General features: G+C 72.4%; 33 protein-coding genes and 2 pseudogenes (1 of these 35 only partly in view). 13 read left to right on the top strand and 22 right to left on the bottom strand.

The genetic code is table 11. From position 1 onward, the window contains the following. Nucleotides 1-437, bottom strand: partial view of an AraC family transcriptional regulator gene (locus tag C6Y14_RS25805; protein WP_107019195.1) — the 5' portion only. The gene continues 352 nt to the left of window position 1, outside the view; the window shows 437 of its 789 coding nt (coding positions 1-437); it begins with the start codon at nt 435-437; the stop codon falls past the left edge of the window. Nucleotides 438-507: 70 nt separating this feature from the next. On the opposite strand from C6Y14_RS25805, the gene C6Y14_RS44605 reads away from it, so the two are divergent. From C6Y14_RS44605 to C6Y14_RS25810, 3 genes and pseudogenes are all read left to right on the top strand, one after another. After that, nucleotides 508-705, top strand: coding sequence for a hypothetical protein (locus tag C6Y14_RS44605; protein ID WP_199854852.1), 198 nt, complete (start codon nt 508-510; stop codon nt 703-705). Beyond that, nucleotides 678-860, top strand: a pseudogene (locus C6Y14_RS45160) (phytanoyl-CoA dioxygenase family protein); the annotation flags it as partial. The gene C6Y14_RS44605 and the pseudogene C6Y14_RS45160, both read left to right, overlap by 28 nt. Next, entirely contained in the window at nt 849-1,085 is a 237-nt protein-coding gene (locus C6Y14_RS25810) for a hypothetical protein (protein WP_225891279.1), read from the top strand. The pseudogene C6Y14_RS45160 and the gene C6Y14_RS25810, both read left to right, overlap by 12 nt. Nucleotides 1,086-1,163: 78 nt before the next feature. Here the strand turns inward: C6Y14_RS25810 and C6Y14_RS25815 are convergent, their stop codons facing one another. Both C6Y14_RS25815 and C6Y14_RS25820 read right to left on the bottom strand, forming a co-directional pair. Then, the gene (locus tag C6Y14_RS25815; RefSeq protein ID WP_107019196.1) at nt 1,164-2,036 is read right to left on the bottom strand and encodes a response regulator; all 873 of its coding nucleotides are present in this window, start codon (nt 2,034-2,036) and stop codon (nt 1,164-1,166) included. After that, nucleotides 2,033-3,781, bottom strand: coding sequence for a sensor histidine kinase (locus C6Y14_RS25820; protein ID WP_107019259.1), 1,749 nt, complete (start codon nt 3,779-3,781; stop codon nt 2,033-2,035). Before C6Y14_RS25820 ends, C6Y14_RS25815 begins: the two co-directional genes overlap by 4 nt. A 332-nt stretch (nt 3,782-4,113) precedes the next feature. Here C6Y14_RS25820 and C6Y14_RS25825 point away from each other — a divergent pair, with 332 nt between their 5' ends. The 4 genes from C6Y14_RS25825 (at nt 4,114) to C6Y14_RS25840 (ending at nt 8,090) form a co-directional block, all read left to right on the top strand. Further along, on the top strand, nt 4,114-5,097 hold the full coding sequence (locus tag C6Y14_RS25825) for a Bug family tripartite tricarboxylate transporter substrate binding protein (RefSeq protein ID WP_199854858.1): 984 nt from the start codon (nt 4,114-4,116) through the stop codon (nt 5,095-5,097). Further along, on the top strand, nt 5,094-5,660 hold the full coding sequence (locus C6Y14_RS25830; protein ID WP_404828829.1) for a tripartite tricarboxylate transporter TctB family protein: 567 nt from the start codon (nt 5,094-5,096) through the stop codon (nt 5,658-5,660). The genes C6Y14_RS25825 and C6Y14_RS25830 overlap by 4 nt, the downstream gene beginning before the upstream one ends. Before the next feature lies 1 nt (nt 5,661). Further along, complete coding sequence (locus tag C6Y14_RS25835; RefSeq protein ID WP_107019198.1) at nt 5,662-7,170, top strand: tripartite tricarboxylate transporter permease; 1,509 nt, start codon at nt 5,662-5,664, stop codon at nt 7,168-7,170. 98 nt (nt 7,171-7,268) lie between these two features. Then, nucleotides 7,269-8,090, top strand: a complete 822-nt coding sequence (locus C6Y14_RS25840) for a DUF2382 domain-containing protein (RefSeq protein WP_107019199.1) — start codon at nt 7,269-7,271, stop codon at nt 8,088-8,090. 157 nt (nt 8,091-8,247) lie between these two features. Here the strand turns inward: C6Y14_RS25840 and C6Y14_RS46040 are convergent. Then, nucleotides 8,248-8,443: pseudogene (locus tag C6Y14_RS46040) on the bottom strand (hypothetical protein); the annotation flags it as partial. 39 nt (nt 8,444-8,482) lie between these two features. On the opposite strand from C6Y14_RS46040, the gene C6Y14_RS25850 reads away from it, so the two are divergent. Beyond that, nucleotides 8,483-9,517, top strand: a complete 1,035-nt coding sequence (locus C6Y14_RS25850; RefSeq protein WP_263973093.1) for an NAD(P)-dependent oxidoreductase — start codon at nt 8,483-8,485, stop codon at nt 9,515-9,517. 37 nt (nt 9,518-9,554) lie between these two features. Here the strand turns inward: C6Y14_RS25850 and C6Y14_RS25855 are convergent, their stop codons facing one another. Continuing rightward, complete coding sequence (locus C6Y14_RS25855) at nt 9,555-9,968, bottom strand: MarR family winged helix-turn-helix transcriptional regulator (protein WP_107019201.1); 414 nt, start codon at nt 9,966-9,968, stop codon at nt 9,555-9,557. A 125-nt stretch (nt 9,969-10,093) separates the two neighbouring features. Here C6Y14_RS25855 and C6Y14_RS25860 point away from each other — a divergent pair, with 125 nt between their 5' ends. After that, nucleotides 10,094-10,378: a DUF6332 family protein gene (locus tag C6Y14_RS25860; RefSeq protein WP_107019202.1), complete on the top strand. Its 285-nt coding sequence runs from the start codon at nt 10,094-10,096 to the stop codon at nt 10,376-10,378. On the opposite strand, the gene C6Y14_RS25865 is transcribed toward C6Y14_RS25860, so the two are convergent. From C6Y14_RS25865 to C6Y14_RS25880, 3 genes are all read right to left on the bottom strand, one after another. After that, on the bottom strand, nt 10,339-11,004 hold the full coding sequence (locus tag C6Y14_RS25865; RefSeq protein ID WP_107019203.1) for a response regulator: 666 nt from the start codon (nt 11,002-11,004) through the stop codon (nt 10,339-10,341). The genes C6Y14_RS25860 and C6Y14_RS25865 overlap by 40 nt on opposite strands. Then, nucleotides 11,001-12,281 carry a sensor histidine kinase gene (locus C6Y14_RS25870; protein ID WP_107019204.1) on the bottom strand — a complete coding sequence of 427 codons (1,281 nt, stop codon included), beginning with the start codon at nt 12,279-12,281 and terminating at the stop codon, nt 11,001-11,003. The genes C6Y14_RS25865 and C6Y14_RS25870 overlap by 4 nt, the downstream gene beginning before the upstream one ends. A gap of 247 nt (nt 12,282-12,528) precedes the next feature. Beyond that, on the bottom strand, nt 12,529-13,743 hold the full coding sequence (locus tag C6Y14_RS25880; protein WP_107019261.1) for a geranylgeranyl reductase family protein: 1,215 nt from the start codon (nt 13,741-13,743) through the stop codon (nt 12,529-12,531). A gap of 174 nt (nt 13,744-13,917) precedes the next feature. Between C6Y14_RS25880 and C6Y14_RS25885 the strand changes: the two genes are divergently transcribed. Further along, nucleotides 13,918-15,273: a dipeptidase gene (locus tag C6Y14_RS25885; protein WP_107019206.1), complete on the top strand. Its 1,356-nt coding sequence runs from the start codon at nt 13,918-13,920 to the stop codon at nt 15,271-15,273. A 251-nt stretch (nt 15,274-15,524) separates the two neighbouring features. Here C6Y14_RS25885 and C6Y14_RS25895 read toward each other — a convergent pair whose 3' ends face one another. Next, entirely contained in the window at nt 15,525-16,571 is a 1,047-nt protein-coding gene (locus C6Y14_RS25895; RefSeq protein ID WP_107019208.1) for an NUDIX hydrolase, read from the bottom strand. Between the two features lie 496 nt (nt 16,572-17,067). Here C6Y14_RS25895 and C6Y14_RS25900 point away from each other — a divergent pair, with 496 nt between their 5' ends. Beyond that, the gene (locus C6Y14_RS25900) at nt 17,068-17,724 is read left to right on the top strand and encodes a hypothetical protein (protein ID WP_225891268.1); all 657 of its coding nucleotides are present in this window, start codon (nt 17,068-17,070) and stop codon (nt 17,722-17,724) included. A gap of 77 nt (nt 17,725-17,801) precedes the next feature. Here C6Y14_RS25900 and C6Y14_RS25905 read toward each other — a convergent pair whose 3' ends face one another. The 9 genes from C6Y14_RS25905 to C6Y14_RS25945 form a co-directional block, all read right to left on the bottom strand. Continuing rightward, nucleotides 17,802-18,590, bottom strand: a complete 789-nt coding sequence (locus C6Y14_RS25905; protein ID WP_107019210.1) for an AfsR/SARP family transcriptional regulator — start codon at nt 18,588-18,590, stop codon at nt 17,802-17,804. Between the two features lie 61 nt (nt 18,591-18,651). Next, nucleotides 18,652-19,545, bottom strand: a complete 894-nt coding sequence (locus C6Y14_RS25910; RefSeq protein ID WP_107019211.1) for an ABC transporter permease — start codon at nt 19,543-19,545, stop codon at nt 18,652-18,654. A gap of 7 nt (nt 19,546-19,552) precedes the next feature. Further along, nucleotides 19,553-20,530, bottom strand: coding sequence for an ABC transporter ATP-binding protein (locus C6Y14_RS25915; RefSeq protein WP_107019212.1), 978 nt, complete (start codon nt 20,528-20,530; stop codon nt 19,553-19,555). Continuing rightward, nucleotides 20,527-20,958, bottom strand: coding sequence for a lasso peptide biosynthesis B2 protein (locus tag C6Y14_RS25920; protein WP_107019213.1), 432 nt, complete (start codon nt 20,956-20,958; stop codon nt 20,527-20,529). Before C6Y14_RS25920 ends, C6Y14_RS25915 begins: the two co-directional genes overlap by 4 nt. After that, nucleotides 20,955-21,215, bottom strand: coding sequence for a lasso peptide biosynthesis PqqD family chaperone (locus tag C6Y14_RS25925; RefSeq protein WP_107019214.1), 261 nt, complete (start codon nt 21,213-21,215; stop codon nt 20,955-20,957). Before C6Y14_RS25925 ends, C6Y14_RS25920 begins: the two co-directional genes overlap by 4 nt. Beyond that, on the bottom strand, nt 21,212-23,044 hold the full coding sequence (locus tag C6Y14_RS25930; RefSeq protein WP_107019215.1) for an asparagine synthase-related protein: 1,833 nt from the start codon (nt 23,042-23,044) through the stop codon (nt 21,212-21,214). The genes C6Y14_RS25925 and C6Y14_RS25930 overlap by 4 nt, the downstream gene beginning before the upstream one ends. 83 nt (nt 23,045-23,127) lie before the next feature. Further along, nucleotides 23,128-23,265, bottom strand: a complete 138-nt coding sequence (locus C6Y14_RS25935) for a lasso RiPP family leader peptide-containing protein (RefSeq protein ID WP_107019216.1) — start codon at nt 23,263-23,265, stop codon at nt 23,128-23,130. 145 nt (nt 23,266-23,410) lie between these two features. Next, nucleotides 23,411-24,184, bottom strand: coding sequence for an ABC transporter permease subunit (locus C6Y14_RS25940; RefSeq protein WP_199854853.1), 774 nt, complete (start codon nt 24,182-24,184; stop codon nt 23,411-23,413). Beyond that, on the bottom strand, nt 24,181-25,125 hold the full coding sequence (locus C6Y14_RS25945) for an ABC transporter ATP-binding protein (protein ID WP_107019262.1): 945 nt from the start codon (nt 25,123-25,125) through the stop codon (nt 24,181-24,183). Before C6Y14_RS25945 ends, C6Y14_RS25940 begins: the two co-directional genes overlap by 4 nt. Before the next feature lie 168 nt (nt 25,126-25,293). Between C6Y14_RS25945 and C6Y14_RS25950 the strand changes: the two genes are divergently transcribed. Next, the gene (locus tag C6Y14_RS25950; protein WP_225891269.1) at nt 25,294-26,514 is read left to right on the top strand and encodes a sensor histidine kinase; all 1,221 of its coding nucleotides are present in this window, start codon (nt 25,294-25,296) and stop codon (nt 26,512-26,514) included. Then, nucleotides 26,511-27,245, top strand: coding sequence for a response regulator (locus C6Y14_RS25955; protein ID WP_107019219.1), 735 nt, complete (start codon nt 26,511-26,513; stop codon nt 27,243-27,245). Before C6Y14_RS25950 ends, C6Y14_RS25955 begins: the two co-directional genes overlap by 4 nt. Here the strand turns inward: C6Y14_RS25955 and C6Y14_RS25960 are convergent. The 4 genes from C6Y14_RS25960 to C6Y14_RS25975 form a co-directional block, all read right to left on the bottom strand. Further along, nucleotides 27,193-27,882 carry a response regulator gene (locus tag C6Y14_RS25960; RefSeq protein WP_107019220.1) on the bottom strand — a complete coding sequence of 230 codons (690 nt, stop codon included), beginning with the start codon at nt 27,880-27,882 and terminating at the stop codon, nt 27,193-27,195. The two genes, C6Y14_RS25955 and C6Y14_RS25960, sit on opposite strands and share 53 nt — an antisense overlap. A 313-nt stretch (nt 27,883-28,195) precedes the next feature. Beyond that, nucleotides 28,196-29,311, bottom strand: a complete 1,116-nt coding sequence (locus tag C6Y14_RS25965) for a tryptophan dimethylallyltransferase family protein (protein WP_107019221.1) — start codon at nt 29,309-29,311, stop codon at nt 28,196-28,198. A 21-nt stretch (nt 29,312-29,332) separates the two neighbouring features. Then, nucleotides 29,333-37,786, bottom strand: a complete 8,454-nt coding sequence (locus C6Y14_RS25970) for a non-ribosomal peptide synthetase (protein WP_107019222.1) — start codon at nt 37,784-37,786, stop codon at nt 29,333-29,335. Continuing rightward, nucleotides 37,786-47,760, bottom strand: a complete 9,975-nt coding sequence (locus C6Y14_RS25975) for a non-ribosomal peptide synthetase (protein ID WP_107019223.1) — start codon at nt 47,758-47,760, stop codon at nt 37,786-37,788. The genes C6Y14_RS25970 and C6Y14_RS25975 overlap by 1 nt, the downstream gene beginning before the upstream one ends. Between the last annotated feature and the right edge of the window lie 3 nt (nt 47,761-47,763).

Consider the following 47,763-nt stretch of genomic DNA (forward strand, 5'->3'; position numbering starts at 1 on the left):
GCGGCCGGAGCCAGCTGGGCGATACGCCACAGAGCGGTCCAGATCTCGGCCCTGGTGCGCTCGGGCTCGCCCGGGGCGGAGGCCACCGCCTGGAGCAACAGCCCAGTCAGCAGGGGGAGTTCGGCTCCGGCGTCCTGCAGCAGGGGCACGGTCCGCGGCTCCCCGGCGGCGGCGATGCGCAGGTGTGCGTACAGGTGTTCCGAGCGGCCCAGGTAGCGGTAGCGGACCGTCGCGCCCGGTGGTACGAGGCTCACCCGGCCGGGGCGGATGAGGTGCGGTGTGCCGTCGACGGTCAGCTCGGCCTCGTACTGGTACAGGTGCAGCTGCCACAGCTCGGGCAGCCTGAAGACGTCGGTGCGGCTCGCGACCCCGTGCACGCCGACGCCCGCGTTGGCCACGACGGGCGGCTCACCGAGGTGGATGGTCGTCTCCCGCATGGTGAAAAACTACCAGCGGTGGTGAAACGGACCAACGCGCACGGCAGGTCCGGCTCCGTACGGTCGGCGCATGACGCATCCCGAGCGCTCCCCGGCCGGCCACCGCCGGGACATCGAGCAGCCGTCGCACGAAGGAGCTTTCGGGATAGGCGTCCGGCACCGTGGAGCCGTACGGCACGTCGGGTACGCCGTGCCCGAGGAAGCCGATCGCCTCCGCGTTCAGCTCCGCCGGCACCACCGCGTCCGGACGCCTTCGACGTCCAGCTGATGTACTACCCGCAGGACGTGACCCTGGACATGGGCGGCACCCTGAGCGTGCCGGGCAGCCATCTGCGGCGGACGAACGAGTCGGACACCGGCCGCTACCAGAACCTGCTCGGACAGTCACGGCTGGTCTGCCCGGCGGGCACCGTGGTGTTTCTGCTGAACTCCCCTGTGGTCGGCTGGTCGGTGTACGACGGCACGGGCCGCACGTCGCCCACCACCGGGGACACCGACGAACCTCCCTACGCGTCGGGCGTGGAGGCGCTGCGGGACGGCTGGCGGCTGTTCCAGGCGGCCCAGTTGATCCCGCTGTACCCGGGCGGCGAGTACGACGTGTCGTTCCTGAAGCACGAGTTCTTCTTCGAGAAGCTCGTCGACGGGTGAGCGGGGCAGCGGGTCAGCGGGTGCCAGGACGCCGATGATCCGGGTCACCGCCTCCGCCATGGCCTCACGGGCCACCGCCTAGGCGCGGGCCCCGTCGCCCGGCCGACGGGCCGTCTGCGCGCTGCCGAGGCCGTTGCCGTTGCCGCTGAAGCGGTAGCGGCGTTCGGGGCGGCCCGCCGCTCCGTAGCGCAGGGTCACCTGGGCGCTGCCGATGGAGTGGAAGTGCTCCAGATAGCGGCGGGCGCTGACGCGGGAGATGCCGGCCAGGGTCGCGCACTCGGCGGCGGACAGGGTGTCCTGCGCGGTCCTCAGGGTGCGTTCGATCAGCGCGGCCGTCTCCACGCTCAGCCCCTTGGGCAGCGTGGCGGGCGCCACGGCGGGCACGGCCGCTCCGGCCAGCACCCGGTCGACATCGGCCTGGCCGTGCACGACGGTGGCGAGCACCCGTCCGCGCCGCGCCGCGTACCGCTCAAGCCGCGCCCGCAGGTCCTCGAACTCGAACGGTTTGAGCAGGTAGTCGACCACGCCGTGCCGGACGGCGCCACGGACCGCGTCGGTCTCGCGTGCCGCGCTGATGACCATGACGTCGCAGTCGTGTCCGGCGGTACGCAGCCGGGGGATCACGTCGAGCCCGAAGACGTCCGGCAGGTACAGGTCGAGCAGGACGAGATCGGGGTGCAGTTCGTCGACCGCGCGGGCGGCCCGTTCGCCGGTGCTGGCGACCCCCACGACCCGGAACGGCTCGACTCGGTCGACGAAGGCGCGGTGGACCCGGGCCACCATGAAGTCGTCGTCGACCACGAGGACGTCGATCGACTCGGACCTCTCGGCTCTCTCGACTCTGTCGGATCTCTCGGCTCTGTCGGCCCTCCCCGCCGTGCCCGCCGTGCCGGCCGTCGTCGTCGTGCCGGCCGTCGCCGTCGCGTCTGCCCCACCGGGCGCCCCGTTCATGGTGTCGCTCCTTCCGCCACCGCGTCGGTGAGGTGGCTGACGGTCATGCGTGCGGTGAACATCGCCCCGTCGGGGGTGTTGGTCACCGAGATCTCGCCACCGTGACGCTCGCAGACCAGCCGGGTGAGCGCCAGCCCGATCCCGCGCTCGCCCTCCTGCGCGGCCTTGGTGGTGAAGCCGTGCGAGAACACCTCCCGGGCGAGTTCGGGAGCGACGCCGGGACCCGAGTCGCGGACCACGATCTCCACACTGGAGGCATCCTGCCGGAGTTCGACCTCGACCCACGCCTCATGGCTGTCGGGTGCCTCGCGGCCGTGGGGTCCCTCACGCCCGAGGGGATCACGGCCCGTCGCCGCGACGGACGCGGCGTCCACGGCGTTGTCGACGAGGTTGCCGACCACCGTCGCCACATCGGCGGCGTCCTTCGGGGTGAGCCGGTCGAGTGCGGTCGCGTCCGAGATGCGCAGGCTGACCTTCCGTTCGGCGGCCAGGGAGGCCTTCGCCATCAGCAGGGCGGCGACCGCGGTGTCGCGGACACGGCGGCTGAGGGTGACGTCCAGCGACTGGCGGCGCTGGTTCAACCCCCGTATGTACCGTACGACTTCGTCCTGTTCACCGATCTGGATCAGCCCCGAGATGGTGTGCAGCTGGTTGGCGAACTCGTGGGCCTGCGCGCGCAGCAGCTCGGAGGAGCTGCGGAAGGATCCGATCTCCCGTTCCAGCCTCGCCAGTTCGGTACGGTCCCGCAGCGTGGTGACCGAGCCGAGCGGGCGGCCGTCCTTGGTGACGGTCATCCGGTTCATCACCAGCACCCGGCCGTGCAGGACGACGACCTCGTCGCGTTCCCGACGATCGCCAGGATCGCCGGAATCGCCCAGGTCGCCGTGCCCTCCTGGCCCCCCGTTCCGCCCGTGCCCGCCGTGCCCCTTCCCCGGGCCCGCAGCCCCCTCCCGGTCCCCCGCCAGGACATCCCGCAGCCGTCCCTCGATACCGAGTTCGGTGAGACTGCGGCCCACGCAGTCCGCGGGAAGGGCGAGCAGGCGCCGCCCCATGTCGTTGGCCAGGGTGAGCCGGTGCTGCGGGTCCAGGGCGATCACGCCCTCGGCGATCCCGTACAGCATCGCCTCCCGGTGTTCGGCGAGGCCCGCGATCTCGCGGGGTTCCAGGCCCAGGGTCTGCCGTTTGACGCGCCGGGCCAGCAGCCAGGAGCCGATCAGGCCGAGCCCGCTGGCGATGCCCAGATAGGCGAAGAGGTACGAGGACGCGCCGCTCAGCCGCTGCCACACCGTCGGGTCGGCTTCGCCGATCATCACCGTACCCAGCGGCTGTCCGAGGTTCTCCGGCGTCGCGCCGAGCACCGGTACCTGGGCGACGAGTTCGCGGCTGCCGTCCAGCGTCATCGAGCCGGACCAGAGGCGGCCGTCGGCGACACCCTCGCCGAGGGAGAGCGGCCCGCCGACCGCCGTGGGATCGGTGGAGCTGACGATCCGGCCGTGCGCGTCGGCGACGGTCACCGAGGTGACCCCGGACTGGGTCTGCGTGGAGTTCACCAGCGGGGCGAGGGCCTGCTGCGGCGCCGGCTGCACCAGTTGGCTGCGGGTCAGCGGGTTCGCGGCCAGCTGCTCGGCGAGCGCGATGACCCGGCGGCCCTCGACACGGGTGAAGGTCAGTTCCGACTCTCTGAGGGAGAGCGCGGCGACGGCCACCAGCACCACCACGACGATGGCGAGCTGCAGCACCAGCATCTCGCCCGCGAGGGTCTGGCGACGGAGGGCGGCGACCACGGCGGACTCAATCTCTCGTGCTGACACGGCGCTGACACGGCGTGGACACCGCGCTGAACGGCTCGGCTGCCGGGTCGCACCATCATGGCCCCCGCCCGCGGCCGGGAGAAGGGCGGAGACCGGGGCTGACACAAAGACCACAACCTCCGTTGGTTCCGCAAGAGAGACAGGCCTCCGGCGTGCGGGCAGTATGTGGCCCACGTCACCCCCCCCATTCCAGGGCGTCCCCGTATCCCCCCGGCTCCAGTACGGGGACGCCCCTCCCCGCATCTCATGTACAGGTGGTGGAACTCGTGCGCCTGAGCACCCCCCTCGCCCTGTTCGGGGCCGCCGTGCTCGTGTTCGTGGGACCTCCGCTGCTGACGGCCGGCAGTGGTGCCGAGACCGGCACCCAGATTCCCGGCCTGCGCTTCATGGTCCCCAACACGCCCGGCGGCGGCTACGACATCACGGCCCGCACGGCGGCGAAGAACGCCGAGGACGCCGAACTCACCCACAACATCGAGGTGTTCAACCTGCCGGGCGCCGGAGGCACCGTCGGGCTGAGCCGGCTGGTGAGCGAGCACGGCAACGGCAAGCTCGCCATGTCGATGGGGCTCGGTGTGGTGGGCGCGGTGCGCTCCAACGACGCGCCGAAGACCCTCGCCGACACGACCCCGATCGCGCGGCTCACCGAGGAGCAGGACGTCGTCGTGGTCTCCAAGGACTCCCCGTACAAGTCGGTCGACCAGCTCGTGGACGCCTGGAAGGCGAATCCCGGCAAACTGCCGGTGGGCGGCGGGTCCTCGCCCGGCGGGCCCGACCATCTCGCGCCGATGCTGATGGCGAAGGCCGCGGGCATCGCTCCGAGGGACGTCAACTACATCCCCTTCGACGGCGGCGGCGAACTGCTCGCGTCGATCCTCGGCAACAAGGTCGCCTTCGGGGTGTCCGGCGTCGGCGAGTACCTCGACCAGATCAAGGCGGGCGAGCTGCGGGTGCTCGCGGTCACCGGACCCGAGCGGGTCGACGAGCTGGACGCGCCCACCCTGAAGGAGTCCGGCTACGACGTGGACTTCACCAACTGGCGCGGCATCGTGGCCCCGCCGGGCCTGTCCGACGCCGAACGCGACAAGCTCGTACGCCTCGTCGAGGAGCTGCACGACTCCCCCGAGTGGCAGAAGTCCCTGGAGACGAACGGCTGGGACGACGCCTTCCTGACGGGCGCGAAGTTCGGCGACTTCCTGGACGCCCAGGACAGGCGCGTGGTGTCGGTGCTGAAGGAGCTGGGACTGTGACGACGCGGACCACCGACGTTCCCGGGACGCCGCCCACCCCGCCGACACCCCCGACGTCCTCGGACACGCGCCGCGCCTGGCTGCGGGAGCACTCCGAACTCGGCGTCTGCGTGCTGCTGCTGGCGCTCGGCGTGCTCGTCCTGACCGACGCGCTCACCATGGACGTCGACATCACCCAGCGCGGGCCCGTCGGGCCGAAGACCGTCCCGGTCGTGGTCGGCGTCGGGCTGCTCGTGATCGCCGCGCTGCTCGCCGTCGACGTCCTGCGCGGCGGTCACGGTGAGGCGGAGGGCGGCGAGGACGTCGACCTGTCCGAACCGGCCGACTGGCGGACGGTGCTGCTGCTCGCCGGGGTGTTCCTCGGCTCGGCCGTCCTCATCGAACCGCTCGGCTTCCCCGTCGCGGGCGCCCTCCTCTTCTGGGGCGCGGCCTTCGCGCTGGGCAGCCGCCGCCTCGACAAGGACCCCCTGATCGCTGCCGCCCTCTCCCTCTTCACGTACGTCGTCTTCAACAATCTGCTCGGGGTACCGCTGCCGGGCGGCCCGCTGATGGGAGTGCTGTGACATGGACGCCCTCAACTCCCTGATGGACGGCTTCGCCACGGCCCTCACACCGGTCAATCTGCTGTGGGCCGCCCTCGGTGTGCTGCTCGGCACCGCGATCGGCGTGCTGCCCGGCATCGGCCCCGCGATGGCCGTCGCGCTGCTGCTGCCGGTGACGTACGGGCTCGAACCGATCGGCGCGTTCATCATGTTCGCGGGGATCTACTACGGGGCGATGTTCGGCGGTTCGACCACCTCGATCCTGCTGAACACGCCGGGTGAGAGCGCCGCCGTGGTCGCGGCCATGGAGGGCAATCCGATGGCCAAGGCGGGGCGGGGCGCGCAGGCGCTCGCGGCCGCCGCCATCGGCCACTTCGCGGGCGGTCTGATCGGTACGCTCCTGCTGGTCGCGCTCGCCCCGACGGTCGCGGACCTGGCGGTGGACATCGGCGCGCCGGACTACTTCGCCATCATGGTGCTGGCGTTCATCGCGGTGACGTCGGTGCTGGGCTCGTCCAGGATCAGAGGTCTCGCGTCCCTGCTCATCGGGCTGACCCTGGGCCTGGTCGGCCTGGACCAGATGACCGGCCAGCAGCGGCTCACGTTCGGTTCGCTGCAGCTTGCCGACGGCATCGACGTGGTCATCGTGGCGGTCGGCCTGTTCGCGATCGGCGAGGCCCTGTGGGTGGCGGCGCATCTGCGGCGCAGCCCGGGCAAGCCGATCCCGGTGGGCCGGCCCTGGCTGGGCCGCGAGGACGTGCGGCGGACCTGGAAGTCCTGGTTGCGCGGGCCGTTGATCGGCTTCCCCTTCGGCGCGATCCCGGCGGGCGGCGCGGAGATCCCCACGTTCCTGTCGTACGCCACGGAGAAGCGGCTGTCGAAGCACAAGGACGACTGGGGCAAGGGCGCGATCGAGGGGGTGGCGGGCCCGGAGTCGGCGGCCTCGGCCTCCGCGGCGGGCACGCTGGTGTCCATGCTGACGCTCGGCCTGCCGACGACGGCGGTCGCGGCCGTCATGCTGGCGGCCTTCCAGCAGTACGGCATCCAGCCGGGCCCGCTCCTCTTCGAGCGCGAGCCGGACCTGGTGTGGGGCCTGATCGCCTCCCTCTTCGTCGGCATGGTGCTGCTGCTCGCGCTCAACCTCCCGCTGGCCCCGGTCTGGGCGAAGCTGCTGCGCATCCCGCGCCCGTATCTGTACGCGGGGATCCTGTTCTTCGCGGCGGTCGGCGCGTACGCGGTCGGCGGCGAGGTCATCGACCTGGTGATCCTGCTGATCATCGGCCTGATCGGTTTCGGTATGCGGCGGTACGGTCTGCCGGTGCTGCCCGCCGTCATCGGCGTCATCCTTGGCCCCAACGCGGAGCAGCAGCTCAGGCGCGCCCTGCAGATCAGCGACGGAAGTGTGTCGGGGCTGGTCAACACGCCTTTCGCGGTGACGGTGTACGCGGTGACGGCCCTGCTGCTGATCTGGCCTCTGCTGCGGAAACTCGTGACCCGTGTCCGCGCGAAACCCGAACCGGCCGCCAAGTAGTTGCCCTTTCTATAACTATTGTCGCTTTTGCGATGTTTCATGCCTTCTGTCGCGGTGACCCGGACATCACACCGGACCCAGAAGGAGGGTGCTGAAGGATGATCACCCAGGAGCAGATACCGGCAGTACTGGAACATCCCGTGTACGACGCCGAGGGCAACAAGATCGGGGACGCCAACCACGTCTTCTTCGACGATGCGACCGGCCGTCCGGAATGGGTCAGCATCAAGACCGGCTTCTTCGGCACCAGCGAGTCGTTCGTGCCCATCCGGGAAGCGGTCATGGTCGAGGACCACCTTGAGGTGCCCTACGCCAAGGGCATGATCAAGGACGCCCCCAACGTCGACGTCGACAGCGGCGGCCACCTGTCCGAGTCGGAGGAGGTCCGGCTGTACGAGCACTACGGCATCGCCTGGGACGACGCGTGGCAGCAGGCGAACCAGCCCGGCGGAGGTGGCTGGGCGCACTCCGGCACCGCCGGGACGACCGCGGCCACCGGCACCGCGGACATGAACATGGCCACGTCCGAGGACGAGGCGATGACCCGGTCCGAGGAGCACATGCACGTCGGCGCCGAACGCTACGAGACGGGGCGGGCGCGACTGCGCAAGTACGTGGTGACGGAGGAGGTCCAGCAGACGGTGCCCCTGCGCCACGAGGAGGTACGCGTCGTACGCGAGCCGATCACGGACGCGAACGTGGGCGACGCCCTGTCGGGCGCGGAGATCTCCGAGGCCGAGCACGAGGTCACACTGCACGCCGAACGCCCGGTCGTGGAGACCGAGACGGTTCCGGTGGAGCGGGTGCGGCTGAGCACCGAGGAGGTCACCGAGGAGGAGACCGTCACGGGCCAGGTCCGCAAGGAGAGGATCGCCACCGACGGCATCGAGGACGACGACGAGGGCCGCCCGCGCCGGTAGTCCGGCACGCGCCACGCCGGAGGTCCATGCGCCCACACCACCCGGCCGTCGGCTGTAGGCCGTTGGCCGGCAGTCGGTCCGCACCGCAGGTTCGAGCAGCCTCGAAGGGGCTCGAACCTGCGGTCGCGTCGGCCGGGGGCGACCGTCGTCACGCGGCTCAGCCGACGCGGTGCACCAGCTGCGTGGTCGGTTCGTAGCGGGCGCCGACGATCCGCGGCGCCCCCGAGTCCACCCTGGCGGCAAAGATCGGGCTCCACCGCGAGCCGTGAGCGTAAGAGCCGTATGTTGGCGTCGACCGTCGCGTCGACGCGGGCGTCCCCCTCCTTGCCTCGGTTGGAGTCGATCGCCCCTCTGTTCGGGTCGCTCAATCCTGAGCAGCTGTTGAGCGGTTGTTGAACCACTCTTGGCGACAGTGGGAGACATCGTCGAGGCGCGCCGGGCGAGCGCGAGCCGCAGAACACGTCGGCCGGCCGCGCACGGCAGAGTGGTGTCCACCGCATCGAACGGACAGGGAAGTTGAAGTCATGACCGACAAGCTCACCGTCAGTGTCCTGGGCACCGGGATCATGGGGGCCGCGATGGCCCGTAACCTCGCGCGGGCCGGACACACCGTCCGGGCCTGGAACCGGAGCCGGGACAAGGCCGAACCGCTCGCCGCCGACGGCGCGTACGTCGCGGGCACGCCCGCCGAGGCGGTGGAGGGCGCCGACGTCGTCCTGACCATGCTGTACGACGGTCCCGCCGCGCTGGACGTGATGCGGCAGGCCTCGCCCGCCCTGCGCGCGGGCACGCCGTGGATCCAGTCGACGACCGCGGGCATCGACGGCGTCGGGGAGTTGGCCGAGTTCGCCCGCGAGAAGGGCCTGGTCTTCTACGACGCGCCCGTGCTCGGCACCCGACAGCCCGCCGAGGCAGGGCAGTTGCTCGTGCTGGCCGCCGGTCCGAGCGACGGCCGCGACACCGTGGCACCGGTCTTCGACGCGGTCGGCGCCCGTACGGTGTGGACCGGCGAGGACGGGGCGGCGGGCAGCGCCACCCGCCTCAAGCTCGTCGCCAACAGCTGGGTCATCGCAGCCACCAGCGCGACCGGCGAGACCCTCGCCCTGGCCAAGGCGCTGGGCGTGGATCCGCAGAGCTTCTTCGACGCCATCGCCGGCGGCCCGCTCGACATGGGGTATCTGCACGCCAAGAGCGCCCTCATCCTGGAGGACCGGTTGTCGCCCGCCGCCTTCGCCGTGTCCACCGCGGGCAAGGACGCCCGTCTCATCGTCGAGGCCGGTGAGCAGCACGGGGTCCGGCTGGACGTCGCGGCGGCGAGCGCCGAACGCTTCGCCCGCGCCGCCGCGCAGGGCCACGGCGACGAGGACATGGCCGCGGCCTACTTCGCGAGCTTCGACGAGGGTACGGGGGACTCGACCGCCCGGTAGGAGCACCCGGCAGGACCACGACTCCGGCGGGCGCCGGTCAGTCCCGCGACTCCGGCCCGCCGGTCAACATCCGTCCCAGTACCGCCCGTTGAAGGGGCAGCACCTCGCCGTGCAGGGTGCGCCCCTTCGCCGTGAGGGACACACGGACGCCCCGCCGGTCCTCGGGGCACATGCAGCGCTCGACGAGGCCGTCCTTCTCCAGGCGGCCGATCAGCCGGGACAGCGCGCTCTGGCTCAGATGCACCCGTTCGGCGATCTCCTGGACGCGGTAGGCGTTTCCGCCGTCCACGGACGCGCCCGTGGCCAGCACGTCCAAAACCTCGAAGTCACTTGCCCCCAGGCCGTGTTGGTGCAGTGCGCGGTCGAGTTCGCACAGGGTGCGCGCATGTACCGCGAGGATGTCGCGCCACCGGTCCACGAGGCCCTGCTCGGCCCTCTCCACAGCCGCCATGGCCGCACTTTAGCAAGGCCCCGACACCGGCCCCGGACTCGGACTCACCCCGGGGACCGGCCTCGGCACCGTACGCCCGGCGGGCTCACTTGCCCCGCCGGACGCACAGCTGTGACACTCCCCGTATGGAACACACCGGGGGGCGGCGGACTCAGTCCGAGCGGGACGCGATCACCGTGGAGATCGGATACGCCCTGGCCAGCGCCGTGTTCGCCGCGGCCGTGCTGTTCGGGGTGCTGGCCGGTCCCGCACTGCTCTTCGACCTGCCGACCACGGTCGAGAAGGTCCTTCTCATCGCCGGGACGGCGCTCGCGGCCGTCCTCTTCTTCCTGCGGGTCATCTCGGTGCTGATGCGTTTCCGGCAGGAGTCTCAGCCCAGCCAGCCCGGTCGGACCAGCCCCGACTCGTAGGCCAGCACGACCAGTTGGGCGCGGTCACGGGCGCCCAGCTTGACCATGGTGCGGCTGACGTGGGTCTTGGCCGTCAGAGGGCTCACCACCAGGCGCCGCGCGATCTCGTCGTTCGACAGCCCGATGCCGACCAGCGCCATCACCTCCCGCTCCCGCTCGGTGAGTTCGCCGAGCGCGTCCGCCGCGGCCGGCTCCTTCGAGCGGGCCGCGAACTCGGCGATGAGCCGGCGCGTCACCCCCGGCGAGAGGAGCGCGTCGCCCTCGACCACCGCCCTGACGGCACGCAGGAGTTCCTCCGGTTCGGTGTCCTTGACTAGGAAGCCGGACGCCCCGGAACGGATCGCCTCGAAGACGTACTCGTCGAGTTCGAACGTGGTGAGCATGACGACCTTCACGTCCGCCAGGTCCGGCGCGTCCGTGATGTGGCGCGTCGCGGCGAGGCCGTCGAGCACCGGCATACGGATGTCCATCAGGACGACGTCGGGCCGCAGTTGGCGTACTCCCCGCAGGGCCTGTGCCCCGTCCGCGGCCTCTCCGGCCACCTCGATGTCCGGCTGGGCGTCCAGCAGTGCCTTGAATCCCGCGCGGACCAATGACTGGTCGTCGGCGAGCAGTACGCGGATCACCGGTCCTCCTCGGGGATGCGGGACTTGTTCAGCGGCAGCACGGCAAGCACGCGGAACCCGCCGTCCTGCCGGGGTCCGGCCTCGATGGTGCCACCGAGCGCCGCCGCGCGCTCCCGCATTCCGGCCAGTCCGTTGCCGCTGCCGCCCGCTTCCTCGCCGGTCGCCGGACCGTCGTCGTCGATCCGGAGCCGCAGGGCGTCGCCCGTCCGGTCGACCCGTACGCGTGCGCGGCGGGACCCGGAATGCCGTACGACGTTGGTCAACGCCTCCTGGACGATGCGGAAGGCCGCGAGATCGGCGCCCGGCAGGAGCTTCCCGTTCCCGTCCGGGTTCTCGACGGTGACGGTCAGACCGGCGCCCGCTGCCTGTTCCACCAATTCGGGGAGCCGGTCGAGGCCGGGCGCCGGAGCGCGGGGCGCGTCCCCGGGCGTGCGGAGCGTGTCGAGCACCTGGCGGACCTCTCCCAGCGCCTCCTTGCTCGCGGCCTTGATGGTGGTGAGCGCGCTACGTGCCTGCTCCGGATCGGAGTCGAGCAGGGCGAGGCCGACTCCCGCCTGGACGTTGATGACCGAGATGCTGTGCGCCAGGACGTCGTGCAGTTCGCGGGCGATCCGCAGCCTCTCCTCGTCGGCGCGCCGCCCGGCCGCCTGCCGGCGTTCCGCCCGGTCGCGGTCCCACTGCTGCCGGCGGGCGCGGGCCAGCTCGGAGACCGCGAGGATCGCCACGATCCAGGCGGCGATGGCGACCTCCTCGCCCCATGACGAGGCCGGGTCGCCCTCCGGTGGCAGCCAGCGGTGGAGCCAGTGCCCCACCAGGAGATGGACCGTCCACAGGGTGCCGAGCGCGGCCCACGCGAGCCGGCGGTGCCCGGCGACGACCGCGCTGAAGCAGGCGAGCGCGACCGTGAGGAAGACCGGCCCGTACGGATATCCCGCACTGAAGTAGACGAGGGCCGAGGCCGCGGTGCCGCACATCACCAGTGCCGGGTACCGCTGCCGCCACAGGAGCAGGAGCGCGCCGCCGAGGAGCAGGGTCCGCGCGAGGGCGTCGAGCTGTTCCCGCCCGGGCTGCGCCTCGGCGGCGAACTTGCTGCCGACCATGACGAACGCGGCGAGGAGCAGCGTCGAACGCCACGGCCACCGCGAGTGGTGGCCGCCGCCCGCTTCCTCCTCCCCGCGGTGGTTCCACCACGGGGGCCCTTGCCACCGACCCCCCGGTGGGCCGCCGCTCCTGGCCCAGGGGGGTCCGCCGCACCGGCGTGTGCGCTGCTCTGCCATGCCCGCCACGCTAGACGCCACGGCCGCCGGGGGCGTCCGTCGAGCGTGGTGATCACACGTACTCCCCGCGGAGTACGCGCTCGGGCCCACACCGACGACCGGTGCCCGTCGATCAGCGACCGGCAGACAGCGACCGGTCGGCGGCCGACCGGTGGACAGCGGTCAGCGGTCGGCAGACAGCGTCCGGTCAGCGACCGGTCGGCAGACAGCGGTCAGCGGTCAGCGGTCAGCGGTCAGCGGTCAGCGGTCAGCGGTCGATCCTGCTCAGGGCCCGCTCCGCCATCGGGTGCGAGCGGACCATGTCGCCCAGCGAGGTGGAGCCACGGGTGATCCCCGCGAACGCCTTCCACGCGGGCCGGAAGCCGGTGAGCGCGGCATGGAACACCCCGGGCCGACGCTCGAAGATCTGGAGCATGCGCCTGCCGATGCTCATCTCCACACCCAGCCCCGCCTTGATCGCGAAGGCGTAGTTCAGCGCCTGCCGCCGCGTGTCCACGGCGTCGTGGGCCTCGGCGATCCGCACCGCCCACTCCCCCGCGAGCCGCCCGGAGCGCAACGCGAAGGAGATGCCCTCGCGGGTCCACGGCTCCAGCAGTCCTGCCGCGTCCCCGCACACCAGCACCCGGCCCCGCGACAGCGGCGAGTCGTCGGCGCGGCAGCGGGTCAGGTGCCCGGACGAGATGCTGGGCTCGAAGCCCGCGAGACCGAGCCGGGCGATGAAGTCCTCCAGGTACCGCTTGGTCGCGGCGCCCTCGCCCCGCGCCGAGATGACTCCGACGGTGAGGGTGTCGCCCTTGGGGAACACCCACCCGTAACTGCCAGGCAGCGGGCCCCAGTCGATGAGGACCCGGCCCTTCCAGTCCTCCGCGACCGTCTCCGGCACCGGGATCTCCGCCTCCAGGCCGAGGTCGACCTGGTCGAGCTTCACCCCGACGTGCGCTCCTATCCGGCTGGCACTGCCGTCCGCGCCGACCACCGCCCTCGCGAGCAGCGTCTCGCCGTCCTGGAGGACGACGGCGACCGAGCGCCGGTCGGGGACCGCCGAGCCGTGCTGTTCCACCCGCGAGACCGTGGCCCCCGTCCGCAGTTCGGCGCCCGCCTTCTGCGCGTGCTCGACGAGCTGGTGGTCGAACTCCGGCCGGTTGATGAGCCCGAAGAGCATCTGCTTGGAGCGCCGCGTCCGCGCGAACCTGCCCTCAAGCGAGAACGTGACCGCGTGGATCCGGTCCCGGAACGGCAACTCGAAACCGGGCGGCAACGCGTCACGGCTGGGTCCGATGATGCCTCCGCCGCACGTCTTGTAGCGGGGCAACTCCGCTTTCTCCAGCAACAGGACGCGGCGCCCCGCGACCGCCGCCGCATAGGCGGCCGAGGCGCCCGCCGGTCCCGCCCCGACCACGACGACGTCCCACACCTGCTGCCCGTCGTCCTGTCCGTCGTCCGAAGAGTTCTCGCTGCTCACGATGGTCTGCTGCTCCGATCCAGCCGCCTGCCGCACCTACTCCACGCATCCTACGGCGGCGTCCGGCGAAGACCGCTGTGGGAGGATCGGCAGCGTATGCAGCGCGCACACCCGTTCGCGCGCACTCGCAGCCGTACCCACTCGTACAACGTCGCACCCACGAGGAGCGTGCCCATGTCGTCGAATCCGGTCGCCGAGACCGTCGTCTCCCTGATGCCCAGGGCGAAGGCGGAGCTGACCGAGCTGGTGGCCTTCAAATCGGTGGCGGACTTCGACCAGTTCCCGCGCAGCGAGAGCGAGGGCGCCGCGAACTGGGTGGCCGACGCGCTGCGCGCCGAGGGTTTCCAGGACGTCGCCCTGCTCGACACCCCTGACGGCACCCAGTCGGTGTACGGCTTCCTGCCGGGCCCCGAGGGCTCGAAGACCGTTCTGCTGTACGCGCACTACGACGTGCAGCCGCCCCTCGACGAGGCCGGCTGGCGGACGCCGCCCTTCGAGCTGACCGAGCGGGACGGCCGCTGGTACGGGCGCGGGGCCGCCGACTGCAAGGGCGGCCTGATCATGCACCTGCTGGCGCTGCGCGCGCTCAAAGCCAACGGCGGCGTCCCGGTCGGTGTCAAGGTCATCGCGGAGGGCTCGGAGGAGCAGGGCACGGGCGGTCTGGAGCGGTACGCCGAGGACCACCCCGAGCTGCTGACGGCGGACGCGATCGTCATCGGCGACTCCGGGAACTTCCGGGTCGGGGTGCCGACGGTCACCACCGCGCTGCGCGGCATGACGCTCGTGCGCGTCCAGGTCGACACCCTCGAAGGCAATCTGCACTCCGGCCAGTTCGGCGGCGCGGCCCCCGACGCGCTGAGCGCGCTGATCCGCGCACTCGACTCGCTGCGTGCCGAGGACGGCTCGACCACGGTCGACGGGCTCGCGGGCGCCTCCTCGTGGGAGGGCCTGCAGTACGACGAGGAGCAGTTCCGCAAGGACGCCAAGGTGCTCGACGGTGTGGAGCTGATCGGCTCCGGCACGGTCGCCGACCGCATCTGGGCGCGGCCCGCCGTGACCGTGCTCGGCATCGACGCCCCGCCGGTGGTCGGTGCCACCCCGTCCGTGCAGGCCGGCGCCCGCGCGCTGGTCAGCCTGCGCGTGCCGGCGGGCGTGGACGCCGCCGAGGCGACCAAGCTGCTCCAAGCCCATCTGGAGACGCACACGCCGTGGGGGGCGCGGGTGAGCACCGAGCAGATCGGGCAGGGCCAGCCGTTCCGCGCCGACACGACGAGCCCCGCGTACGCGGCGATGGCCGAGGCGATGGGTGTCGCGTACGACGGGGCGGAGATGCAGTACGCGGGGCAGGGCGGGTCCATTCCGCTGTGCAACACGCTCGCGTCGCTGTACCCGCGGGCGGAGATCCTGCTGATCGGGCTCAGCGAGCCGGAGGCGCAGATTCACGCCGTGAACGAGAGCGTGTCGCCCGAGGAGCTGGAGCGGCTCGCCGTGGCGGAGGCGTTGTTCCTCCGGAATTACGCGGCGGGGTGAAACCGGGGCACGCCGCCTGGTGGGGCGTGCCCCCCGAGCTTCCGGGGGCTGCGCCCCCGGACCCCCCTTCGGCCTGAACGGCCTCGTCCTCAAACGCCGGACGGGCTGAAAAACAAACGGCCGCCGGCCTGAAAGGCACGGACGGACGGGCTGAAAGGCAAACGCCGGACGGCCTGGACAGCCGAGACCGGACGGGCCGCAAAGCCGACACCGGACGGCCTGGAGAGCGGAGACCGGACGGGCTGGAAAACCTACTGCCCCTGCGGTACCCCTGCCTCCAGGTACAGGGCGGCCCCCCGCTCCCTCGCCCGCAGGGCCCAGCGCAGGCGCTCGTAGCGGACGGGGGGCAGGAGTGTGGCGGCCTCCTCCTCGCTGACGAAGCGCCAGTCGCGCAGTTCGGGGCCCGGCAGCACCAGTTGCCGGGCCTCGCCGCCGCTCAGCCTGCCGCCGTCGTAGAGGAGGCGCAGGCCGCCGTACGCGGGGGGCGCGGGGGGTTCCCAGTCGACGACCAGCAGGCGGGGGACGTCGGTGAGCCGGATGCCGGTCTCCTCGGCGACCTCGCGGATGCCCGCGCGCGCGGGTGCCTCGCCGGATTCGACGACGCCGCCGGGAAACTCCCAGCCGGCCTTGTACGTCGGGTCCACGAGCAGCACCCGGTCCAGCTCGTCGAAGAGGAGCACCCCCGCGGCTACGGTCTCCGAGGTCGGTTCGGGGGTCTGCACGATGTCGCAGGCCGGCACGGATCCGCTGTTCACCGCTTCGGCGACGCGCACGGCGGACTCGTACGGGGTGAGGACTCCGTTGTCGACGGGGTGGGCGTCCGCGGTGAGCCAGCCGGCCAGCGCGGCGCGGTAGGGCTCGATCTGGTCGTACGACCACTGGCGCACCCGTATCTCCCCGTCGGGGAGGTCCGGCGGGACCTCCCGGCCGGCTATTCGTTCGCGCAGGATCGTTTCCGCCGGGGCGAGAAGCACATGGCGCACCGCGATCCTGCGGGACGCGAGTCCGCCGAAGATCTCGTCTCGGTAGTCCTGGCGGAGCAGTGTCATGGGGACCACGAGCACGCCCCCGAGTTCGGCGAGCATCGCGGCCGCCGTGTCGACCACGAGCCGCCGCCAGATCGGCAGATCCTGGAAGTCGCCGACCTCGGCAAGGCGCTTGGCGGGCAGCAGGTGCGCCAGCCCGGTGCCGATCAGCTCGGGGTCGAAGAGTGTGCTGTTCGGGATCAGGTCGATCAGTTCCCGTGCGGTGGTGGTCTTCCCCGCACCGAACGCACCGTTGATCCAGACGACAATCACTAGTACTCCAGGGTGGGAAGGCCGCTTGCCAGCGGCGGAGCCGGATTCGCCGGTTCGTCTGGGAGACGTATGGGAAATCAGGGTGTCCACAGCCCGGCTCCCACCACCTCCTTCTCCCATACGCCCTGAAGATACGCCCCGATCCGCTCCTCCATCGAGACCGTCACCCCGCTGTACGGCCCTTGAGGCCGGGCCGGGACGGCTCAACCTGATGTTCGAGCACGCGGGAAACACCGTGCGGCCCACGCCCGAGCCGGCCCACGGGATCGCGGCCGGAGGCCGACCTATAGAAAGGGCATAGGCCTTCCTCAAGGGGGCGAATCTAGGATCCCGCTCAGCGCAGTCGTCAGCTGAAGAGGGGAAACGTCGTATGTCTCCAGAGCCGATCAGTCGCAGGACCGCACTCCGGTCGTCCTTGGGTGTGGCCGCCGCCGCGGGGCTCTCCGTCTCGGGGATGCCGGTTGCGACAGCCGCGGCAGCCGCGGAGCGAAGGATCGTGACGGAGTTCCCGGATGTTCCGGGCATGTACGGAAGCCGGCGTGCCAACGAACTCTGGTACCAGTTCGACGAGGTCACCATGTACAAGTCGGACCGGGAACTCACCGACGCGTACATCGCCCTCGGTGAACTCTTCGGCGGTGACCTGGAGCGCAGTGCGCTTGCGACGTGGCAGGAACTCAGCGCGGCTCCGGAATACCCGCACAACTTCGCCGAGTTCGTCGCCCCCGCCAGGGAGGCGTTCGCAGTCCTGTCCCGGGCGCAGCTCGGTGTCTTCGACACGTACTACCACAAGAGGGGGCCGGGGCTCGCCTCGGCGTTCGTCGACTTCGGCCAGGGCGTCCTCTTCGACCCGCGCAGGGCGGACGTCAGGTCCGAGGTGCACTCGATGAACGGCAACCCGCCCCGGGGATATCACGTTTGGCACGCCTATATGCGCGCCATGATGCTGCTGGACGTCGACGCCCGGCGCTGGCGGTCGATCGCCAGGTACAACGCCCTCGCCTGGGCCGTCCAGACGGTGGCGAAGCCGAACCTGCGCACGGTCAACCCCGAGCTGCCGAAGGCCACCGTGGTGCAGCTGGCGGCCACCTGGCTGCCGCGCGGCCCCGCCCAGCTCGACGCGGAGTTCCAGTCGTTCCCCTACCCCCGGTAGAGCAGGCGCCCGGGTCCGCCGCGGGCACGGCGGGCGAGGCCGCCGAAGCGCTCGTGGCCGTCACGGCGGGCCCGGGGTCAGCGACCCGCTGCCGTGACCGGGTGGAGGGCGGGAGGTGACGCCGCGTCCCTGAAGGCGAGTTCGCCGCTGAGCACCGCCTGGTGCGTGAGCATGAGCGAGCGGCCTGGCGAGACCCCGAGCTCCTCGTCGAGGAGACGGCGGGCGCTGTGGAAGACGGCCAGCGCGTCGCCCTGTCGCTCGCTGCGGTACAACGCGGTCATCAGCTGGGCACGGAACCGTTCCCGCAGCGGGTAGCGGGCCACCAGGTCGGTCAGTTCCGACACGACCCCCGCGTGCTCCCCCTGTGCCAGGTCCGCGTCGATGCGGCACTCCAGGGCCGCCGTCCGCGCCTCGTTCAGCCCGGGCTCGGCGGCTTCGCGCAGGAACGTGGTGGCGTCGGCCAGCGCCGGCCCGCTCCACAGGGCGAGGGCGGAGCGCAACCGCTCGGCGGCGGGCCCGTACCGCCCCGCCCGGAAAGCGTCCTGCCCGAGCCCGGCCAGCCGTTCGAACTCGTACAGGTCGACGGAGCTCTCCCCGGTGTGCAGTACGTAGCCGGGGCGCCGGCGCACCAGCTGGATCCCGGGGCCGAGCCGCCTGCGCAGCCGGGACACGTAGGTGCACAGCTGCGCGGTCACCGTCGCCGGGGCGTCGTCGCCCCACAGCAGCGCGATCAGCCGGCTGTCGGGCACGACCGAGCCGCGCCCCAGCACCAGCGCGGCCAGCAGCGCCCGCGGTTTGGTTCCTTCGAGTGCCGTCTCGTCACCCCCGGCGCACATGCGCACCGGACCGAGAACGCGGACCTGCATGATCTCCCCCAGAGGTCGGTGAAGCGGTCCCGCCGGTCGTACGCGTGCCGGTACGGGCGGGTCAGTCGGTGCGCGAGAAGCGGCGCGCCGCCACGGCCAGCGCTCCCACGGCGAGCAGCGCCAGGAACGCCAGTTCCAGGAGCACCGGCGGTGTCCATCCCCACCACTGGGGCCCCGCGTCCTCGCCGGCCCATGCCGTACCCCCGGGGATGACCCGCCGCAACGCGTCCACTCCGTAGGTGAGGGGGTTCACCACGACCGCGGCGTTCAGCCACCCGGGCAGCTGGTGGACGGGGAACAGCGCGCCCGACAGGAACAGCAGCGGCATCGCGCACAAACCCATCACGATGTCGAACGTCTCCGGTTTCCTGATGCAGACGGCTCCGAGGACGCCCAGCACGGTGAAGGAGAACGCGACCAGGACCAGGACGGCCAGCGCGAGGAGCAGGTGGAATCCGTACGGAACGCCCACCACACCCGCCATCAGGAGCATCGGCACCGCGTAGGCGGCGCCCGACGTCGCGCCGCCCAGACATATCCCGCCGAGCAGCGCCCCGCGTCGTACCGGGGCCACGAGCATCTGGCGCAGGAAGCCCGCCTGCCGGTCCCACACGATGAGCGCGCCCACGGTCATCGCCGGCCCCTGCACCACCATCAGCAGCACACCGGGGAAGAGGTACGACCGGAAGTCGCCGGAGCCCGGTCCGGCACCCGCACCCGCGCCGGGCCGGTCGAGCGCCGAGTTCAGACCCGAGCCGAGGATCAGCAGGAACAGCAGTGGCATGACGAGGCTGGTGGCGATCCGTACGCGGTTGCGTACGAACCGGAGCATCTCCCGGCGCCACAGCACACGGAGGGTGCGCAGATCCCTGGCCGCGGCGGCGCGTCGGGGCGGTGCCGGCACCGCCGCCACGGGCCGCGGGGTCAGGTCGGGCAGCGCATCGGCATGAGTCATGGGCGGACTACCTCCTGGGGCCGGCCGAAAGAGTGGGGCCGGGACCGCCCGCGTCCCGGATGGGGCGCCCGGTGTAGTGCAGGAAGACGTCGTCCAGAGTCGGCGGAGTGACCGTCACCGAGTGGATCGGCACCGTCAGTTCGGAGCACAGCCGCGGGACGAACGCGGCACCGTCCGCCACTCTGAACCGCAGACCGGCCGCGCTCGCCGTGGCGTCGAGGCCGAAGCGGGTACGGATCGCCTGCGCCGCGGCCGTGTCGTCTCCGGTTCGGATCTCGACCAGGTCGGAGGCGATCACCGCTTTGAGGAGGGCGGGGGTGTCCTCCACCAGGAGCTTTCCGTTGTCCATGATGGCCAGTCGGCCGCAGTGCTCGGCCTCCGCGAGGTGATGGGTGGTCAGGAAGATGGTGACGCCGTCCTCGCGGGGCAGCCGGAGCAGGTACTCCCAGATCGCTCCGCGGGTCTGCGGGTCGAGACCGGTGGTCGGCTCGTCCAGGAACAGCACCCGCGGGGAGTGCAGCAGGCCCCGGGCGATCTCCAGGCGCCGCTGCATGCCTCCGGAGAGCGTGCGCACCATGGCATTCCTGCGGTCGGCCAGATCCACCAGTTCGAGCAGGTGCCCGATCCTGTCCCGGGCCGTACGGCGCGGCATATCGAAGAGGTCCGCCTGGAACCGCAGGTTCTCCTCGACGGTCAGTTCCCGGTCGAGGGTGGTCTCCTGGAACACCAGGCCGATGCTGCGCCGCACTGCGGCGGGTTCCCGGACGATGTCGTGCCCGGCCACCTCGGCCCGGCCCGAGGTCGGCCGCGACAGGGTGCACAGCATGCTGATCGTGGTGCTCTTGCCCGCTCCGTTGGGGCCCAGGAATCCGAAGATCTCCCCGGCTGGAACGGCGAGGTCGAGACCCGCCACGGCCTCGATGTCGCCGTACGCCTTGCGCAGGCCCTCGGTCCTGATGACGGCCCCGGTACCGGAGGGCGTCACCGCGGAAGCCCTCGTACGGGACGTCGCACACTCATCAGCGTGTGGAAGAGCCGGACGTCGTCGCTCTCCCCCACGGGCTTTCCGCCCACTTCCACCCAGGCGTGCGCGATGAACGGCTGGGTGCGCACCCCGGTGCACCAGTCGGGCCGCACCCCGCGCAGCTGGCACAGCAGCACCGTGGCCACCGAGCGCTGGAGGCAGCCCTGGCCCGCGCAGCGGGAGCTGACCGTGACCACCGCCGCCCGTGCCGCCAGTGCCTGTTCCTCCGTGGCGGGGCGGGTACCCGCCCCCGTCACCTCCAGGAACCTGCGGAGTCGGCGCGGCGGCAGTCTGATCAGCAGGCGGGCCGTGCCCGCTGCGGCACGTGCGGTGAGGTGGCGGTGCCAGGTCAGTTGGGTGGAGTCCCCGGAGGCGACCGACATGCTCATGGGGTCACCACCAGATGTGCCGACCTCAGAGCGCCGACCAGGGTCCGGACATCGGCCAGGGCGACGTCGGCGGTCACGGGAGCGCTGTTCGCGAGGCGGGCGGCGGCCTGCTCGGGCGTCAGGCCCTCCAGCAGCAGCCGCAGCGTGGCCGCGCCGGTCCGGTTGAGCTGCCAGTAGCGGCCGTTGCGCTGATCGAGCAGGACCAGCCCGTCCTCGGTGTCGGCGGTGGTGACGTCGGGCGGCAGGGATAGGGTCACTGCGATTCTCCTGCGGGGAGTGGGTGCTGGGCCCGGTGGGCGTCGAGGGCGCGGAGCCACCCCTCCACGGCGAGGGTGGGCTCGAAGATGCCGAGCTGTCGTGCCAGGGGGCCGGGGGTGAGCAGCCGTGTGCGCAGCACCGCGGGGTCGACCAGGCCGCCGCGGGCGAGACGGGAGTCCTCGCAGAATTCGAGCAGCCTGCCCCGGTTCTGCCGCAGCCCGTCGTAGACCTCCGCGCTGAACTCGCCCTTGCTGCGGCGCTCCAGGACGTCGGAGGGAACCACCCCGCGCATGGCCGTGGCGAGGACGGGCTTGTAGCGTCCGCGCAGGACCCGGTCCTCGATCCGGACGCCGAGCGCGGCCTCCACGACCCGGTCGTCCAGGAACGGTGCCTCCCAGCCGACCCCGCTCCCGGACGGCAGCGAGTTCAGCTCCCGCAGAGCGCTGCCGGTCAGGGCCACGCTGTCGAGCAACTGGTGGCGGTCCCGGGCGGGATCGAGGGGCGAGGGTTGGGACGCGGCGGCCTCCCGCAGCAGTCGGCGTACGGTGCCGACCGCGTCCTCGGTCGCCCAGGGCGGCAGGTGTACGTCCGCGTTCCAGGAGAGCGGCGGTCCGGACGACCGGACCGGCGGGCCGCCGATCGAGCGGGCCGCCGAGGCCAGCCACTGCGGGAAGGCGGACCGGTCGGTGAGTGCGCGCACCATCGGCAGCAGAGGCCAGCGGTTGCCGACCCGGATGCGGTGCAGCAGGGGAAGGCTGGTCAGCGGATGGCGGTGGAAGAGCGACCACAGCTGCGTCGGCAACGTGCTGAACAACTCGTCGCCGCCCACGCCGAGCAGGTGTGTCGTCGAACCCTCGGCCGCCATCCTCCGTGCCAGCGAGGCCATGTGGGCGTGGTTGCGGAACCACGTGAGCGGTGCGTCCGCCCGTCCGAGGGCGGACACGTCCAGGTCGGTGGTGGCCGTGAACCAGGGGGCACCCCGAGGCGTGGAGAGGTGCCGGGCCTCGGGCAGCCGCCGGGCGGCCCGCTCGGCCCAGACCCCGTCGTCGTTGCCGCCGTCCAGCGGTTCCCAGTGGTGGGTGAGGAGTTTCCCGCCGGCCTCGGCGGCGAGGAAGCAGAGACTGGTGGAGTCCATTCCGCCGGACAGGTCGGCGCTGATCACGCCCTTGTCCCCGATGCGGACGGAGACGGAGTCGCTCAGCGCCTGCCGTACGGAGCGCGCGGCTTCGGCGAGCGGCTTGTCGGACGGTGGCGGTTCCCACCAGCGGATCGGCCGGCCGCCCTCCGGGCCCATGTCCAGCCAGGAACCGAACGGCAGTTGCTCGACACCGGCCCACACGGACCTGTTCCGCAGCGGCCAGGGCGCCGCGGGAGTCAGCAGCCGCAGCGCCAGTGTGTCCTGGTCGACCTCCGCGTCGGCGAATTCCGCGAGGGAACGGGAACCGTCGGATGCCACGACGCGGCCACCGATCCGGGCATACGAGATCTGCCGCGCCGTGGAGAGCGAACCCTGCGCGCGGACCCGCCCGTCGAGTACGGCGAGGAAGTGGAAACTGCCCGGCAGCGTCCGGACGAGCCCGTCCAGGTCGCGCAGCGAGGTCGCACGGGCCAATGCGCGACGCACGACGCCCGTGTCGACGCGGGAGCGTCCGACGATCGCGATCCGGCGCGGGCCGGCCTCGACGAGTGTCATGTCGCTCTGTGGCCAACTGCCGATCAGCCAGGGGCGTCCCGAGTCGTACGTGATGATCCGGGAACCCGCATGGCCCAGCGCGCGGTCGGCGAGCGCGGCGCCGTCCTCGGTGTCCTCCAGGACTACAAAGCCCATGTCGCCTTCCCCGTGGTGACTGTCACGACCGGTGGTGCGAACGCGGAGGCCGCGGAGACCCGAAGGTCTCCGCGGCCGTTGGATCAGCCCCAGATCGGGGTGCTGGCGCTGAACAGGTCCGTGTTGCCGCCGAAGGGAAGGCCCAGCGTGAGCTCGGAGAACTCACCGACCTCCACCAGGGTGGGGATCTCGTAGGTGTCCTGGATGTCCTGCTGCTCCATGTGAAGCCACCGTCCTCGGGTAAGGAATACGGGAGGGAGACCCGCGATGGCGGGCGTCCCTTGATCTCTTGGACGGCTTCACACTAGGTTTCCCAGAGTCCTGGGTTCATGGGACCGGGAGCCCATTCCGGCCCCAGAACAGGGGTTACGCGTCACGCCGCCGGAGCACGAGATAACCGCCCAGCAGCGTCGCCGCGTTCCAGGCGAGCATCACCAGGAGCCCGGTGCCCGGGCCCAGGACCGATTCGCCGTCGGGCACGACCTCGATCATGCGGGTGCCGGCCTGGTCGGGCAGGAACTGCGCCACGGGCTGCAGCGCGGAGACGTTGTTGAGCATCGGGGAGACGAAGAAGAAGAGCGGGATCATGATGATCAGTGACGAGACCGAGCTGCGCAGTATCGCCGCGACTCCCATGGCGAACGAACAGACCAGCGTCATGTAGAGGCAGCCCCCGACCGTCGCGCGCAGCACCCCGTCGTCCGTGATCGTGGTGCCGTGCGGACCGAGTGCCGACTGGGCCAGGAAGAAGCTGGGGAACACGGTGACCGCGGATACCGCGAAGGCCGCCAGCGTGCCCGACAGCCACTTGGCGAGGTAGAAGACACCGCGTTGCGGCACCGCGGCCAGCGAGGCGCGGATGGTGCCCGAGGTGTACTCACCGGTGACCAGCAGTACGCCGAAGGCGAGCAGGATGATCTGCCCGAAACCCAGTCCGGTGAAGCCCGAGTAGACCGGGTCGAAGTTCCGCTGCTCCTGCGGGGGCATCCGGTCGAAGCTGCCGCGGACGGCGAAGGCGAAGGCGACGTTGGAGCCGACGGTGACGACGAACGTCGCCAGCAGCAGCCAGGGCGTCGACCGGACCGTGCGGGCCTTCGTCCACTCCGAACGCAGCACCGCGGCGGACATGGCCGCACTCATGCGCCGCCCTCCGTTCCCTGTCGCCGGACCGGGACCTCGCCGGAGGCGCGGTATTCGACGGCGCCGGCGGTGAATTCCATGAAGGCGTCCTCAAGCGAGGCCGACTGGGTGCTGACCTCGTGCACGGTGAGCCCGTGGGCCGAGACCAGTTCACCGATGACCGCGGCCCGCGCCCCGACCGCTTCCAGTGCTCCGTCCGAGCCCGTCAGTACCGGGATGCCCGCACGCGACAGGGTTTCCCGCATCCGTTCGGGCTCGGGTGTCCTGATCCGTACGAAAGTGCGTGAGTTGGCCTCGATGAACCGGGTCACCGACGTGTCCGCGAGCAGCCGCCCGCGGCCGATGACGATCAGGTGCTCGGCCGTGAGGGCCATCTCGCTCATGAGATGGCTGGAGACGAACACGGTGCGTCCTTCTGCCGCCAGTTTCTTCATCAGGTCGCGGATCCACCGGACACCCTCCGGGTCCAGGCCGTTGACCGGTTCGTCGAGCAGCACGATCGCGGGGTCTCCCAGCAGTGCGGCGGCGATGCCGAGCCGCTGTCCCATCCCCAGGGAGAAGGTGCCGGCGCGTTTGTCGGCCACCGCTTCGAGGCCGGTGAGCCGCAGCACTTCGCTCACCCGTGACTCAGGGATGCGATTGCTCTGGGCCAGGTACCGCAGGTGGCCGCGGGCGGTGCGTCCGCTGTGGAAGGCCTTGGCCTCCAGCAGCGCGCCGATCGTCCGGAGCGGCTCCTTCAGCTGACGGCAGGGTCGGCCGTCGACGAGGATCTCACCGGCACTGGGCCGGTCCAGGCCGAGCGCCATCCGCATGGTGGTGGACTTGCCCGCCCCGTTGGGGCCGAGGAAGCCCGTCACCTGGCCGGGGCGCACCTCGAAGGAGAGACCGTCGACGACCGTGGCCCGTCCGTAGCGTTTTGTCAGTTCTCTCGCGTGGATCACGCCTCCCACGCTTCCGCAGGGCACCCTCCCGCGGCATCGGGCCGGGGGGTGAACTCCGGTGTCGGCCCAGGGGCGCACGGAGGGGACGTGCGCCGGTCGGCCTCAGACCTGGGTATGACCTCCCCAGGTCTGAGGCGGAGCCGTGCGGTGGTCGAGTACGGTCGGGGAGTGGCATCACGCTCCCCGCTCCCCTTGTTCACCTTGTTCACCCGCGGCCTCGGCCGCCGCTCGCTGGTGGCTCTCGACTGCGTGGCGGCGGGGACGTACACCGCGCTCCTGGTGGGGACGACGGTCGTCGGGGACCGGTCGGCAGCGTCGGGTGCCGTGCTGTCGGCGGGCGCGGAGTGCGTGCTCATCGGCGCGACCGCGCTGCCCGTAGCGGTCCGGCGGCTGTGGCCGGTCCCCGTCCTGGGCGTGGTGCTCGTGATGACCACGGCGTCCATCCTTCTCGACGCCGTACGGGACCCGTTCGTCGCGAGTGCCTGCGCCCTGTACTCGGTCGCGCTCGCGGGCCGTGGCGGGCTGCGTACCTTCACCGCGTCGGTGGGGCTGCTGGGCCTCGCCGGGGTCTTCGCCCGGCCCCTGACCACCGCTCCCTACTGGTGGATGAACGGGCCGGGCCTCGTCCTGTTCGGCTGGGCGACGATGGGCGCCGCGTGGGTGGTCGGCCGGGCGGTCGCCGAACGGCGGGCGTACGCGGCCGTGCTCGCCGAGCAGTCGGCGCAGCGGGCGGTGGCCGAGGAACGGCTGCACATCGCGCGTGAGGTGCACGACATCGTGTCGCACAGCATGGGCCTGATCGCGGTCAAGGCGTCGATCGCCAACCATGTCGCGCCGTCCAGGCCGCAGGAGGCGCAGGACGCGCTGCGGGTCATCGAGTCGATCAGCCGTGGCGCCTTGGACGATGTGCGGGCCCTGCTCGGCGTGCTGCGGTCGGGGACGTCCGGCGGCGCCCCGGTGGTCGCCGAGACCGCCCCGGCGCCGGGGGTGGACGCCCTGCCGGATTTGGCCGAGCGGGCGCGTACCGCGGGTGTCGAGGTGGAGTTGCGCGTCATTGACGCGGACCGGGTGCCGGAGGGGGTGGGGCTCTCGGTCTTCCGGATCGTGCAGGAGGCGCTGACGAACGTCGTCAAGCACGCGGGGCCCGCCCGGTGCAGGGTCACGGTCGAGGCGGTCGAGGACGCGGTGAGCGTCGAGGTGACCGACGACGGGGGGCCGGGCGCCGCCGCACGGGCCCGTCCGGGCGGACAGGGCCTGGTGGGAATGCGGGAGCGCGTGGAGGTGTACGGCGGCAGGTTCTTCTCCGGCACGATGCCGGAGGGAGGGTTCAGGGTGGCCGCCCGTATCCCCTTCGAGCGTGTCCACGGCGTTGCCGGAGGAGTGCTGTGAGCGAGGAAGGCGATGTCCGCGTCGTGGTGGCGGACGACCAGGCGCTGCTGCGCGGCAGTTTCCGGGTCCTGGTGGACAGCGAGCCCGGACTCCGGGTGGTCGGTGAGGCGGGGACCGGGACGGAGGCGGTGGAGGTCGCCCGGCGCGAACGCCCCGACGTCCTGCTCATGGATGTGCGGATGCCGCGGATGGACGGCATCGAGGCGACCCGGCTCATCCGGGAATCCCCCGAGTGCGCCGGCACCCGGATCCTCATCCTGACCATGTTCGACCTCGACGAGTATGTGTACGCGGCACTGCGGGCCGGGGCCGGCGGGTTCCTGCTGAAGGACACGCAGCCGGACGACCTGCTGCGGGCCATCCGCGTGGTGGCGGACGGCGAGGCTCTGCTGGCGCCCTCGGTGACGCGCCGTCTGATCGCGGAGTTCGCCGCCCGCCCCGAACCGTCGAGGGTGCACCCACCCGATCTGGTGGCCGCGACCGAACGCGAGCGGGAGGTGCTCCTGCTGATCGCCCGCGGTCTGTCCAACACCGAGATCGCCGGTCGGATGTGCGTGACCCTGGCCACCGTGAAGTCCCATGTGGGCCGTCTCCTCGCCAAGCTGGACGCGCGCGACCGGGCCCAACTGGTCATCGCCGCCTACGAGTCGGGGCTGGTCACCGCGGAAGGACCGGCCCTCACCCCAGACCGGCGTCCCGCGCCCGGACGGCTGCCGCCACCCGGTCGGTGACCCTCAGTTTGGCGAACAGACTGGTGATGTGGTTGCGCACGGTCTTGTGCGACAGCACGAGGGTGCTGGCGATGAGCCGGTTGTCCATGCCCCGTGCGATCAGCGCGAGTATCTCCCGTTCCCGGTTGGTCAGTTCGGGGAAGGCGGCCTGGGCGGGGATTCCGTGTACGGCGGAGAAGAACGCACCCATGCGCTCGGCCACCGGCGGGCTGAAGACCGCTCCCCCGTCGGCGGCGATGCGGATCGCGCGAACCAGTTCCTGCGCGTCCACGCCCTTGAGCAGATAGCCGCGCGCTCCGGCCCGCAGTACCGCCACGACCAGGTCGTCGTCCGGCGAGGCGCTGATCGCGACGACGTGGGGCGGTTCGGGGGACGGGCCGCCCGCGGAGCGTTCGAGGATCGTTCGCGTGATGTCGACTCCCGCGCGGTCGGCCATCTGAAGGTCGACCAGGACGACGTCGGGCTTGACGCTCCGCCGGAACAACAGGTCGAGGACCTCGGCCCCGCTGGACGCCTCGGCGACCACGCTGAGGCCGTCGGCGCCCTGTAACGCCAGGCGCACCCCGTCCCTGAAGAGCGGTTGGTCGCCGACGAGCAGGATGCGCGTCGTCGCCCCGCCCTCCGGTTCGCGTGACATGTCCAATACATCCAGAGCGAACGATGATGCCCTTTGTGCCGGCACTGTGTCTCCCGTTTCGTCGTGCATCTGTTTCTGAGGCGATGGAGGTCGTCTGCGGCCCACCGGCCGCCGCCCGGGGAGCGAGGACGGTCACCCGGTCGGTTCGGGCGCCGTCATCGTCGCGGCCCGGCCGGGACACCGGGCACACGCTCACCGGTGCCGTCGGGCGGTCCCTCCGCGACCGGCCGGGCACACACCGGCACGGGCGGGGGCCGCGGCGGTCCCGCCGGTCACCCCGGGACGCCGCAGCCCGCCGTGCCCGGCCCGGACCTCACGCCTCACCGCCCGGACTGCCGAGGCCCGCGTACACGGTGCACACGGGGGCCGCGGGGTTCTTGTAGGCGACCCAGCTCAGCCTGCGCAGACCGCGCGGCTCCGGGCCGCAGACCGCGGCCACGTTGGCCCGGTACAGCGCGGGATCCGCGCCAGCCATGTCCATGAGCAGGGAGACGCGTTCCGCGGAGACCTCGTCGTCGACGATGTTCGGTTCCAGCGGACAGTACAGAGTCACCGACGCCGGTACGGAGCGCCCCGGCTGGAAGGCCAGACAGGTCATGGGCGCCTTCTTCCAGCGCTGCACCGGGACACCGCCGGCGATCACGCCGATCACCTCGGTGAACACTCCTGCCCGGTGGTCCGCGGCGACGGCGCCGGCCCGGTCGATCCCCTCGGCGTCGACGCCCGTGTGCCGCAGGTAGACCTTGACCCGCGCGTCCGGCGACTCGGACAGGTCCAGCCCGACGAGGGCGACCTCGTGCTCGGGAGCGTCGAGATCGCCGCCCCTGAAGTGGTCGACGACCGCCTCCCACTGCTCCGCCAGGCCCAGACGGCGCAGCACCTCGGCGGTCACGGCCGCCGGCGAGGCACCTGTGACACCGGGATTGAGATACAGCTTGAACAGCGGCGGCTCCCCCTTGGGCGAGAGTTCGGCGGCATGCATCGAGGAGAACGGGCCGCGGGGTTCGTCCGCGCACCGGAAGAGGTCCTCGATCTCCCGGTAGCGGCCCAGGTGTACGCCGAACTCCTCGGCCAGCCGCAGCGTGAACGCGTGCCCCTCCCGCTGCCGCGACCGCGGTGTCACCGGTTCCCGCAGTGCCTCCAGCAGCACCCGGACCCCGACGACCCCCGATGCCGAGTGGGCGAAGGAGAACTCCAGCGGCGCCCCGTTGTTCGCCACCCACGAGGTGTAGTTCTCGAAGTTCGACAGGGGCGCGGCCGCCCAGTCGCCGAGCACCGAGGTCAGGGCTCTCGCCTGCGGCACCATGTCCGCGGTGGAGAGGCCGAGATGCCGGCAGGCACCCTCGAAGTAGATGTTGACCAGCTCGCCGTAGGAGGTGGGCGTACGGTCGCCCGCGAGGGGCCAGGGGCGGAATCGCAGGGTTGTCATCGGGTGTCGTTCCTTCCGGGGTCAGTTTCCTCCGATGTGACGGGTGATGAGCTCCGCGAGCCGCGCGACCGGTTGCGGGGTGAGCATGTCCCGGTGCGCGCAGGGGATGTTGTGGTTCAGCACCCTCCCCGTCACGTGTTTCTGCCAGGACTCGGCGACGGCGGTTCCCTCACCCGCCGTGAAGAACAGGACGTCGCCCTCGATCCGGCCCGGCACGAACGTCCGTAGCACCGCGTTGTTGTGGACCGCGGCACGGGCGATGCCCCGTTCCCGGCGCAGCATGCGGTCCCGTACGGCTGGTTCGAGACCCGCCAGGTAGCGGTTCAGCGCGTCCTCGTCGAGGCCGGCCCGCCGCATCTGCTCCGCGAGCAGGCTGTCCTCGTCGTGCCCCGGCTCGGGCAGCGCATCCGAGGGCACGCGCGCGTCGAGCATCACCAGCAGGTCGACCCGCTCCCCCAGCTCCTGCAGTCGCGCGGCCATGGCGTGGCAGACCACCCCGCCGAACGACCACCCCAGCAGGGAGTAGGGCCCGGTGGGCTGCACCCGTCGGAGGGCCTCTACGTAGTCGTCGGCCATCTCCTCGACGGAGGCCGGAGCCCGGTCCGCCTCCGTGATCGCGCGTGCCTGCAGCCCGAAGACGGGGAGTTCGGGGTCGAGGTGCGCGAGCAGCCGGGAGTAGACCCAGCTCAGGCCCATGACGGGGTGGACGCAGAACAGCGGCGGGCGGGTGCCTCCGCGGCGCAGCGGCAGCAGCACGTCGAAGTCGGTCTCGGGGGTGTTGCCGGACTCCGTGTGCTCGGCCATCAGGGCGACGGTGGGTGCCTCGAACACCTGGCGCACGGACAGGGTGACGCCGGTGGCCTCGTGGACGCGCGCCGCCAGGCGAGCGGCCAGCAGTGAGTGGCCGCCGAGGGCGAAGAAGTCGTCGTCCACCCCCACCCGCGGCAGGCCGAGGACCTCCGCGAACAGGCCGCACAGCAGTTCCTCCACCGGCCCTCGGGGTGTCCCGCTGCCGGCGGCGCCCGCGAAGTCGGGCACCGGCAGTGCCCGGTGGTCGACCTTGCCGTTCGGCGACAGCGGCACCGTGTCCAGTACCACCACGGTGGCCGGCACGAGGTGATCGGGCAGCCGGTCGCGCAGGAAGTCCCGCAGCAGGGCCGGCGCCGAGTCGGGGGTCAGCCCGGAGTCGGGCACCGGTATCGCGTAGGCGATCAGCCGCCGTTCACCGAGCTGGTCCGCCCCGACGGTCACGACCGCCTGCGCCACCAGGTCGTGCCCGGCCAGGACGGCCTCCACCTCGCCGGGTTCGACCCGGAAGCCGCGGATCTTGACCTGGTCGTCGGTACGGCCGAGGAATTCCAGGTCGCCGTCGGGACGACGGCGTACGAGGTCACCGGTCCGGTACATCCGGCCGCCGAAGGGACAGGCCACGAACCGGCCCGCGGTCAGCGCCGGACGGCCGAGGTAACCCCGCGCGAGACCGACACCGGCCAGGTACAGCTCGCCCGGAACGCCTTGGGGCACCGGCCTCAGCCGGCCGTCCAGCACGTAGACCCGCATGTTGTCGATCGGCTTCCCGATGGGCGGCGTCCGGGCGCCGTCCGAGGGGAGGCACTCCCGTGCCGTCACGTCGATCGACGCCTCGGTCGGGCCGTACAGGTTGTGCAGCGGTGCCGGAACACGGGCGAAGAAGTCGGCCTGGAGCCGGCCGGGCAGCGCCTCTCCGCTGCAGAACACCTGGCGCAGACCGGCACCGGCACCGGCGCCGCCCCGCTCCAGGAACGAGCGCAGCATGGACGGGACGAAATGCGCCACGGTCACGCGGTCGCGACGGATCGCCTCGGCGACGGCGACGGGATCCCGGTGCTCGTCCGGCCCGGCCAGTACCAGCGTGGCCCCGGCGGACAGGGTGCAGAAGAACTCCCAGACGGAGACGTCGAAATCGTACGGCGTCTTCTGCAGCACCCGGTCCCCGGCCGAGAAACCGTACCGCTCCCGCATCCAGGCGAGCCGGTTGGCCACCCCGGCGTGCGGGACGACGACTCCCTTGGGGCGGCCGGTGGTCCCCGAGGTGTAGATGACGTAGGCCGGATTCCGGACATCCAGGCGGGCCAGGCGTTCGGTGTCGGGCACGTTCGCGGACGAGTACCCGGCCAGGACGCCGGCCAGCTCCGGGAGGTCCAGCGCGATGCCGGTCGGCCCGAGGTCCCGCGGCGGGCCGGTCACCACGCAGACCGGCCCGGCGTCGGCGAGCATCAGCCGCGTGCGCTCGGCCGGGAGGTCCGCGGCGATCGGCAGGTAGCCGGCACCCGCCTTGAGGATGCCGAGCAGTGCCACGACCAGCTCGACCGAGCGGGGAAGCAGCAGGGCCACGAGCCGTTCCGGGCCGGCGCCGCGGTCGATCAGGTACCGGGCGAGGCGGTTGGCCCTGGCGTTCAGTTCGGCGTACGTCACCGAGTCGCCGCCGTACACCACCGCGGTCGCGTCCGGGGTGCGCGCGACCTGGTCCTCGAACAGGGCGGGCAGTGTGGCGGGCGCCCGGTCGAGGTCGGTGTCGTTGTCCTCGACGAGCAGTTGGTGCAGCTCCGCCGGGGTCAGCACGTCGACCTCCGCGAGCGGGCGGTCCGGATCGGTGGCCACGACGCTCAGGATGCGGACGAGGCGCCGGGCGACCGCGTCGACGGCGTCGGGGCCGAAGGCGTCCGGGCGGTAGCCGAAGCGCAGGGTGAGGCGCCGTCCGGGGAGCACGAGCAGGCTCAGAGGGTAGTGGGAGGCGTCGCCGCCGTGGCCGCCGCCGTGCCGGACACGGAGTCCGGTGCCGGTGCCTGTTCCTGTGTCGTCGGCCGGTACGGGATAGTTCTCGAACACCACGAGGGTGTCGAAGAGGTCGCCCGTCCCCGACGCCCGCTGGATCTCGCCCAGCTCCAGGTGCTGGTGGTCCAGCAGCGCGCTCTGCGTCTGCTGGAACCCGGTGAGGGCGGTGGCGACCGATTCGCCGGGCGTGAGCGTGACGCGTACCGGCACGGTGTTGATCAACAGGCCGATCACGTGCTCGCAGCCGGGCAGCTCCGGTGGCCGCAGCGACACCGTCGTGCCGAACACGGCGTCGTCGGAGCCGGTCATCCGGCCGAGCAGGACGCCCCAGGCGAACTGGACGACGGAGTTGAGGGTGACGCCCCGGCTCCTGGCCAGTTCGGAGAGCTGGTCGGTCAGCTCCACCGGCAGTTCCACCTGGAGGGGGGCGGGCTCGGCGACGAGGTCCCGCGCCGCACCCCCGTCGGCCAGTCTGCTCGGACCGCCGACCCCGTCCAGCGCCTTCTCCCAGGCCTGCCGCGCCAGGTCCCGGTCCCGCCCCCGGAGCCATTCCAGGTAGGTCCGGTACGAGGGCACGCGCGGCAGCGCGGAGGGGTGCCCGTCCGCCTCCGCCCGGTACAGGGTCAGCAGCTCCTGGACGAGCAGGGCGATCGACCAGCCGTCGAGGAGCAGGTGGTGATACGTCATCACGAGACGGACCTCGGCGGGCGACATCCGCACCAGGGTGAAGCGCAGCAGCGGCGGGCACGCCGGATCGAAGGGGACGGCGCGGTCCGCGGCGAGGATTCCGGCCCATTCGCGCGCACGCTCGCCGTCGTCCCGCCCCGACAGGTCGGTCTCCTGCCAGGGCAGGACGATCGTGGCGGGCACGACCTGGACGGGCGACGCGAGGCCGTCGTGGTGGAATCCGGCGGCGAGGTGCGGATGCCGTGCGAGGAGGGCCTCGGCGGCCCTGTGCAGGGCCGTCGGCCGGACGTCGCCGGACAGGTCCAGGACCTGCTGGACCAGATACACGTCGGTCGAGCCGGAGGCGTAGCGCGCGTGGAACCAGAGCCCCTGCTGGAGCGGGGACAGCGCCAGTACGTCGGCGACACCCTCCGGGCGGCGCTCCCACTTCTCGATCATCCGCTGAGGGACGGGAACCATCAGGTCCGAGGGGGTCAGACCGCCCGCGGTGAGACCGGCGAGTTCGCGAAGGACGGCGAACCACGTGTCGGCGAGGCGGGCGATCTGTTCCTCCGTGAAGAGGTTGCCCGCCCACGACCAGTGCGCGGACAGCTCGGGGCCGTCCGTCCGGTCGTAGGTCACGGCGTTCAGATCGACGAAGTGGCGCAAGGGGGTCTCGGCGCCGTCCACGACCGGGATGAGGAAGAGTTCGGCGTCGGCGCCCCGCTCGCTGTCGTCCCCGGCGTCGGCGGCGAACCGCCCGAGGTAGTTGAAGCCGAACGGCGGACCGGGCCGGCCGGCCAGCACACCGGCCGTCTCCGGGTTGAGGTGGCGCAGCATGCCGTACCCGATGCCGTTGTCCGGGATCCTCCGCAGCTGCTCCTTGACCTGCTTGACGGCCTGCCGCAGGTCCCCGTCGCCGGGATCGAGCCGCACCGGGTACACGCTGGTGAACCAGCCAACCGTGTCGGACACGTCCACGTCGGGGCCGATCGCGGCGGACTCCCGGCCGTGTCCCTCCAGTTCGACCAGGACCGCCGAGCCGGCCCCGCCGAGGGTCTCCCGCCACCGTGCCACGGCCACCGCGAACGCCGTCAGCAGCACATCGTTGACACGGCCGTTGAACATCGACGGCACCGTCGACAGGAGCGGTCCCGCCACGCCCGCGGGCAGTGACACCCGCAGCGACCGCGCCGAGGACGAGGTGTCCACCGCCGGGTCGAGGGGCCGGACCGGGAGCGGGTCCGGGGACTCCGTGATCCCGGTCCACAGGGGCAGTTCCGCGAGCCGCGGCGCGCTGGACGCCTGCTCGGCCAGCAGCTGGGACCAGCGCCGCCACGACGTGCCGCGGGTGGCACGCCGCCAGGTCCGGCCCTCGGCCGCCGCGTCCCAGGCCGCGCGCAGGTCCGGCACCAGCACCCGCCAGGACACCCCGTCCACCACCAGGTGATGCAGCACGAGGAGCAGCCGGCCGGGACGGGTCCCCCGGTCGAACCAGACGGCCCGCAGCACGGCCCCGGAGCGGGGATCCAGACGCCCGACGGCGGCGGCAGCGGCCCGTGCGATCTCCTCGTCGTCGTCCGCGCCGGACAGCTCGACCCGCTCGAAGCAGGCCGCCGCCGGGACCGAACCCGGGCCGGTGATCTCCACGGTGGATCCGGTCAGCCGCATCCGCAGCGCGTCGTGCTGGTCGAGCACCGACTGAAGGCCCGTCACCAGATCCCGCTCGGTGATGCCGGGGCGGCAACCCAGCAGCATGGCCTGGTGGATCGAGTCGACAGCGGATTCACCGCTGGTCAGGAGCCAGTTCATCACCGGCGTCGGGATCGCCTCGCCCACACCGTTGTCATCCGCCGGTAGGGGGCCGGGGGCCTCCGCCCACTGCGCCGCCCTCGCCAGTTCCGCGACCGTGGAGTGTTCGAAGACGTCCCGTGCGGTGGCGGTCAGGCCCGCCTCCCGCATCCGCGACACCAGGCGCAGCACGGAGATCGAGTCGCCGCCGAGGTCGAAGAAGTCGTCCGCGGTGCCGGCCTCGGCCACTCCGAGGACCGCCGCGAACAGCTCGCACAGCAGTTGCTCCGCCGGGCCGCGGGCCGGGCCGCCCCGGGCCTCGCGTGCCAGGTCGCCGGGGGCGGGGAGCGCGGGCCGGTCGACCTTGCCGTGCGGAGTCAGGGGCAGCGCGTCCAGCACCACCACGGCGGCGGGGACCAGATGGTCCGGCAGCCGGTCTCGCAGCCAGGCGCGGGACGCGTCCGACAGGCCGTCGGCGGGGTGGCCGGCGGCGGGTACGACGTAGGCGACCAGGCGACGCGCCGTGTCGGGTGTGTCCTGCCGTGCGATCACGACGGCGTGGGCGACCGCGGGATGAGTGGACAGGGCGGACTCCACCTCGCCGGGCTCGATCCGGAAGCCCCTGACCTTCACCTGGTCGTCGGTGCGGCCGAGGAACTCCAGTTCGCCGTCGGCCCGCAGCCGAACCGCGTCGCCGGTGCGGTACATCCGGTCGCCCGGGCCGCCGAACGGGCACGCGACGAACCTGCCCGCCGTCAGCCCCGCGCGGTCCCGGTAGCCCCGGGCCACCCCGACGCCCGCGACGTACAACTCCCCCGTCGTCCCGGGCGGCACCGGACGCAGCCAGCCGTCCAGGACGTACACCCGGGTGTTGTCGAGGGGCCTGCCGATGGGGACCGGCCCGTCCTGCGCGCCCAGCGGGCCGCTCGTCGTGGCGCACACGGTGATCTCGGTCGGGCCGTAGGCGTTCACCAGGTCGCGTCCCGCCGACCACCGGTCGGCCAGTCCGGTGGAGATCTCCTCGCCGCCGGCGACGAGGCACCGCAGTGCGGGCAGTCCGCCGGCCGGCAGGGTCGCCAGGACGGTCGGGGACAGCATGGCGTGCGTCACGCCCCGGTCGGTGAGGAACGCGGCGAGATCGTCGCCCGCCAGTCTCCGCTCCGGGATGACGAGGCATGCCCCCGCTCCCCAGGCCATCGCGAGCTCCAGCACCGACGCGTCGAAGCTCGGCGAGGCGAGGCGCGACACCCGGCTCGTCGTCCCCAGCGCGCACGACGCGCGGACCGCCTCGGCGAGGTTCGGCACTCCCGCGTGCGGCACCACGACGCCCTTGGGACGGCCGGTCGTGCCGGATGTGTAGATCATGTAGGCGGGGTGCGCGGCGGACAGCGGGCCGTGCCGCTCGGCGTCGGTGATGTCGGCGTCGGAGAACGCGAGCAGGGCGCGGGCCGCCTCCTCGCCGTCGACGGCGATCACCGGGCCGCCGATGTCGGCCGGCCCGCCCTCCGGTCCGAGGATCAGGGCCGGCCGGGCGTCGGCCAGCGTCCACCGGATCCGCTCCTCGGGGTAGTCCGGGTCGATCGGCAGGAAGGCCGCGCCCGCCTTGGCCACGGCCAGCTGCGCCTCGACCAGCCCGACCGAGTTGCGCATGACCAGCGCGACGAACCGCTCCGGTCCGGCCCCCTGGGTGATCAGGTACCGGGCCAGCCGGTTGGCCCGGGCGTTCAGTTCGCCGTAGCTCACCGCCACGCCGTCGGCGAGCACCGCGACCGCGTCCGGTGTGCGGGCGGCGTGCCGCTCGAAGAGCGCGGGCAGTGTCCGGGGCCCGCGCGGTCTGCCGGTGTCGTCGCCCTCGGTCAGCAGCTGGTGGCGTTCGCCGTCGGAGAGCAGGTCCAGGTCCGCCTGGCGTCGCTCCGGGGTGCGGACCGTCGTTTCCAGCAGCCGGACGAATCGTTCGGACAGGGCGGTGACCGCGGCGCGTCCGAGCACGTCGGGATGGTGGCTGAGACGGAGGGTGAGTTCCCGGCCGGGTGTGACGACCAGGCTCAGCGGATAGTGCGAGGCGTCGCCGCCCCGGCCGCCGCGCCGCGCCAGCCGGAATTCCGGGCCGGCTTCCGCGGTCCGGGCATCGACGGGGAAGTTCTCGAACACCGTCAGGGTGTCGAACAGGTCTTCCGTTCCCGCCAGTCGCCGGATCTCGCCGAGGTCGAGGTGCTGGTGACCCAGAAGGGCCGTCTGCTCCCGCTGCACACGGATCAGCAGGTCGCGGACGGACTCGGCGGGGCGCAGCCGCACCCGTAACGGAACCGTGTTGATCATGAGGCCGATCATGCGGTCGCTGCCCGGCAGCTCCGGCGGGCGTACGGACACCGTCGTGCCGAAGACGACGTCGTCGTTGCCGGTGACGCCGCCGAGCAGGACCGCCCAGAGCCCCTGGACGACCGTGTTCAGGGTGATGCCCCACTCCCGCGCACGGGCGAGGAGTCGCCCGGTCAGCTCCGCGGTCAGGCCGATCTGCACGGCCTCCGGCACCGTCGCGACGTCCCGCGTCGGCACTCCGGGCGCCAGCCGGGTCGGGCCCGGCAGTCCGGCCAGCGCCGTACGCCATGCCTCCCGCGCGAGGCCGCGGTCCTGTCGGTGCAGCCACTCCAGATAGCGGCGCAGCGGCGGGACGTACGGCAGGGCGGTGGTGTCCCCGTCGGAGTGGTAGAGGGCGAACAGCTCCTTCAGCAGGAGGGGCACCGACCAGCCGTCGAGCAGGATGTGATGGTTGGTCACCACGAGGCGGACGTCGCGGGCCGACAGGCGGATCAGTGTGAACCGCAGCAGGGGCGGACGTGTCGGTTCGAACCGGCGGCGCCAGTCCGCGTCCAGGATCGCCGCCAGCCGGTCCGTACGGTCCGGCTCGGGGAGCCCTGACAGGTCGAAGCTCTGCCACGGCAATTTGATGTCGGAGGGGATCACCTGCACCGGGGCGTCCAGGCCCTCGTGGAAGAACCCCGCCGCGACATGAGGGTGTCTGCGCAGCAGGGCGTGCGCGGCGGACCTGAGCCGCTCCTCCGCGACGTCGCCGTCCAGTTCGAGCACCTGCTGGATCACGTACACGTCACCGTCGGCCGCGCCGGACTCGAACCCGTACCAGGCGTGGAACCACAGTCCGCGCTGCAGCGGGGAGAGGGGCAGGATGTCGGCGGGCTTGGCCATCACAGGTCCTTCCACACGTTCTCGATCAGGTCGATCTGTGCCTGGTCGAGCGGGACGATCAGATCCGACGGGGTGAGGCCGCCCGCGTCGGTACGGCGGGCGTGGTCGACGAGGCCGGTCAGGGCGGTGAACCACAGTTCGGCCAGCTCGGCGGGGCGGCCGGCGGGGAAGAGGTTCCCGGCCCACGACCAGTGCGCCGTGAGCTCGGGGCCGTCCGGTCCGTCGTGGGTGACCGCGGTGAGGTCGATCAGGTGGTGCAGGGGCGTGGCCGGGGCGTTCGGGGCGCCGGCCGGGAAGAGGGCCGCCCCGCCGTCCGCGGCGGTGGCGAACCGGCCGAGGTAGTTGAAGCCGAGCAGCGGACCGGGGGCTTCGGCCAGCACGGGTGCGGTCTGCGGGTTCAGATGGCGCAGCAGGCCGTAGCCGATGCCGTTGTCCGGGATGTCGCGCAGCTGTTCCTTCACCCGCTTGACCGCACGGTCCAGGTCCGTTCCCGAGCCGAGGTCGACGGCCCCGGGGTCGAGCCGTACCGGGTACATGCTGGTGAACCAGCCCACGGTGTCGGACACGTCCAGTCCGGTGCCGATCGCGTCGGCCTCACGGCCGTGTCCCTCCAACTCGACCAGCACGGCCGTGCCCGCGCCGCCGATCGACGCCCGCCACCGGGCCACCGCCACCGCGAACGCCGTCAGCAGCACGTCGTTCACGCCGCCGTGGAACAACGCCGGCACCTCGGAGAGCAGGGGGCGCGTCACTTCCGGAGGCAGCGTCGCCGTCAGTGATCCCGCCGACGAGGTGTCGTCCACCGAGGGGTCCAGCGCACGCACCGGCCAGGGATCGGGCCGGTTCAGGATCGCCGACCAGCGCGGCAGCTCCGCGACCCGCTCCGGGCTCAGGGCCTGCTCGGACAGCAGCCGGGACCACCGCAGCCACGACGTGCCCCGTCCCTCCCGCCGCCAGGCGCGGCCCTCGGCCGCGGCCTCCCAGGCGGCGCGCAGGTCCGGCAGCAGCACGCGCCACGACACCCCGTCCACCACGAGGTGGTGCAGGACCAGCAGCACCCGGTCCCGGCCGAACCACACCACCCGCACCATCGCTCCGGCCCGAGGGGCCAGCTTCGCCACCGCCGCCGCGGCCGCGCGCCGCACCGCCTCGTCCCGGGCCGCCCCGTCCGTCGCGGGCAGATCGATCCGGTCGACGCAGGTCTCGGCGCGCACCGAGCCGGGCTCGGTGATCTCGACGGTCCGGGGCTCCGTCCCGCCGATCCGCATGCGCAGGGCGTCGTGCTGGTCCAGGACGGCCTGGAGGCCGGCCAGGAACGCGCGCTCGGAGATGTCCGCCGGGCAGTCCGTGAGCATCGCCTGGTTGGCCGAGTCGACCGCCGGACCGCCGCCCTCGAACAGCCATCGCATGATCGGTGTCTGCGGGGCGGTGCCCACGGCGACGTCGGTGTCGTCCGTGCCCGCGACCTCTGCCGCCGCCAAGGCCAGGGCCGCGACCGTCGGGTGCTCGAACACCTGGCGGACGCTCACCACCAGTCCCGCCGTCCGGATCCGGGTCACCAGGCGCAGCGCGGAGATGGAGTCGCCGCCCAGGTCGAAGAAGTTGTCCCCGACGCCGACCGCGGGCAGCGCGAGCACCTCGGCGAACACCGCGCACAGTGTCTCCTCGCGGGCGCCGCGCGGTGCCCCGCCCCGGCCGGAGGCGGCGGCGAAGTCCGGGGCGGGCAGCGCGCGTCGGTCGATCTTGCCGTGCGCGGTCAGGGGCAGCGCGTCCAGCACCACCACGGCGGCCGGGACCAGGTAGTCCGGGAGCCGCTCGCGCAGGAACCGGGTGACGGCCCCCGCGAGATCGTCACCGGCCCCGGCGGCGGGCACCACGTAGGCGACCAGGCGGTCGTCCCGCGCGATCACCGTGGCCGAGGTGAGTGCGTCGTGGCCGTCCAGAGCCGCCTCGACCTCGCCCGGTTCGACCCGGAAGCCGCGGATCTTCACCTGGTCGTCGGCACGGTCGAGGAATTCGAGTACTCCGTCGCCGTTCCAGCGCACGACGTCGCCGGTCCGGTACATGCGCTCGCCGGCGTCCCCGAACGGACAGGCGACGAACCGGCCCGCGGTCGATCCGGGGCGTCCCAGGTATCCGCGCGCCACACCGGCGCCCGCCAGGTACAACTCGCCGGGTGTGCCGGGGGGCACCGGGGCGAGTCCGTCGTCGAGGACGTGGGCCCGCACTCCGGACAGCGGGGTGCCGACGGGGATCCGGTCGGGGACGTCGCCCGTCATCGGATGCCGGGTCGCGAAGGTGGTCGTCTCCGTCGGGCCGTACCCGTCGACCACCACGAGCCCCGGGCAGGCGGCCAGCACACGGCGGACGGCGGAGGCCGGGACCACCGCGCCGCCGGTCCAGACCTCCCGCAGTGCGGCGAAGCAGTCCGGCGCCTCTTCGGCGAAGGCCTGGAACAGGCCGGCGGTCAGCCACATCGCGGTGACGCCGTGCCGGGCCGTCACCGACCGCACGGTGTCGGGGTCGAGGTCTCCTTGCGCGAGGACCACGCACCCGCCGGAGAGCAGCGGGACCCACATCTCGTAGGTCGACGCGTCGAAGACGGACGGTGAGTGCGCCAGCACCCGCCGGTGGGCCCCGGTGCGGAAGCACGACGCCAGCGCGAGGGCGGTCACATCGGCGTGCGTGACGACGACGCCCCTGGGCGTGCCGGTCGATCCGGAGGTGTACATCACGTAGGCGGGATGCGCCGGACGTGACGGGGCGAGCCGTTCCGTGTCGGTGACGTCGTCACCGGACCGTTCTCCGTCGCCGGCCTCCGTCACGGGGACGAACGGCAGGTCGACGGCCTCCCGCAGGACGGTGTCGTGGGGGGCGACGACGCAGACCGCCCCGGTGTCCCGCGTCATCAGCCGCACGCGGTCGGCGGGATGATCCGCATCGACCGGCAGGTAGCCCGCGCCCGTCTTGAGCACCGCGAGCACGGCCACGATCCGGTCCGCCGACCGCGGGAGCGCCACGCCGACGAAGCGCTCGGGACCGGCTCCCGACGTGATCAGCCGGCGTGCGAGCCGGTTGGCCCGCACGTTCACCTCGCGGTAGGTCAGCGACTCGTCGTCCCCGACGACGGCGACGGCGTCCGGGGTGAGAGCGGCCTGACGCTCGAACAGTGCCTGGACGGGCTCCGTCCTGGCGGCCTGCGCGTCACCGGTCCCCCACACCGGCAGGGCACGGCGTTCCTCCGCGGAGAGCAGGTCGATCGCGCCGACGCGCAAGCCGGGTTCGGCCGTCGCCGCGTCGAGCAACCGGACCAGTCGACGGCCCAGGGCTTCCACGGTCTCCCGGTCGTAGAGATCGGTGCTGTACTCGACGTGCGCGGACATCCCGCCGGGGCCGCCGTCGGCGGACCGGAGTTCACGCAGGCTGAAGGTGAGGTCGAACCGGGCCGTGCGCCCGGTGACCGCGAGCGGCTCGACCCCCAGGCCGGGCAGCGTCAGACCGGCACCGGCGTTGTTCTGGAGCACCAGCATGATCTGGAACAGCGGATGATGCGCCAGCGTCCGGTGCGGGTTCAGCGCGTCGACGAGGTGCTCGAACGGCACGTCCTGGTGCGCGTACGCGGACAGCGCGCGCTCGCGCACCCGGCTCAGGAGTTCGGTGAAGGTCGGGTTGCCGCCGGTGTCGGTGCGCAGCACCAGCGTGTTGACGAACAGGCCGACCAGTTCGTCCAGGTCCGCGTCGGTGCGGCCGGCCACCGGGGTGCCGACCGGAATGTCGGTGCCGGCGCCCAGCCGCGTCAGCAGCGCCGCGAGCGCGGCCTGGAGGACCATGAAGACGGTGGTGCCCGTGCCCCGCGCGGTGTCCACGATCCTGGCGTGCACCCGGGGGTCGATCTCGAACGCCAGCTCGCCGCCGCGGTGGGAGGCGACGGCGGGCCTCGGCCGGTCGCCGGGCAGCCCCACCTGTTCGGGCAGTTCCCGCAGGGTCTCCCGCCAGTACGCGAGCTGGCCCGCGATCGCGCCGCCCGGATCGTCCGGGTCGCCCAGCAACTCCCGTTGCCACACCGCGTAGTCGGCATACCGCACGGGCAGGGTCGGCCAGGCCGGCGGCCGGCCGGCGACCCGTGCCGTGTAGGCCAGCCCCAGGTCACGCAGCAGCGGTCCCATCGACCAGCCGTCGCTCGCGCTGTGGTGCAGGACCAGGACGAACACCCAGTCGTCGGCGGTCCGCAGCAACTGGGCGCGCAGCGGCACCTCGGCCGACAGGTCGAAGCCGTGGCGGGCGGCGCGGGCCACCAGTTCGGGCACGTCCTGCGGCTCGACCGTGCTGACCGGCAGCGGAACGGCCCGGCGCGGGGGGAGGATCCGCTGCACGGCCTCTCCCCGCTTCTCCACGATCAACGTGCGCAGCGGCTCGTGCCGGTCCACCACGTCCGCGAGTGCGGTGCGCAGCGCGTCGGGGTCGAGCGCACCGGTCAGCCGCAGGACCACGGGCATGTTGTAGACGGGGTTCGGGCCGTCGAGCCGGTGCAGGAACCACAGTCGCCGCTGCGCGAAGGACACCGGCACCAGGCCGGCGCCCGCGACCGGACCCAGCGGGGGCCGGGAGGTCGCGGAGGCCTGCCTGAGCCGGCGTGCCAGACCGGCGACGGTCGGTTCCTCGAACACGGAACGTACGGACAGTTCGGCCCCCAGCGCCGCGCGGATCCGGGAGACCAGCCGGGTCGCCAGCAGCGAGTGCCCGCCCAGGTCGAAGAAGCCGTCGTCCACTCCGACGTCCGCCAGCCCCAGCACCTCGGCGAAGAGTCCGCAGAGCACTTCCTCCTCGGGCGTCCGCGGCGCGCCGCTGAGCGCGGCGGCGAAGTCGGGAGCGGGCAGCGCGGACTGGTCGACCTTGCCATTGCGGGTCAGCGGCAGCCCGTCGAGCACCACCAGGGCGGCGGGTACCAGGTAGTCGGGCAGCCGCTCCCGCAGGTACTCCCGCAGCACGACGGGGTCGGCGCCCGCGGCGGCGTCGGCGGGCACCACGTACGCGACGAGCCGTGGGTCGCCCGGCCGGTCCTCACGGAGGACGACCGCGGTCTGCGAGACGGTCTTGTGGGTGGACAGCACCGCCGCGACCTCGCCCGGCTCGATCCGGAAGCCGCGCACCTTGACCTGGTCGTCGGCGCGGCCGAGGAACTCCAGGTTCCCGTCCCGCCACCAGCGCACCACATCGCCCGTCCGGTACATCCGGCCGCCGAACGGGCAGGCCACGAACCGGCTCGCGGTCTGCGCGGGCCGCCCGAAGTATCCGCGGGCCAGGCCGGCGCCCGCGAGATACAGTTCACCGGCCACGCCGGGCGGCACCGGCCGCAGCCGGTCGTCGAGCACATACACCCGCATGTTGGCGAGGGGGGTCCCGATGGGAACCTGCCGGGCGTCCTCGGCGAGCGGCGCGCTCATCGTGGCTCCGACGGTCGCCTCGGTCGGACCGTAGCCGTTGAGCACCGTGCGGCCCGCCGCCCACCGTCCGACCAGTCCCGGCGACACCGACTCGCCGCCGACGAGAACGCAGTCCAGGCTGGGCATGCCGTCCTCGGGCAGGGTCGCCAGGACGGTCGGCGGCAGGGTGGCGTACGTGACGCCCCGCCGGTCGATGAACGCGGCCAGTTCGTCGCCCGCCATCCCGCTGTCCGGCAGTTCCAGCCGGGCGCCGGAGGTCAGGGCCATCAGGATCTCCCACACCGTGATGTCGAAGCTCAGTGAGGCGAACTGGAGCACCCGGGCGCCCGGCCCGGCCCCGCACCGCTGCGCGGCCGAGGCGGCGAGGCTGGGCAGACCTCCATGGGTGACCACCACGCCCTTGGGCCGACCGGTGGTGCCGGAGGTGTAGATGACGTAGGCGGCGGTGGCCGGGGTCAGCGGGGCCGTGCGGTCGGTGTCGGCGAGGTCGTGGGACGGCAGGGCGGCCACCGCGGCGCGCAGGTCCGGGTCGTCGAGCCGGAGGACGGGCACCTGGGGCAGACCGGCCACCGCGTCCCCGGCGGTCACCAGGCAGACCGGACGGATCTCCTCGGCGATGAGGCGGATCCGCTCCGCGGGCAGGTCGGGGTCGATCGGCACATAGGCGGCACCGGACTTGAGTACGGCGAGCAGCGCCACGATCATGTCCGCCGACCGGGGGACGGCCAGCGCCACGAACCGCTCCGGACCCGCGCCCCGGCCGACCAGATGGCGGGCCAGCCGGTTCGCGCGGAGGTTCAGCTCGGCGTAGGTGAGGGTCTCCTCCTCGAAGGCGACCGCCACCGCGTCCGGCGTACGGCGGACCTGACGCTCGAACAGCCCCGGGGCGGGCACGTCGGGTACGGCGAGCGCGGTGTCGTTCCACTCCTCCAGCAGGCGGATCCGCTCGTCGCCGCCGAGGATGTCGATCGCGCCGATGCGGGTGCGCGGGTCCGTGACCGCCGCGTCCAGGAACCGTACCCAGCGCTCCAGGAGCGATTCGACGGTGACGGCGTCGTAGAGATCGGTGCGGTACTCCACCCAGCCCCTGATCCCCTGCGCGCCTCCGTCGCCGGGGCGTTCCCGGAGGCTGAAGGTGAGGTCGAACCGTGCGTCGTTGGCGGTCGCCGCCGGTTCCCGGGTCACCCTGACCCCCGGCAGCTCCGGGGTGGCCTCCGCCGCGTTCTGGAGGACCAGCAGGATCTGGAAGAGCGGATGGTGCGACAGCGTGCGGCGGGGGCTGAGCACGTCCACCAGCCGCTCGAACGGCACGTCCTGGTGGGCGTACCCCGACAACGCCGTCTCGCGTACCCGGTCCAGCAGTTCGGCGAACGTCGGGTCGCCGGAGGTGTCCGTGCGCAGCACCAGCGTGTTGACGAAGAAACCGACGAGATCGTCCAGGGCCTCGTCCGTACGGCCCGCCACCGGCGCCCCGATCGGGATGTCCGTGCCCGCGCCCAGCCGGGTCAGCACTCCCGCCAGCGTGGCCTGCAGCACCATGAACACGCTGACGCCCGCGGTCCGCGCCGCGCGCAGCAGCCTGGCGTGCGTCTCGGGACCGATCTCGAAGGCCGTACCCGCGCCCCGCGAGGAGGCCGACGCGGGCCGCGGCCGGTCGCCGGGCAACCCGACCTGCTCGGGCAGTTCGGCCAGTACCCGCTTCCAGTAGGCGAGTTGCGCCGTGACCGGACTGTGCGGGTCGTCCAGCGCGCCGAGCAGGTCGCGCTGCCAGAGCGCGTAGTCCGCGTACTGCACGGGCAGCGGGGCCCAGGCCGGCGGTTCCCCGGCGGCCCGCGCGGCATAGGCGCGGGACAGGTCGCGCAGCAGCGGCCGCGTGGACCAGCCGTCATGGGCGACGTGGTGGACGACGACGCTCAGGACCCGGGTTCCCGAGTCGGTCACCCGCAGCAGTGCCGCCCTCAGCGGCAGGTCGGTGGCGAGGTCGAAGCCTTGTTCGGCGACACCGGCCAGCGCGTCGGACAGACCCGCCTCGGTCACCTCCGTCACGGGCAGCGGCACGTCCACTCCGGCGGGCAGGATCGTCTGCACCGGTGTGCCGTCGATCTCGGTGAAGACCGTCCGCAGCGCCTCGTGCCGGGCGACGACATCGGCCAGCGCCGCGCGCAACGCGTCCTCGTCCAGTTCTCCGGTGAGCCGGAACACCATCGGAACGCCGGTGGCGGAGGACTCGCCGTCCATGCGGTTCATGAACCACATGCGCTGCTGGGCGAAGGAGACCGGCACGCGCTCCGGCCGCTCCGCGGGCAGCAGTGCGGGCCGGGTCGCGTCCGATGCCGCCGTGGCACGTCGTACGAGGGCCGCGACCGTGGGTGCCTCGAAGACCGCCCGGACCGAGACCTCGGCGCGCAGCGCCGTGCGGATGCGGGAGACCAGACGGGTCGCCAGCAGGGAGTGCCCGCCCAGGTCGAAGAAGTTGTCGTCCGGGCCGACCGCGGGAAGTCCCAGCACGTCGGCGAACAGCTCGCACATGACCTCTTCCGGGCCGGTGCGCGCGACCGTGCTCGTCCCCGCCATGGCGGCGTAGTCCGGTGCGGGAAGCGCGCCGTGGTCGACCTTGCCGTTGGGGGTGAGGGGCATCTCGGTGACGGCCACGACGGCGGCGGGCACCAGGTAGTCCGGCAGGCGCTCGCGCAGGAAGTCCCGCAGCACGCGCGCCGGATCGTCATGGGCCACGGCCGGGACGACGTACGCGACCAGGCGGTGGTCGCCCGGCCGGTCCTCCCGCACCGTGACGACGGCCCTGGCCACCCGCTCGTGACCGGACAGTACGGCCTCGACCTCGCCGGGCTCGATCCGGAAACCGCGGATCTTCACCTGGTCGTCCGCGCGGCCGACGAACTCCAGGTCGCCGTCCCGCCGCCACCGTACGACGTCTCCGGTGCGGTACATGCGCTCGCCGGCCGATCCGAACGGGCAGGCCACGAACCGGTTCGCGGTCAGGGCGGGACGCTCCAGGTAGCCCCTGGCCAGGCCGCGGCTCGCGACGTACATCTCGCCCGCCACGCCGGGGGCGACCGGACGCAGCCCGCTGTCGAGGACGTACACCCTGGTGTTGTCCAGGGGGCGTCCGATCGACACGGGTCCGTCCGTGGCGCCGAGAGTTCCGCTCAGCGTGGCGCCGACCGTGGTCTCGGTGGGCCCGTATCCGTTGAGGATCCGGGTACCGGCCGACCACCGGGACACCAGTCCCGGCGGCGCCGCCTCGCCGAACAGTACGACGCACTCAAGGTCCGGCAGGTCGCCGGGCGCCAGCGTGGACAGTACGGACGGCGGCAGGGTCACGTGGGTGACCCGGTGTCCGACCAGCAGATCGGCCAGCTCGGCGCCGGTCAGGCCGCTGTCCGGCAGCACCAGGCAGGCTCCGGACAGCAGGGCCAGGAAGGTCTCCGCGATCGCGGCGTCGAAACTCGGCGAGGCGAGCTGTGCCACCCGGCTGCCCGCGGTGACGTGGGTCCGACGCGCGAGTGTCTGTACGAGATTCGGCAGACCGCGGTGGGACACCACGACGCCCTTGGGCATGCCGCTGGTCCCGGACGTGTAGATGACGTAGGCCGCGTGGCCGGCCGTGACGGCAGGCGCGGCGAGGTCGCCGTCCGCGGGGTCCGGGACCGCGGTCCCGCCGCCCTCCTCGTCGAGGAGGAACACCGGGGTGCCGCCGACGTCGGCCGCCGGCGGGCGGGTGTTCGCGGTGGTGACCAGGCAGCAGGGTCCGCTGTTCTCGATCATGAAGCGGATGCGCTCGGCCGGGTAGTCGGGGTCGAACGGAACGTAGGCCGCCCCTGTCTTGAGCACGGCCAGCAGGGCGATGATCAGGTCGGCCGAGCGCGGCAGCGCGACACCGACGAAGCGCTCGGGGCCGGCGCCGTACCCGATCAGCGCACGGGCCAGCCGGTTCGCCCGTGCGTCGAGTTCGGCGTAGGTGACCGACTCGCCGCCGGATGCCACCGCCACGGCGTCCGGCGTCCGGGCCGCCTGGCGTTCGAAGAGCGTGGTGACGGAGGTGTCCGGAAGGTCGGTCGCGGTGTCGTTGCGCACGGTGAGGAGCTCGTGCCGTTCCTCGGCCGTGAGCAGGTCGATGGTGCCGAGCCTGCGGCCGGGCAGCGCGGCGGCCTCGTCGAGGAACCGCGTCCAGCGCCGGACGAGTGTGGTGACGGTGTCCTCGTCGTACAGGTCGGTGGTGTATTCGACCCAGCCGGTGATGCCCAGCGGGGCTCCGTCGGGGCCGCGCTGTTCCCGCAGACTGAAGGTCAGGTCGAAGCGGGCCCGGTCGCCGGGTATCCGTTCGCGGGTGGTGTCGATGCCGGGCAGGTCGAGGACGGCCTCCGCGTTGTTCTGCAGCACCAGCATGATCTGGAACAACGGATGATGCGCCAGCGAACGGCGCGGATTGATCAGATCGACCAGCCGCTCGAACGGAATGTCCTGATGCGCGTACGCCGACAACGCCCGCTCCCGCACCCGCTCCAGCAACTC

The sequence above is a fragment of the Streptomyces dioscori genome (genome assembly GCF_003024195.1).
Lineage (GTDB): Bacteria > Actinomycetota > Actinomycetes > Streptomycetales > Streptomycetaceae > Streptomyces > Streptomyces dioscori.

Excerpts from the sequence above, each read along its gene's own strand:
- C6Y14_RS44605 (WP_199854852.1), top strand. The coding sequence starts at position 508 with ATGACGCATCCCGAGCGCTCCCCGGCCGGCCACCGCCGGGACATCGAG.
- C6Y14_RS25815 (WP_107019196.1), bottom strand. The coding sequence starts at position 2,036 with ATGAACGGGGCGCCCGGTGGGGCAGACGCGACGGCGACGGCCGGCACG.
- C6Y14_RS25820 (WP_107019259.1), bottom strand. The coding sequence starts at position 3,781 with ATGCTGGTGCTGCAGCTCGCCATCGTCGTGGTGGTGCTGGTGGCCGTC.
- C6Y14_RS25835 (WP_107019198.1), top strand. The coding sequence starts at position 5,662 with ATGGACGCCCTCAACTCCCTGATGGACGGCTTCGCCACGGCCCTCACA.
- C6Y14_RS25840 (WP_107019199.1), top strand. The coding sequence starts at position 7,269 with ATGATCACCCAGGAGCAGATACCGGCAGTACTGGAACATCCCGTGTAC.
- C6Y14_RS25855 (WP_107019201.1), bottom strand. The coding sequence starts at position 9,968 with ATGGCGGCTGTGGAGAGGGCCGAGCAGGGCCTCGTGGACCGGTGGCGC.
- C6Y14_RS25860 (WP_107019202.1), top strand. The coding sequence starts at position 10,094 with ATGGAACACACCGGGGGGCGGCGGACTCAGTCCGAGCGGGACGCGATC.
- C6Y14_RS25870 (WP_107019204.1), bottom strand. The coding sequence starts at position 12,281 with ATGGCAGAGCAGCGCACACGCCGGTGCGGCGGACCCCCCTGGGCCAGG.
- C6Y14_RS25885 (WP_107019206.1), top strand. The coding sequence starts at position 13,918 with ATGTCGTCGAATCCGGTCGCCGAGACCGTCGTCTCCCTGATGCCCAGG.
- C6Y14_RS25905 (WP_107019210.1), bottom strand. The coding sequence starts at position 18,590 with ATGCAGGTCCGCGTTCTCGGTCCGGTGCGCATGTGCGCCGGGGGTGAC.
- C6Y14_RS25910 (WP_107019211.1), bottom strand. The coding sequence starts at position 19,545 with ATGACTCATGCCGATGCGCTGCCCGACCTGACCCCGCGGCCCGTGGCG.
- C6Y14_RS25920 (WP_107019213.1), bottom strand. The coding sequence starts at position 20,958 with ATGAGCATGTCGGTCGCCTCCGGGGACTCCACCCAACTGACCTGGCAC.
- C6Y14_RS25930 (WP_107019215.1), bottom strand. The coding sequence starts at position 23,044 with ATGGGCTTTGTAGTCCTGGAGGACACCGAGGACGGCGCCGCGCTCGCC.
- C6Y14_RS25935 (WP_107019216.1), bottom strand. The coding sequence starts at position 23,265 with ATGGAGCAGCAGGACATCCAGGACACCTACGAGATCCCCACCCTGGTG.
- C6Y14_RS25940 (WP_199854853.1), bottom strand. The coding sequence starts at position 24,184 with ATGAGTGCGGCCATGTCCGCCGCGGTGCTGCGTTCGGAGTGGACGAAG.
- C6Y14_RS25960 (WP_107019220.1), bottom strand. The coding sequence starts at position 27,882 with ATGTCACGCGAACCGGAGGGCGGGGCGACGACGCGCATCCTGCTCGTC.
- C6Y14_RS25965 (WP_107019221.1), bottom strand. The coding sequence starts at position 29,311 with ATGACAACCCTGCGATTCCGCCCCTGGCCCCTCGCGGGCGACCGTACG.
- C6Y14_RS25970 (WP_107019222.1), bottom strand. The coding sequence starts at position 37,786 with ATGGCCAAGCCCGCCGACATCCTGCCCCTCTCCCCGCTGCAGCGCGGA.